At 47.5% G+C, this 57,671-nt stretch carries 48 protein-coding genes (1 of these 48 running past the window's edge); 30 read left to right on the top strand and 18 right to left on the bottom strand.

Annotated features, from left to right (window positions below; translation table 11 throughout):
* Positions 1-383, top strand: the 3' portion of a protein-coding gene (locus V202x_RS00235) for a hypothetical protein (protein ID WP_145170105.1). Its footprint begins 97 nt before the window's first position; only the last 383 of its 480 coding nucleotides appear in the window; its start codon lies beyond the left edge, outside the window; its stop codon occupies positions 381-383.
* A gap of 126 nt (positions 384-509) precedes the next feature.
* Here the strand turns inward: V202x_RS00235 and V202x_RS00230 are convergent, their stop codons facing one another.
* On the bottom strand, positions 510-794 hold the full coding sequence (locus V202x_RS00230) for an antibiotic biosynthesis monooxygenase family protein (RefSeq protein WP_144979622.1): 285 nt from the start codon (positions 792-794) through the stop codon (positions 510-512).
* Positions 795-951: 157 nt separating this feature from the next.
* Entirely contained in the window at positions 952-1,815 is an 864-nt protein-coding gene (locus V202x_RS00225) for a metallophosphoesterase family protein (RefSeq protein ID WP_145170103.1), read from the bottom strand.
* 278 nt (positions 1,816-2,093) lie between these two features.
* Between V202x_RS00225 and V202x_RS00220 the strand changes: the two genes are divergently transcribed.
* Together V202x_RS00220 and V202x_RS00215 are read left to right on the top strand one after the other, a co-directional pair.
* Positions 2,094-3,035 carry a PQQ-binding-like beta-propeller repeat protein gene (locus V202x_RS00220; RefSeq protein WP_145170101.1) on the top strand — a complete coding sequence of 314 codons (942 nt, stop codon included), beginning with the start codon at positions 2,094-2,096 and terminating at the stop codon, positions 3,033-3,035.
* Positions 3,036-3,354: 319 nt separating this feature from the next.
* Positions 3,355-7,041 (top strand): PQQ-binding-like beta-propeller repeat protein, encoded by a 3,687-nt coding sequence (locus V202x_RS00215; RefSeq protein WP_145170099.1) that lies wholly within the window; start codon positions 3,355-3,357, stop codon positions 7,039-7,041.
* A 76-nt stretch (positions 7,042-7,117) separates the two neighbouring features.
* On the opposite strand, the gene V202x_RS00210 is transcribed toward V202x_RS00215, so the two are convergent.
* Together V202x_RS00210 and V202x_RS00205 are read right to left on the bottom strand one after the other, a co-directional pair.
* Positions 7,118-7,405 (bottom strand): hypothetical protein, encoded by a 288-nt coding sequence (locus V202x_RS00210; RefSeq protein ID WP_145170097.1) that lies wholly within the window; start codon positions 7,403-7,405, stop codon positions 7,118-7,120.
* A gap of 119 nt (positions 7,406-7,524) precedes the next feature.
* Positions 7,525-8,415 (bottom strand): DUF1559 domain-containing protein, encoded by an 891-nt coding sequence (locus V202x_RS00205; protein ID WP_145170095.1) that lies wholly within the window; start codon positions 8,413-8,415, stop codon positions 7,525-7,527.
* Positions 8,416-8,848: 433 nt separating this feature from the next.
* On the opposite strand from V202x_RS00205, the gene V202x_RS00200 reads away from it, so the two are divergent.
* Together V202x_RS00200 and V202x_RS00195 are read left to right on the top strand one after the other, a co-directional pair.
* Positions 8,849-9,238: a BlaI/MecI/CopY family transcriptional regulator gene (locus V202x_RS00200; protein WP_145170093.1), complete on the top strand. Its 390-nt coding sequence runs from the start codon at positions 8,849-8,851 to the stop codon at positions 9,236-9,238.
* Position 9,239: 1 nt separating this feature from the next.
* Complete coding sequence (locus V202x_RS00195) at positions 9,240-13,451, top strand: M56 family metallopeptidase (RefSeq protein ID WP_145170091.1); 4,212 nt, start codon at positions 9,240-9,242, stop codon at positions 13,449-13,451.
* A gap of 8 nt (positions 13,452-13,459) precedes the next feature.
* Here the strand turns inward: V202x_RS00195 and V202x_RS00190 are convergent, their stop codons facing one another.
* Positions 13,460-14,857, bottom strand: a complete 1,398-nt coding sequence (locus tag V202x_RS00190; protein WP_232098742.1) for a DUF1501 domain-containing protein — start codon at positions 14,855-14,857, stop codon at positions 13,460-13,462.
* Positions 14,858-15,060: 203 nt separating this feature from the next.
* Between V202x_RS00190 and V202x_RS00185 the strand changes: the two genes are divergently transcribed.
* The 5 genes from V202x_RS00185 (at position 15,061) to V202x_RS00165 (ending at position 19,996) form a co-directional block, all read left to right on the top strand.
* On the top strand, positions 15,061-16,521 hold the full coding sequence (locus V202x_RS00185) for a sulfatase (RefSeq protein ID WP_145170089.1): 1,461 nt from the start codon (positions 15,061-15,063) through the stop codon (positions 16,519-16,521).
* A 144-nt stretch (positions 16,522-16,665) separates the two neighbouring features.
* Complete coding sequence (locus tag V202x_RS00180; protein WP_145170088.1) at positions 16,666-17,151, top strand: DinB family protein; 486 nt, start codon at positions 16,666-16,668, stop codon at positions 17,149-17,151.
* A gap of 64 nt (positions 17,152-17,215) precedes the next feature.
* Entirely contained in the window at positions 17,216-17,977 is a 762-nt protein-coding gene (locus V202x_RS00175) for an SGNH/GDSL hydrolase family protein (protein ID WP_197993136.1), read from the top strand.
* Positions 17,978-18,170: 193 nt separating this feature from the next.
* Positions 18,171-19,769 (top strand): SLC5 family protein, encoded by a 1,599-nt coding sequence (locus V202x_RS00170; RefSeq protein ID WP_145170084.1) that lies wholly within the window; start codon positions 18,171-18,173, stop codon positions 19,767-19,769.
* The gene (locus V202x_RS00165; protein ID WP_145170082.1) at positions 19,766-19,996 is read left to right on the top strand and encodes a hypothetical protein; all 231 of its coding nucleotides are present in this window, start codon (positions 19,766-19,768) and stop codon (positions 19,994-19,996) included. Before V202x_RS00170 ends, V202x_RS00165 begins: the two co-directional genes overlap by 4 nt.
* A 1-nt stretch (position 19,997) precedes the next feature.
* On the opposite strand, the gene V202x_RS00160 is transcribed toward V202x_RS00165, so the two are convergent.
* Positions 19,998-21,356 carry a DUF1501 domain-containing protein gene (locus V202x_RS00160; protein ID WP_145170080.1) on the bottom strand — a complete coding sequence of 453 codons (1,359 nt, stop codon included), beginning with the start codon at positions 21,354-21,356 and terminating at the stop codon, positions 19,998-20,000.
* A 240-nt stretch (positions 21,357-21,596) separates the two neighbouring features.
* Here V202x_RS00160 and V202x_RS00155 point away from each other — a divergent pair, with 240 nt between their 5' ends.
* On the top strand, positions 21,597-22,499 hold the full coding sequence (locus V202x_RS00155) for an alpha/beta hydrolase (RefSeq protein ID WP_145170078.1): 903 nt from the start codon (positions 21,597-21,599) through the stop codon (positions 22,497-22,499).
* Positions 22,500-22,549: 50 nt separating this feature from the next.
* On the opposite strand, the gene V202x_RS00150 is transcribed toward V202x_RS00155, so the two are convergent.
* The 4 genes from V202x_RS00150 to floA form a co-directional block, all read right to left on the bottom strand.
* Entirely contained in the window at positions 22,550-24,166 is a 1,617-nt protein-coding gene (locus tag V202x_RS00150) for an alginate export family protein (RefSeq protein WP_145170076.1), read from the bottom strand.
* Positions 24,167-24,527: 361 nt separating this feature from the next.
* Entirely contained in the window at positions 24,528-25,574 is a 1,047-nt protein-coding gene (locus tag V202x_RS00145; protein WP_145170074.1) for a 3-oxoacyl-ACP synthase III, read from the bottom strand.
* 132 nt (positions 25,575-25,706) lie between these two features.
* Positions 25,707-25,916 (bottom strand): hypothetical protein, encoded by a 210-nt coding sequence (locus V202x_RS00140; protein ID WP_145170072.1) that lies wholly within the window; start codon positions 25,914-25,916, stop codon positions 25,707-25,709.
* Positions 25,917-26,174: 258 nt separating this feature from the next.
* Positions 26,175-27,113, bottom strand: a complete 939-nt coding sequence (gene floA, locus V202x_RS00135) for a flotillin-like protein FloA (protein ID WP_145170070.1) — start codon at positions 27,111-27,113, stop codon at positions 26,175-26,177.
* A 379-nt stretch (positions 27,114-27,492) separates the two neighbouring features.
* Here floA and V202x_RS00130 point away from each other — a divergent pair, with 379 nt between their 5' ends.
* From V202x_RS00130 to V202x_RS27295, 16 genes are all read left to right on the top strand, one after another.
* Positions 27,493-27,954: a RidA family protein gene (locus V202x_RS00130; RefSeq protein ID WP_145170068.1), complete on the top strand. Its 462-nt coding sequence runs from the start codon at positions 27,493-27,495 to the stop codon at positions 27,952-27,954.
* 205 nt (positions 27,955-28,159) lie between these two features.
* Positions 28,160-29,404 carry an FAD-dependent oxidoreductase gene (locus tag V202x_RS00125; protein WP_145170066.1) on the top strand — a complete coding sequence of 415 codons (1,245 nt, stop codon included), beginning with the start codon at positions 28,160-28,162 and terminating at the stop codon, positions 29,402-29,404.
* 33 nt (positions 29,405-29,437) lie between these two features.
* The gene (locus tag V202x_RS00120; RefSeq protein ID WP_145170064.1) at positions 29,438-30,208 is read left to right on the top strand and encodes an aldo/keto reductase; all 771 of its coding nucleotides are present in this window, start codon (positions 29,438-29,440) and stop codon (positions 30,206-30,208) included.
* Positions 30,209-30,477: 269 nt separating this feature from the next.
* Complete coding sequence (locus V202x_RS00115) at positions 30,478-31,224, top strand: (Fe-S)-binding protein (RefSeq protein ID WP_145170062.1); 747 nt, start codon at positions 30,478-30,480, stop codon at positions 31,222-31,224.
* 1 nt (position 31,225) lies between these two features.
* A complete protein-coding gene (locus V202x_RS00110) occupies positions 31,226-32,596 on the top strand; it encodes a lactate utilization protein B (protein WP_145170060.1) in 1,371 nt (456 codons plus the stop codon).
* A complete protein-coding gene (locus V202x_RS00105) occupies positions 32,583-33,200 on the top strand; it encodes a lactate utilization protein C (RefSeq protein WP_145170058.1) in 618 nt (205 codons plus the stop codon). The genes V202x_RS00110 and V202x_RS00105 overlap by 14 nt, the downstream gene beginning before the upstream one ends.
* A gap of 90 nt (positions 33,201-33,290) precedes the next feature.
* Entirely contained in the window at positions 33,291-33,863 is a 573-nt protein-coding gene (locus tag V202x_RS00100) for a hypothetical protein (RefSeq protein WP_145170056.1), read from the top strand.
* Positions 33,864-34,040: 177 nt separating this feature from the next.
* Positions 34,041-34,856 carry a hypothetical protein gene (locus V202x_RS00095; protein WP_145170054.1) on the top strand — a complete coding sequence of 272 codons (816 nt, stop codon included), beginning with the start codon at positions 34,041-34,043 and terminating at the stop codon, positions 34,854-34,856.
* Positions 34,857-34,931: 75 nt separating this feature from the next.
* Entirely contained in the window at positions 34,932-36,317 is a 1,386-nt protein-coding gene (locus V202x_RS00090) for a sulfatase (protein WP_145170052.1), read from the top strand.
* Complete coding sequence (locus tag V202x_RS00085) at positions 36,314-37,747, top strand: sulfatase-like hydrolase/transferase (RefSeq protein WP_145170050.1); 1,434 nt, start codon at positions 36,314-36,316, stop codon at positions 37,745-37,747. The genes V202x_RS00090 and V202x_RS00085 overlap by 4 nt, the downstream gene beginning before the upstream one ends.
* 36 nt (positions 37,748-37,783) lie before the next feature.
* Positions 37,784-39,280 carry a sulfatase gene (locus V202x_RS00080; RefSeq protein ID WP_232098740.1) on the top strand — a complete coding sequence of 499 codons (1,497 nt, stop codon included), beginning with the start codon at positions 37,784-37,786 and terminating at the stop codon, positions 39,278-39,280.
* A 31-nt stretch (positions 39,281-39,311) separates the two neighbouring features.
* Positions 39,312-40,358, top strand: coding sequence for a 6-bladed beta-propeller (locus V202x_RS00075; protein ID WP_145170048.1), 1,047 nt, complete (start codon positions 39,312-39,314; stop codon positions 40,356-40,358).
* 36 nt (positions 40,359-40,394) lie between these two features.
* Entirely contained in the window at positions 40,395-42,542 is a 2,148-nt protein-coding gene (locus tag V202x_RS00070) for a hypothetical protein (protein WP_145170046.1), read from the top strand.
* A 61-nt stretch (positions 42,543-42,603) separates the two neighbouring features.
* A complete protein-coding gene (locus tag V202x_RS00065) occupies positions 42,604-43,020 on the top strand; it encodes a hypothetical protein (protein ID WP_145170044.1) in 417 nt (138 codons plus the stop codon).
* 314 nt (positions 43,021-43,334) lie between these two features.
* A complete protein-coding gene (locus V202x_RS00060; RefSeq protein WP_145170042.1) occupies positions 43,335-43,703 on the top strand; it encodes a hypothetical protein in 369 nt (122 codons plus the stop codon).
* Positions 43,704-43,766: 63 nt separating this feature from the next.
* A complete protein-coding gene (locus tag V202x_RS27295) occupies positions 43,767-43,937 on the top strand; it encodes a hypothetical protein (RefSeq protein WP_197993135.1) in 171 nt (56 codons plus the stop codon).
* Positions 43,938-43,944: 7 nt separating this feature from the next.
* Here the strand turns inward: V202x_RS27295 and V202x_RS00055 are convergent, their stop codons facing one another.
* From V202x_RS00055 to V202x_RS00040, 4 genes are all read right to left on the bottom strand, one after another.
* Positions 43,945-44,916, bottom strand: a complete 972-nt coding sequence (locus V202x_RS00055; protein ID WP_145170040.1) for a ketopantoate reductase family protein — start codon at positions 44,914-44,916, stop codon at positions 43,945-43,947.
* Positions 44,917-44,937: 21 nt separating this feature from the next.
* Positions 44,938-45,609: a methyltransferase family protein gene (locus V202x_RS00050; RefSeq protein ID WP_197993134.1), complete on the bottom strand. Its 672-nt coding sequence runs from the start codon at positions 45,607-45,609 to the stop codon at positions 44,938-44,940.
* Between the two features lie 104 nt (positions 45,610-45,713).
* Positions 45,714-46,097, bottom strand: a complete 384-nt coding sequence (locus V202x_RS00045; protein ID WP_145170036.1) for a rhodanese-like domain-containing protein — start codon at positions 46,095-46,097, stop codon at positions 45,714-45,716.
* A 480-nt stretch (positions 46,098-46,577) separates the two neighbouring features.
* A complete protein-coding gene (locus V202x_RS00040; protein ID WP_145170034.1) occupies positions 46,578-47,555 on the bottom strand; it encodes a DUF1559 domain-containing protein in 978 nt (325 codons plus the stop codon).
* A gap of 1,126 nt (positions 47,556-48,681) precedes the next feature.
* On the opposite strand from V202x_RS00040, the gene V202x_RS00035 reads away from it, so the two are divergent.
* The 3 genes from V202x_RS00035 to hpt are packed head-to-tail and all read left to right on the top strand — an operon-like array spanning position 48,682 to position 51,985.
* Complete coding sequence (locus V202x_RS00035; protein WP_145170032.1) at positions 48,682-50,361, top strand: hypothetical protein; 1,680 nt, start codon at positions 48,682-48,684, stop codon at positions 50,359-50,361.
* Positions 50,362-50,379: 18 nt separating this feature from the next.
* Positions 50,380-51,453 carry a tRNA pseudouridine(13) synthase TruD gene (gene truD / locus V202x_RS00030; protein WP_145170030.1) on the top strand — a complete coding sequence of 358 codons (1,074 nt, stop codon included), beginning with the start codon at positions 50,380-50,382 and terminating at the stop codon, positions 51,451-51,453.
* Positions 51,454-51,466: 13 nt separating this feature from the next.
* On the top strand, positions 51,467-51,985 hold the full coding sequence (gene hpt, locus V202x_RS00025) for a hypoxanthine phosphoribosyltransferase (protein ID WP_144979507.1): 519 nt from the start codon (positions 51,467-51,469) through the stop codon (positions 51,983-51,985).
* 22 nt (positions 51,986-52,007) lie between these two features.
* Here hpt and V202x_RS00020 read toward each other — a convergent pair whose 3' ends face one another.
* From V202x_RS00020 to V202x_RS27290, 4 genes are all read right to left on the bottom strand, one after another.
* The gene (locus V202x_RS00020; RefSeq protein WP_145170028.1) at positions 52,008-54,509 is read right to left on the bottom strand and encodes a DNA gyrase subunit B; all 2,502 of its coding nucleotides are present in this window, start codon (positions 54,507-54,509) and stop codon (positions 52,008-52,010) included.
* 102 nt (positions 54,510-54,611) lie between these two features.
* On the bottom strand, positions 54,612-54,965 hold the full coding sequence (locus V202x_RS00015; RefSeq protein ID WP_145170026.1) for a DUF721 domain-containing protein: 354 nt from the start codon (positions 54,963-54,965) through the stop codon (positions 54,612-54,614).
* A 3-nt stretch (positions 54,966-54,968) separates the two neighbouring features.
* Positions 54,969-56,099 carry a DNA polymerase III subunit beta gene (gene dnaN, locus V202x_RS00010; protein ID WP_145170024.1) on the bottom strand — a complete coding sequence of 377 codons (1,131 nt, stop codon included), beginning with the start codon at positions 56,097-56,099 and terminating at the stop codon, positions 54,969-54,971.
* Positions 56,100-56,636: 537 nt separating this feature from the next.
* Positions 56,637-57,671 carry a DnaA ATPase domain-containing protein gene (locus V202x_RS27290; protein WP_197993133.1) on the bottom strand — a complete coding sequence of 345 codons (1,035 nt, stop codon included), beginning with the start codon at positions 57,669-57,671 and terminating at the stop codon, positions 56,637-56,639.

Genomic DNA, 57,671 nt, shown 5'->3' with positions numbered 1-57,671 from the left:
GTACGATCACAGAAAAAGAAACAAAAACTCCTAAAGCACTGCCTAAGACACCGGCTTCAAACAAAATGAATCCCTCACCGCCTCGAGACGAATTTTCGAATGATGAACGAAAATCAATAAATGTCACTCATAGAAGCAGAGAAATCAAATCATGGCATGTGGTCACGTTATTTGTGCTGCTTGGAGCCATCCTTACAGCTCAGCTCGTTCAACTAGAAGGTCAGAAGGAATGGGAATACGCAATCCGATCTCCTAAAGATTCTGCCTTAGAAGAAGACCTTAACTCATGGGGCGAATCTGGATGGGAGCTTGTGTTTGCAAGACGTGCCACAAATTACGCAGGGACCGCGGAATATGAAATGATTTTTCGTCGACGAAAATAACTTCACTATCTACAATAATCTTATCAGTGACACTTTTATTATCTCTTGCCGAACTCGGATTTCACATAGAAATTTCAGAACCAGTCGAACTGAGAATATAGGCCATACAGCTTCGTAAAGTGTGCTCTAATGCTTATAAACCTTATGCTGTGGTCGGCCGGAAAGGATTTCTTCTTTTCCCCAGTTGGTGACAGCCCGGAAGGCATCACTCTGGATGAAGTCTTTAAATGCCTGCTCGTCAGACCATTCGCTGGTAATCAAATATGAAGCACCGTCGCTGACATCTTTCCACAAAGTCGAACTGTCGTGACCTTCAGCAGCCTTGAGTGCGTCAATCACGCCGGCAAATTTGTCTTCGAATGATTGTTGCTTACCTTCAATAACGTGATAATTCATGCCAACAGTGATCATGGCTCAATTACCTCCTGTAAAAAAAGTTGGTGACAGTCGTTGGCAAATAGTACAAAACGACTGATGAGGAAGCAATAGTCTTGCAAGAGACGATCTTCGGTCCTTCATATCAGTCAGCAGGAACACATTTGCCAGGATCTACTTTGGATTACCTGTTTTATTTCAACGGCTTGCCGTTGCGTCGATCAAATTGGAATGGGTTTGTTTTGTCATCGGTAACAGTGATCTTGAGAGGTGGAGCAATACCACCCTGGTCAACTTCGACTCGCAAAATGTTCTTCGCTTTAAAGGGGCGATCGTAGATCCAAACATGTCCGTCGCCGTGAATGTAGAGAATCGGCTTTTTGAAATCGTTCGCCTCTTTACTGAAAGGGCAAAAAAAATCGTTATGAACTGCAATCGGTTTGGCATGTCCAAAAATAACCAGACTGTTCACATCCGCCCCGAAGCGACGCAGGTTGCGACGGACCCAGTCGAGGTTGTCTACATGCCGTTGTTTCCACTCTTTTGGATCGTGAACGCGGCCACCAACGATATTCAGTCCGATAAACAGAACGTTGCTTTTCACAAATGAAAAGTTCTCTTCGCGTTTCAATTGTCGGAAGACAGGCAGGGAATGCTGCCAGCGACGATCAAATCGCATAAAGTATTTTTCCCAAAGCTTCCAGGCCTGCTCCGGATGTGTGCAGTCATTCCACTCATTATCCCCGGGAATGATAAATACCGGCACAACAGACTTGCTTAGCATGCCAAACACTTTGTTATAAACGGCTTCGTCACAAGGAGCACTCCCCCCTTTAATGTCACCCAGGTGAACCACAAACTCGGCATCTTTCGGAATGGCAGCAATCTGTTGTGGAAGCCGCGCATCTTCATGTGGTTTGTAGGGTACATCGCCCATCACATAAAAGGTGACTCCTGTGCTGGATTGAGAGTCGGGCTCTGGTCGATTTTGAGCGCTGGTAGACGAACTGATCAGTAGCAGTAACAACAATTCGAATAGTACGGTCTTCAGTTTCATTGATGTCAAACCTCGGTGGAAATAAAACTGCCGACCAATGTCTATTGTCGCTCAGTTCGTGAATCAGGAGGGAGTCTCTAAGGGCAGGCGATTAAAGGAAAACAACTCAAATATGCCACTCCATCATGATATCACGTTGCACGATACACGTCTATCACCGTAACTAACACACGTTTTTAAGTTTCATCCAACGAAATCCGACGATATCATGATACGAATGTCAGAGATCGGTGTCCTTTCACAATCGAATTTACATCTATTAGAAATTTGAACAAACTATGAAACGCTTTACCTGTTTCGCAATGATTCTCACATGCCTGCTTGTCAATGCATCTGCATACGCCGAACGGTTGGTCCTGGTGAGTGCATCCTATGGAAAAAATATTATCGCCATCTGCGATCAGCAAGGCAACGTGATCTGGTCTCACAAAACCGCTGGTCCCTCTAAGGGCCATGCAGGCCATCATGACATCCACCTGCTGCCCAATGGGAACATCCTTTATCACGACAGCTGGACTACAACCACTGAGATGACTTTGGACAAGCAGGTCGTCTGGAGCTACGATTCGGCAACCATGAATGGGAACAAAGGGAAACGCGTCGATGTCCACGCGTTTGCGAGATTACCCAACGGTCATACCATGATCACTGAGAGTGGGGTCGGACGAATTATCGAGGTCGATCAGAATGGAAAAATCGAGCATCAATTCCCACTAAAAAAAGGAGGCACACAGTCGACACGGCTGGTTCGGATCACGCCGCAAGGCAACTACCTCGTTTGCTCAGAACAACCTGGTGTTGTCACCGAATACAATCGAAAAGGTGAGGTCGTCTGGGACTACTTGATTAAGACGCGCGTTTACGGCGCGATCCGCTTAAAAAATGGGAATACGCTCATCGCCTCGGGTAGCGGCAATAGCGTGGTAGAAGTATCTCCCGAAAAAAAGGTTGTCTGGGAAATCAGGGGCCGGGTACCAAAGACCGATGTCCAACTCAAATGGACGACTTGCCTGCAGGAGCTGGATAACGGCAACCTGATTATTGGCAACTGCCATGCGGGGCCAGACAATCCACAGATTATTGAGCTCGATAGAAACAGAAAGATCGTCTGGAAATTTGACGAGTATGATCTGGTAGGCAATGGTCTCGCCTGCTGGCAAGTTCTTGATGACAGTCAATCTGACTTGGTGCGCAAAAAGCTCTCAGTATTAACACCCTAAACGATTGTCGAATCTGTCGTCTTGTGCTGGCAACTTTTCAGGATGACTCAGAAAACAACAGACCAAATTCATCATTTTGATGATGCTCAAAACTGGCGAGACGATTGGGGTTGCCTGCGCTCATGAATTTATGATTAAGTTGGCAAACTTCCCTGTTAAAACAGTTCTTTGTCAGGTAGTCTAAGATATCAGAGGTCACTGATTGGTAATGATCTAATCAGGCTTTAAATTCCACGATTTCAACCGCATTCCCACCGTGTGTATTTCAAACTGCTATAAAAATTGACAGACCGAATCATTTCTTCAAGGGAGTTTGTGCATGTCTGCTACTGTTTTGCGTGTGACTCATTTTGTTTGGTTCTGCTTTTTGAGTATTCTCGTCACCACAGCTCCGGCACAAGCCGAAGACTGGCCCACCTGGCGGAAAAATGCACAGCGAACGGCGGTGACTTCCGAACAACTACCAGATGCCTTGCATCTGCAATGGTCACGGGATCTGGGACCGCTCAAACCGGCCTGGCCGGAAGATCCACGTATTCAATTTGACGCACATTATGAACCAGTCATCGTCGGTCAGACATTGTTTGTCGGCTCATCTCGGAACGACTCCGTAAGGGCCTTTGACCTTTCCAATGGAAAGCAGAAGTGGAATTTTTATGCCAACGGCCCCGTTCGATTCGCCCCTATCGTCGCCGGAAAAAACGTGTACTTTGCAGCCGACGATGGTCACTTTTACTGCCTCAATGCAGATGATGGCACGCTGAGGTGGAAATTTCGTGCCGCTCCCAACAACCGCAAAGCCCTGGCAAATGAACGACTTTCTTCCGTCTGGCCTATCCGCGGTGGTGCCGTACTGTCAGACGGTAAGATCTATTTCACTTGTGGTGTCTGGCCTTTCGAAGGAACTTTCCTTTACACGTTGGATGCACAATCTGGCAAAGCAATCAAAGCACCTCAACCGGAAATCAAGACGCTTAAGGATCTCACACCTCAGGGGTACCTTGTCAAGAATCAAGATCGACTTTTGATCCCTTGTGGACGCTCCATCGCAGCCTGTCTCGACCTTAAGACCGATCAATTTATCTCACATTCGTATGGCAGCCGTGCCACTAATTACCACGTCTCGTCAATCGGACCATACATTTTTCATGGCGGTTCGACATTCCGGATGGACGCCAAAAAGGAATTCTCCGTTCCTGCCCGCAATCCAGTCTTGACTGAGGAAGCCGTCTATTTTGGTCGTGGTGGGAGTGTCGTTGCCTATGACTTGAAGAACCTGAAGACTGTTGAAGCGAAAGACCGCCGCGGAAAAGTCATCACGAAAAAAGTACTTGTACAACTTTGGAATCTACCTCTACAAAAGTTACATGAGATTCCGAAAGAACAATACGCTGAATGGATCAAAACACACCCAGCGCAGCTCGATTTGAAAGCCGGTAATCGACTCTACGGTCATCAAGCCGACAAGGTTTTTGCCCTTGATCTGTCTGAGGATGGCAAAGGGGCTACGGTCAGCTGGAGTCAGACTGTGAAAGGCCAACCCGCCACGATGATTGCCGCCAATGGTAAGCTGGTCGTTGTCACTCAAGAAGGGGGCTTGTTCTGTTTCAGCGACAAACAGATCGAACCGCAATCTTTCCCCAAAGACATTCATAAGTTGGCTACGAAACAAAATGATTGGACTGATAAAACCAATCAGTTAATGCAACTGACAAAACCCGATAACGGGTATTGCCTCGTGCTGGGAACCGGAAGCGGGCAATTGATAGAGGAACTGATTCAGCAATCAAAGCTGACCATCATTGCCGTCGAACCAAATAAAGCCAAAGTCGAACAATTACGAGCCAAATTTGATTCCGCGGGCGTTTATGGATCGCGCGTCGTTGTGTATCACGGGGACCCTTTAAAGTTTGAACTGCCTGCCTATATGGCTGAATTAATCCTTTCAGAGGATTTATCCATACTTGGCAAAACACCAGACTCAAAAGTTTGGCAAACGATCTTTAAATCGCTACGCCCCTATGGTGGTAAAGCGTGTCTTGAGTTGGCTGACAACGCCTACACTCAACTTTCGACAAGGGTTACCAACAAAGAACTACCGCAAGCGGACCTGAAACGAGCAAATGGGTTCGCGCTCCTGTCGCGTGTCGGTGCATTGCCCGGAGCCGCTAATTGGACACACGAGTACGGTGATGCATCTAACACGCTGATGTCGCGCGATGAATTGGTCAAAGCGCCGCTGGGAGTACTTTGGTTCGGTGGACCTGCCGGGCACGGAGATTTGTTTTACAATCGTCATGACTGGGGGCCCAGTATGGCGGTGATCGAAGGCCGCATGTTTCTGCAGGGTCCCGGAAAATTAACGGCCGTCGATGTCTATACTGGTCGTATTCTCTGGCAAATTCCATTGGAAGAAACACCTGAAGATAACCCCGGACGTCGCGGGCAAGGTTACAATAAAAAAGTGGTCGGCCATCATTTTATTGCTATCAAAGACGGCCTCTATCTGGTGACCAGTCAGAATACGTGCCGGCGAATCGATCCGGCAACCGGTAAAACGTTAACTGTGATGAAACTACCCAACCCCGAAGACCAATGGGGACGGATTCGTATCCATAAAGATCTCATGTTGACCTCCGCCTTTCGAATTTCCAAAAAAATTGGCGAGAAATACGGTAAGCTACCACTGGAATTAGTAGCGATGAATCGCCACACCGGTAAGGTTGTCTGGACACACAAGGCCGATTTAAGTTTCCCTGTGGTCTCATTGAGTGGCGATCGCATCTATGTCTTTGATGGCGCCCTGAAAGACCTCTATACCGACTGGAAGCGACGAGGCGAAATTCCTGAAGCGCTGTCAGAACGATACATCAAAGCCATCGACGTAAAAACGGGGAAAGAATTATGGAAACACCAGACCGACGTTGTGGGTACCTGGTTATCCTATAGCGACAGGAAAGACGTGCTGCTCATCACAAATCGTGACAGTATCTCAGCGTTCCGAGGCAAAGATGGCTCAGAACTTTGGAAAAAGTACGCCAAAGGCCGAGGATTTCGCGGACACCCCGAAACATTGTGGGACAAGATCATCGTTTGGAACGATCGTATTCTGGATCAGAGAGGTCCAGGTATGTCATACGATCTGGAAACTGGTGAACCGATTCTCCGCACCAATCCTATCACCGGAAAACCAATTCCCTGGGAATTTACAAAGGATGGACATCACTGTAATTATGCAATTGCCAGTCCACACTTGATGACCTTCCGTGCGGCCTCCGCGGGATTCTGTGACATTGACAGTACCAATACTTCTCGGCTGGAAGGTTTCCGTAGCGGGTGCCGAAACAGTCTGATTCCCGCGAACGGTGTACTCAACTCGCCCAACATGGCCCATGGTTGCAGTTGTGGTTATTCACTCTTCACTTCTATGGCACTGACGCACGTGCCGGAATCCGAAGTCTGGAGTTACAGCGCCTTGGCTCTTAACGCAAAGAAAGACCAAGTGCAAAAACTTGGCGTTAACCTGGGGGCTCCTGGTGACAGACAAGCAGAGAACGGCACACTCTGGCTCGACTATCCCAATGTGGGAGGCTCATCGCCGGTGGTCTCGATAAAATTGAGTGGTAAGAGCCCAAGTTACTTCCACAAGCATTCGGCATTTGTGGAAGAAGGCGACCTGAAATGGGTCGCCGCTTCGGGAGCTGAGGGAGCCTCTTCTCTGAAAATCACGCTCTCTTCAACACCAACAAAAGAAAAAACCTATACTGTCCGTCTCTACTTTCTGGAACCAGATGAGAAACAACCGGGTAAACGTGTCTTCGATGTCAGCCTGCAAGGCAAACCAGTACTCCGGGAACTGGATGTCGTCAAAGAAGCCAATGGTGCTAACCGCGCCATTGTTCGTGAATTCAAAGGCGTTCTGGCTTCTACCAGCCTTGGCATTGAGCTCAAAGCAATCAAAGACAGAACCCTGTTATCGGGTGTCGAAATTGTGGTCGAAGAATAGCGAGTTCCTTAGAACCCACAAAATCTCAACCACAACTTCAAAGCACTCGTGTGTGTTCTACAGAGAACATTGCACCTTATTTCGAGAGAGAGTCAGCAAGTTTCGAAGCGAGCTTTTTGACATCCTCCGGATCGGAGAGTTCTGGAAAATTTTGGACTGAGACTGCTTCTTCCATATGACCTGCATTTTCTAACCCGATTGTTAAGTCTTCCAAAACGGTGTCATATTTTCCCGTTTCAGCAATCTTTTTGAGTGTGGGAGCAAGTTGGTCTTTTGTCAGACCGGGACTGACTTCGGCCTGGGGTGCGTTACTGCTGCAACTGACCATGATCGTGACAAAAAATAGAATCGCAATGTTTTTCATAGTGCCTAAACGTGTAAAGTGAAGTGTCTGAAATCGAGGGATAAACAGAGTACAACGCCCAAGCAGAACGAAGTACTCTGTTTGACAAGCTTATTGATTCGTCAGAAAGCAACAACGAATTAAAATTCCGGGATTACATCACCATCAGCGATATAACCAAGATCGCCATAGGTACCCAGAAAAATGTTTTCGCTGATGAATCGAACTGATCCATCTCCCAAGAGAAAGTGTGCCCCACCTGTATGCGAGCTGGTAAAGTTCCAGGAACCTGCACTCCCATTGATGCCATAGTAGGCACTCGTCGGTGATGTAATCGCGTTTTGTGTGTAATAGGCGCCATTAGAATAATTGCCAATCCAGATGGTGCCGTTTTTTGTTCCCTCTGTGCTCCGTTCACCGATGATGATCGTGTTACTTAAACCATCTCTGATATCACGAAAACGGACACTCGAGTTGTCATAAAAAGTTCCTGTCGGTTTCACACCTGCGGCAGAGGTTCGATACGTATTGCCGGCCACACCGGTGTAGTTGGATTTTCCATAATTTAATACATCGGTATTAATACCCCCCATCGGATCCGAGGGACAAATGAACGACTTGAGAATCACTTTGGCATAGGGTGTGGGTACAGTGGCACTGGCAGTGGTCATCTCTGTAATCGAGGTCCAGTTGACATCGAAACCACCCACTTCCCCAATTGAATTGTACAGAGCCGACTGTTCGATGAATGGTAATATGAACGTTCCCCAGCCCAGCAGATTACGATTTTCTGTGTCGGCAATGGGATCATTATCCAAATAACCGGGAGGCAATGTGTTATGCACATCGTGATAGTTGTGCATCGCAATACCTATCTGTTTCAAATTGTTCTTACAGGAACTGCGACGAGCGGCTTCTCGCGCCTGTTGAACGGCCGGAAGCAACAATGCAATCAAGATCGCGATAATCGCAATCACAACTAATAATTCAATCAGGGTAAATCCGTTAGACCTTTGGTTTCTTCGCAGCACAATTATGTCTCCATAAGTAATAAAGTTTTCAATGTGTCACAGGGTTACTATGTGAACGCTAAAAGGATTGCCGTGGGTTGCCCTTGTTATTTGCAAACAAGTGACGAAGTAGGTTGGCCCGTCGAATTTGTACTGGGTATGCACAGTGATGTTCTTAGTTGGTGAGTTAGACTTTTTTTCAAAAGGTTATTTACAACACTTGTGTGAAAATGTGATTGCCGAAATATGAAATATTGGCGAAGCTCATTCGTCATCCAGTCTGTCGCTTATCAGAGCCATTAGCTGAAATAAGAAACTTGATGATGTGAACAAAAATAATTTGTCAACTGAAATTAATCGCATATTGCTTTCATTGAATTATTTTCTTGACAAGTAAAATTAGTGTCAATACAATGACACATGTTAATGAATTGACACTCATTTGGATAAAACGATGGAAAAGAAGAGAAAACGCGAATTGGCAGCACGCGAACAACAAATCATGGATGTTTTATATCAACTCGAAAAGGCATCTGTGGCTGAAGTACGCGAAAAACTGACAGACCCTCCAAGCTATTCAGCCGTCAGAACCATGATCGGGCAACTTGAACGCAAAGGCTTCGTACACCGTGATCGCAGTGGTGTGAAGCACATCTATTCTCCTGTAAAGTCCAAGCGCACAGCCAGCCGTTCTGCACTACGGAGTGTGATGGAAACATTCTTTCCGAAGTCGCCCGGCAATGCCTTAGCGGCACTCATTGATGATTCGGCTAAAACTCTGACTGAAGAAGACCTGGATCGATTAGAGCAGGCCATTAAACGCGCCCGTAAAGAAGGCAGATAATATGAATCACGGTCTCTTCCTAACGACTGGTGATGACTTTTCTCTTTTTGGATTCACCGATGGTATGGCTTCATTTCTGCTGATCGGTTTGTCTATCAAGTGTTTTGTCTTACTCATGGCAACGCTGGTCATTGCACACCTGATGAAAACACGATCCGCAGCGGTACTCCATCGACTATGGACGTTGGCATTTTGCGGATGCCTTGTGATCCCCATCATCACTGTTTTTTCACCCTCATGGTCATTAGCCATTCTGCCGCGTTCCTGGGGTGCTCAGTTGAATTATGATGGAACCGCGACCAGCAGCAACACCGCCAATTCGAATCGTATCGTAAATCCAACCAGTGGAGATACCACTGTGCTGTCTGATGAACCGATGAATCCGCACAATTTTCAAATTCCTCATGCTGCACCAACTCCATCGGAGTGGGAACCGGTTCGTCCACAGGAGGCCGTAATTTCAACCGAATTGCAAAACAAAAATCGTCCCACCACGGTAAATGAATCTGGCACGTTTGTAATTTCCTGGAATCTAGTCATGATCCTCGTTTGGGTTAGCGGTATTTTTTTCTGTCTGTTGAGAACTGCCTGGTTTCAATGGTTACTGGCGCGTACCCTGCGTCGTAGCACTCTGGTTGACAAGCAAGAGTGGGCACGCGCCGCGGCCGACGCTGCGCAGTCTCTCGGCTTCCACCGAAGTATTGAACTACGAAGACTCGACGTTACACAATCACCAATGGTGACTGGCATCTTTCGCACGATTGTTTTACTGCCAAAAGATGCCGTTCTTTGGAACTCGGCGCGTTGCCGACTTGTTTTGTTACATGAATTAGCACACGCGAAAAGACATGACATACTGACTCAATCCATCGCGGGTGTTGTCTGTACCCTGTTCTGGTTTAACCCCATTTGCTGGATTGGCCTGCTTCAAATGCGTAAGCTCCAGGAGCTGGCCTGCGATGATCTTGTGCTTGCCAGTGGACAGCGACCAACAGACTATGCCGATGTTTTGTTAGATGTCGCAAGATCTTATCAGCATCAAAATCAAAATTACACTACGGCCATTGGAATGTCACATCGTGCTCATGTAGAACATCGCATCTTGGCACTCCTTGATCTTGCGCGCAGTCACATTTCACTTTCACCAAAGGCAGCGCGAAGACTTTTGGTAGCGGCAATGGTCGTTGTTGCGATCATTGGATCAATGCGCCTGCGATCTCAGGATGAACCATCACAGAATCCCCTCGTCGTGGACAACGAAACGTCAACCGAAGTGGCAGAGATACCCAAAGTCGAACCAGACAACTCAAAGTCAGCTGTAGACAAAGCCGCTCCACAAGAGAGCACGAACGATGAAACCCGCACAATGACCATTTCGATTCGTGACGAAAATGGCAAACCACTTAAAGGCGCCAAGTTACACAGGTCTCTCTGGTATCTCGATGATTACAAGGGGGAACGTTCACCCAACTCAGACCATGTTACGAGTTCTGACGGTCTCGTGACTCTCAAAATTCCACGCCGGCTGCATATCCTTCGACTGTGGGCTAGTAAGCCAGGATACGTCTCAGAATTTGTCAATTTTGCCCAGGGCACTCACGACCAAGGCAAGCGGATACCAGAGCAATTTAAATTTCAACTGGCACGTGGAACCAAATTGAGTGGCACTGTTGTTGATAAGAATAATCAGCCTATACCCAATGTGGTCGTCGACGTCAAAGTAACATCTCCCGAACCCTTGTGGACGGTAAACCCCAAATCCATCATCAGTTCATATCTGACTGACAACGATTCTAAACAGACAACGGTGATCACAAATAAAATGGGAAAATGGAGCATTAAAAATGCACCAGCAAAACCCGCCGGTGAAGACTATCAATTCCGCCTCAAATTCACACATCAAGATTACATTAGTGATTCAGAATGGGGAGAATTGCAGGACCAGCAAAAATTGACCACACCATTACTGCGAGACGGAAGTGGCAAAATCGTACTCTCTCCTGGTGTTGCGATTCGTGGTACTGTCATCAACACCGCCGGTGACCCTGTGACAAAGGGATTAATTATCTGGCACGACGAGCCCTACTATGGCTCTACAATTCACGAAGTTGAGATCGACAACAAGGGACATTTCGAAACCATCCCGCTCCCACCAGGAAAACATCCCATCACAGTCGTCGCTCCGGGATTTATGCCAGTACGCCAAATCGTCAATGCCACCAAAGCGATGGAACCACTCTCTTTCGAAATGAAGCCTGGAAAACGCCTTACCCTGAAGATCGTGGACTCCAACGGAAAACCCGTTCCCAAGGCCAGGATCAGCCTGGGGAAGTGGCGCGGTGTAGAATCGCTTTATAATCACCGACACCCCAATGTTCTCAATTCTCGGATACCCGTCCATTCTGATGAGAAGGGTGTGTATGTGTGGGACTGGGCTCCCGACGATGCTGTAACTTATGAGATTTATGCCAAGAAACTTGCTTCAAAAACTGTGACACTAGTTGCTACGGAAGCAGAACATGTTATCAAACTCGCTCCGCCCCTGATCGCTTCCGGTAAAGTCACAGACGCTGAAACTGGAAAACCAATCAAAGAATTTCGAGCTGTTCCTGTAATCGTGTTCCGTCCCCAATTTTTATCTACCTCGTTTAATCGCTCTGTTCCAGGTGAAAATGGCATTTATGAAATCGAGCTGAATGATGGTATGTATGATCGTCGACACCAAATTCGAATTGATGCCGACGGTTATCGTTCGGCGATGAGTGAAAACTCGTTCGCCCTGGGAGATAGTCGCGTTACACAAAACTTTTCTCTGGAACCAGCTAAAGCACATGAAGGCCTTGTTCTAGACAAGGATGGAAAACCCGTACCCTCTGCGGTCGTGGTCCAAGGCACACCTAGCATCGTACCTCACATAAACAACAACAAGCTCGAATGGAGTGGACAACAAATCAAGACATCAAAAGCGGGACGATTTCAACTGGCGGCTACATTCGAACCGATCCGCGTTCGCGTCATTCACGACATTGGTTTCGCTGAAGTGCTTCGAAAACCAAATGAAAAAATAGGCACGATTCAGTTGCAACCCTGGGCCAAAGTTTCGGGCAGGTTATTCCAAGATGGAAAACCCGTCTCAGACCAATGGATCTATTTTCGTCCAGTGCGGGATGGAAAGCTGGGGGAACCCCGATTCCAGGATTCCTATAGTGCTCTTACAGATGCAGACGGTGGGTTTGAATTCAAACGTCTACCCCCAATCGCGGGAAGCATCCAAGCATATCTCGGCCCCTGGCGAGATTCGCCATTAACATCGAGTCAGGCAATTCCTCTCGATCTACAACCGGGCGAAAATAAAAGGCTCACTCTAGGTGGAAAGGGAACTACCGTCACAGGCAAAGTTGTAGCGACAGGCCGTGGCGAAGCAGCTCTGAATAAGAACTGGTCACTTAATTATCTGATTCGACGTGATGGTGGTATCAAACTGCCAAGAGATTTTCCGATTCTCAGTTTTAACCCAAATGGCCCTGCCCAGGCATCCTGGTTCCTGGATCCAAATCGTTATGATTGGTTGAGAACTCGGCCCTATTACTTCGTAAAGCTGGCACCTGATGGCCAACTTCATATCAGCGGAGTGCCCCCTGGCGTTTACGATCTTGTGCTGAGGTTATATGAACAACCTGCGGGGTGCCTTGTTGAAACGGTTGGAGAAAAGGTTATCACGATCAACGTGACTTCATCCGATATTGCTTCGGGAAAGAAAGATATTGGAAATATTGAAGTGGCCTGCCGGGTCGGCCCACGGGTAGGTGCGAACATGCAGATCTATAAATTCACAGACACAACGGGGCGCGAGAATTCTATCAAAGATATGGAAGGACGCTATGTCTTGATGCATGTCTGGGCAAGTTGGTGCGTTCCCTGTCTCAAGACGATGCCAGATATTCAAGCAACCATAGACCACCTCTCAGATAAGCCGATTACACTCGTAGGATTGAATATCGACAAAGATTCTTCTAAAGCAAAGACCCTCGTAGAGCAAGGTGGTTGGAACTGGTCGCAAAACTACCTTGGTGACGAGTCTGACATGGCACGCCAACTGGCGATCAGCTCGGTCCCCACGTATTTCCTTATCGGCCCTGATGGTCTGCTTGTCGCTTCGGATACAAAATGGCTGGGCATGAAAGAAAAGTTGAGTGCCGTACTCAAAAAATAGCACGGCTATTAAAAGAGTCCTGGAATGATCTTACCAGCCGAGGCAACCTGGATGATTTCATTTGGCACGCCACGGGTAATGCGAAGTTCACCCAGATCGAACAGAGTATGCATGATACTCGTGACGAGATCTTTACGTTCGATGGGCTCAGTCTGTGGTTCACCGGCATGACGCGTGGACTGGCCGATGACCTGCCCCATCTTTAAACCACCGCCTGATAGCATCAAAGGCGATAAATTACCCCAGTGATCGCGGCCGCCATTTTTGTTCAACTTCGGAGTGCGCCCCATTTCCCCGGAACAGACCAGCAGAATGTCATCACTGAGCCCGCGGTCATGTACATCTTCCATGAAAGCAGACACGGCATGATCGAAGGGAACCCCCATGTAGTCCATGCCTTCTGCAACGCCAGCGTTATTTTTGTCAGCGTGCATATCCCACACAAAGTTCGTCGTGATTGTCACAAAACTACAACCGGCTTCGCAAAGGCGACGTCCCATTAATAACAGTTTTCCCAGTGATTGCGCATTAACGACATAACGTTCGTAATTCTTCCAGCGTTTGTCAATTTGATCTGGCTTGACCAGTGGTGCAGTATCATAACGTGCGACGATTTTGGGATCTTCCTTAGATAAATCGAAGGCTTTGGAAACACCTCCCATGATCACATCGAAGGCCTGTTGCTGTAGATGCGAAGACGCGGTAAAGGATTCACTTTTGTCTGCTGCCCAGCGAGCACGATCCAGGTTTGACAATAACAATTTACGATCATCGAGCCGATTTTGAGGAATGGAAAGCCTCATGTTCGATTGCAGGTCACCACCTGCACCGGGAACGAAGGGGGTATAAGCGCTGCCCATCGAACCATGTGAATCAAATTTACCGAACTTCGTGATGGCGGGCATCATCTTCTCATCAATGGCCCGCGGGAAGAGTACTGCGTTGGTCGGCATTCCATTCTTGGGATGATTCGCACCAACCACTCGCGAGTAGAGTGAACCAAGATTTGCATCGAGCGTATCTTTATGCACAATCGGCTTGATGTCATGGCGACTGTCGCCCGTGCGATAAGAACGCACGATTGACATTCGATCCGCCAGTTGAGACAGCTTCTGAAAAGTCCCGCCAAAGGTCACACCAGGAATTTTGGTTGTCACTTCACCAGTGGCACTGCGGATATTTGCGGGGGCATCCATCTTCGGATCAAACGTCTCGATCTGGCTTGGTCCGCCATGCATAAACAGGAAGATGACTGATTTATTTTTCAGCAACGTCCCCGAACCGGCAGCCTGTGCTTTTGCCGACAGGATTTCCGGCAGCGTCAGCCCACCTAACGCCAAGCCTCCCACCCGGAGGAACTCGCGTCGACCATGAGTCTTGTGGTGGTCGGTGAACGAAAGCATCATTTTACCTGAGCCTGAGGATATTGTCTGCTTTGATTATCGCCTAATATATCAATATTTGTTTATGTTATCCAGATAAAATTTGCCGTTGAAACGATCTCCGAATGGAAAATCAATCTGGTGATTTCATTCTCCTACGGGACACAGTATGATGAAAATGAGTAAATTGCGTTGAATATTCGAAGGTTCATTGAAAGGTACTTCTGATGCGATGGCTACTCACGATGGTTGTAATCTGGTCTGTTTGTTCGCCGCTCTGGGCGGCACAGAAGCCAAATATTCTGTTTATTGCCATTGATGACCAGAACGACTGGATTGGTTGTCTGAAAGGGCATCCTCAAATCAAAACCCCGCATATTGATCGGGTGGCGGCGAGAGGTACCTTGTTTAACAACGCACACTGTCAATCACCGCTTTGTAACCCCTCGCGCACCAGCCTGATGACAGGGCTACGTCCTTCTACAACCGGAGTGTATGGACTGGCCCCCTGGTTTCGTACGATTGGCAAGTTCAAAGACCATGTCACGCTCCCTCAATACCTTCAGCAACATGGCTATAAAACATACAGCACCGGAAAGATTTATCATGGTGGTTATGGACGAAAGAAAAAAGACCAGGAATTTAATGTGCTGGGTCCACCCGCGGGAGTCGGCGTCAAACCTCCGAAAAAACTGGTCAAGACGCCGAACCCACATCCGCTTGTCGATTGGGGTACCTTTCCTCATAAAGATGAAGACAAAGGAGACTGGAAAGTCGCGAGTTGGGCCGTCGATCAGTTAAATAAAAAACCGCAAGAACCGTTCTTTCTTTCGGCTGGTTTTTTCCTGCCTCACGTTCCCTGCTATGCGACTCAAAAGTGGTTTGATCTCTACCCTGAAGAGACCTTACAATTGCCACCGCTCCTCGAAAACGACCGCGATGACACACCTCGCTTTTCCTGGTACCTGCATTGGAAACTCCCCGAACCTCGATTCAAGTTTCTGCAGGAAGCCAATCAGTGGAAAAATCTGGTTCGTTCCTATCTCGCGTCGACTAGTTTTGTCGACAGTCAGGTTGGGCGTGTGGTGGATGCGCTGGAGAAAAACAATCTTGCTGAAAACACAATCATTGTCATTTGGTCCGATCATGGTTGGCATCTCGGCGAGAAGCTGATCACCGGTAAGAACACATTGTGGGATCGTTCGACTCGCGTGCCCTTAATTTTTGCCGGACCAGGCATTACGGAAGGCGCTGTTTGCAGCAAGCCAGTCGAACTGTTGGATATCTATCCCACATTGTTGCAGCTATGTAAGTTACCTCCCAAAGCGGGATTGGAAGGCCACTCATTGGTTCCTCAATTAAAAGACGCAAACACACCCCGCAAGTGGCCCGCCATTACCTCACATAATCGTAATAATACGGCAGTGCGCTCCGAGAATTATCGCTACATCCGTTATGCTGATGGTACGGAAGAATTCTACGACATGAAACAGGACCCGAATGAATGGAAGAATCTCAGTAACGATCCCAAGTTCGCTGCGTTAATCAAAGAACATCGCGCCTGGCTACCTACTATCAACGAGAAACCTGCTCCCGGCAGTAAACATCGCATCCTGCGTTATGAAAACGGGAAAGCGAACTGGGAAGAAGTCGATATCAAGGACGAAGATCCCATCCCTGAACTTTAACTTGATTCACCAAAATGAATCCTTTACAAGATAAGTGATACAAATCGGAATCCACTCAATCGACTGTGATTAGAATGGATCCATTTTTTAACATTCAGTGAAATATTGACGGATAATTTCTTATCACTTATGGAGATTCAATAAGTGTTTGAAAATGAAATCACACTCAACCAGTTCCTCTTGGATCTGCTCGCAACCATGATGGCGGATCTGCCTGAGGAGTGTCTCTTCACTCCGGGGCAAGGGCATGGACATCCTCCGGTCTGGATTCTGGGTCACCTCGCGATTGTTGGTGAAATGGGACAAACTTTCCTGGGAGGGAGCTTGACGCATCCTAAATGGGCTCCCCAGTTTGGCCCCGGATCGAGTGATGAAGTTGAGCCGGACACAAGCTTGACGTGTGAATCGCTGATCAATGCGAATACAAGTGCTTACGAAACATTGAGAACATTGGCAGCCAACGCGGATGCAGCAGCAATGGCACAACCTCATCAGGTCGAACTGTTGCACGGCACAGCCATTGAAACGAACGGGCAACTGCTGGCGCATATACTAACCAGCCATGTCGGCTTTCATCTGGCGCAACTCTCCAGCTGTCGCCGTGAACGTGGCATCGCCGCTCTGTTTTAAGAAGTTGCTTGCCTGGCATGTTAGACAACTCAATATTATTGCATCACAGACAGGACTGTTATCCATGTTTTATCGTGCTGTATCTTTCATACTCTGCTTCTCACTGATTATAGGTAGCCTGCTTTATCCTTCGCTGCAGGCAGCAGAGAAAGAGCCGACAGAACAATTCACCATCGTCACATTCGGTGATTCCACAACGGCGACGCGCGGTCCGCTGGTTGTCTATTCTAAGATTCTTGCGAAAGAACTTCCGCAGTTGGGTTTTCCCGTCAATGTGATCAATTCCGGAATAGGGGGAAACACGACTTCACAGGCGATGGCCCGTTTCGAAAATGATGTATTGCGGCACCAACCTGATCTGGTGGTCATTCAGTATGGTATCAATGATTCCTCTGTTGATGTCTGGCGAACACCACCGGCAAAGCAGTCGCGTGTCTCAAAAGCAAAGTACGAAGCCAACCTGCGATCTCTCATCAAACAACTTCGAAATAAAAATATTGAAGTGATTCTGATGACACCCAATTCGATGCGATGGAACGAAAAAATGAAAACACTCTATGGCAAGCCGCCCTATGATCCCGACGATCCTGATGGATTTAACGTGTTTCTCAAATCGTATGCGGCGATCGTCAGAACTATTGCGAAGGAGGAAAAGGTACCGTTGATCGATGTCTATGCTGCCTTTGAAAACTACGCAAAAGCGGAAGGACATTCCGCCCACGATCTCCTTTTGGATGGCGTGCATCCCAATACAGCAGGTCAGAAAATGGTGGCTGATCTGCTGATCCCGCAAATAAAAATGATTCTGATCGAAAAGAAAAAATGATTGTCCATATCTGAATATGCGTAGCATTCTCATCGCTGAAAAGTGTGTCTGGCTTGATTTCGAGACGGGAAGAGTCGATTTATTGATTCATTGATTGTATCGTAGGGAAAATTCTCTCTGACGTTCTGGTTATTTTCTGTCAGAGATCTCTCGGTCTTTCGTGATCTCAGATGCATTCAAGGGTGAATCAACTATGCAGACTTTGGCATCCCTCGATTATGCCGTCATTGTAGCTTATCTGGTTGGGACGTTGGCCCTGGGACTTTATATCGGTTCTAAAATCAAGACCGGTGCCGATTACTTTCTGGCTGGACGACGACTTCCCTGGTGGGCAATTGGCATGTCATTGGTGGCAACCGACATCGGTGCCGTTGATATTGTGGGAACCGGAGGTGCTGCTTTTTCGCATGGGCTGGCCGTTGGTAATTTCGAGTGGATCGGCTGTGTACCGGCTATGATCATCGGGGCGTTTATTTTCATTCCCTTCTTCTGGCGGAGTGGTGTTTATACGATTCCCGAATATATGGAACGTCGATTTAATGTCGCCGTTCGCTCTGCGTTGGCGGTTTGCTGGCTATTGTTCATGGCCTGCAACCTGGGCATCATGTTACTCGCTTCCGCAGAAATGATGCATCCCCTCCTCGAAATCGACAAAAACTACTGTATCTATCTGACCGCATTGCTGGTGGGCGTTTATACGATTTCCGGTGGTTTAGCAGCCGTCGTCTATACCGACATGATTCAATGCGTCATCATGATTGGTGGTTGTTTACTGGTGCTGGTCTTAGGCATCATTGACATCGGAGGAGTTGAGCAATTCCATGCGGAGATTAAAAAGCAGGAACAAGTCCAAAGAGCGAAACAAGCAGAAGTTGCTGCTGAAGAGCAAACACTTGATGCCGCACAAGATGAACTACATACTTCTTTGATTTTACCTGCCGACGCGGATACACCCTTCCCCTGGACGGGGATCTTCTTCGGACTGGCTTTGATTTTGAGCCCCGCTTACTGGATTGGTAATCAGGCCATTGTGCAGAGATCATTGGGCGCAAAAACGGAATTTGATGCCAAAGCCGCTTATGTGTGGGGCGCGTTATTAAAGAACCTGATACCGGTCGTCGTAGCCGTACCGGGCCTCATTGCGTTTGTGAAATTTCCTGAGCTGACCGACGGAGATCAGGCGTTTCCTGAACTCATTTCACATTTGCTCCCCATCGGTTTGAAGGGGTTATTTCTGGCAGCGTTTCTGGCAGCGTTGATGTCCAGCATCGATTCCTATCTGAATTCGGCATCAACAATTGTCACCAACGACTTTTACAAACGTTTTTTTCGCAAAGATGCCAGTGATGAATCCTTACTGAAAATTGGACGGATCGTTACGTTCATTCTCGTGCTCTGGGCCATTGGCTTTTCCTTCTTTCTGATGACGCGAAGCGAGGGTATTTACACAATTTTCCAGACTTTGATGGCGTTCTTCCAGGGACCCGCCTTTGCCATTTTACTCACAGGCCTCTTATGGAAACGGGCGACGGGAATTGCCGCCTTTGTCGGCTTCGTGGTCGGCGTCTGTTTTTCGATTACCTTATTCACACTGAACCATGAGGTCGTCTATACCTCACTGGGGATCGACCCTCTGTTCCAGATTTCAGAACCATTCCTCTATTTCTCGATCTGGGCTTTTGTGGTCGCTTTCTCTCTGATTGTCATTATCAGTTTCTTAACGAAGCCAGAGCCGGCAGAAAAAATTGAAGGCCTGGTCTTCGGAACCAAATCACAAAAGAGGCAAGCATGACGCCCTTACATCACATTGGTAATTTGATTCGCGACCTTGTACTTCAGGTTCCGCTGTGGTGCGTAAGATTGCTCTTTATCGGAACGCTGGTTGCTGTTTTATTGTGGGTCTTACAGTTACCACGGGAAACAACGACACCGGAGAATGCGACCCACTGGTATCAGAATCTGAAAATCTGGGCTTGTCTGGCGCTGGCAATTCAAATTGTGATTTACAGCGTCTTTTGATTTAGCTTTTCAATATCTGCTCAATCGGCTTAGCACCATGATCGGCGAGAGGAATGGGCCGCCCGATGTTGGACATATTCTGTTTTTCCGGATCAACGCCCAGTGCCTTACATATGGTCGCCATCAAATCGGGAACTGCAACGGGTTGATCGGTGACTTTCATGCCGTCTTCGCTTGTTTTTCCGATGACTTGTCCGCCGCGAATGCCGCCCCCACCCAATACGGTGGTCCAGGCGGCTGGGAAATGATCGCGGCCTGTGTTCTGATTGATTTTCGGGGTACGCCCGAATTCACCCATCCAGACAATCAACGTTGAATCTAAAAGTCCCCGTTGTTCGAGATCGGTCATTAATGTTCCCCAGGCAGGGTCCAGGACTTCACTTAAACTTTTGACCGCTTCAAAGTTTTGCTGATGGGTATCCCAACCAAAGGCATTCGTTCCCTGCACTCCATTTAATGAAACTTCAACAAAGGGAACTCCCTGCTGGATTAAGCGCCGTGCCAAAAGGCAGCCTTGACCAAACCGATTCCGGCCGTAGGCATCTCGCAGCGTGTCCGATTCCTGATCAAGTTGAAACGCTTCAATAGCTTTGGAACGCATCATCCTTACAGCTGCTTCGTAAGCACTGCGATGGCTGTTTGTGGGAATGCCCGGATGCGTGGCAATAAAATCATCTTCCAGATCTTTCAGGATCGATAATCGGCTGTCAGCCTGCTTGCGTGTGATTCCCTGCGGCAAGGCCAGATTCTTCACTTTCAAAGCGGTGTCTACATTTTGGTCATCTGTTTGGATCAGGCCGGTCCCTTCCCCCACGACCAGAGGCGCATATTGCGGTCCCAGAAAACCGGGCCCATAGGCATTCGGACTCAATGTGCTGTTCGGGGCAATGCTGACAAAATTGGGTAGCTCCGAATGGGAAGCGCCCAACTCTTTACTCAACAGTGATCCCATCGTGGGATAGCTGAGAGGACCGGAAGGCAAATAACCGGTGCGCAGTAAATAAGTCGCACGGGTATGGTCCCCCTCTTTGGTACTCATCGAGCGAATGGGAACCAGGTGTTTCATCACGCTCGCCAATTTGGGCAGGTGCTCCGAAATTTGAATGCCCGGCACATCGGTATCAATGGGTTTGAACGGTCCCCCGTTTTCATGCTCGGGCTTTAAGTCAAACGTATCACACTGACTGGGACCCCCCGACATCCAAAGCAGGATGCAGGCACGCTTTCTCTGCGGATCATCGGCTGTTTCCGCCGCCAGACGTTGTAACCAGCCGGACATCCCTGTACCGAGAACTCCTAATGCAGAAAGCTGCATGAAATCACGCCGGGATAGATTTCGATTTTTATTTATTCGACTCATGACGGGCGTCCCTGAAGAAATGTGCCTCTGTTCCTATTTTAGATGGATTTTTGAAACAATTGCGAGAGTTTTCTGGTAAGAATTCATGATCAAAGCCTACTATGATCATGTCGCTTTCCTTTTTTATTTCAGTTCATAAAAACTATTCGTTAAGATACTACCAGGCTTGTGATTTTTTTTAATGAATTCCGATTCGTATCGTTTTTTTGCCGATTTCAACCTAAGATCAGGTGTGACATCATGTTGACTCCGCAGACTGGCTGTAGATTTTCTCTTATTTGCCTGTTCCTCTTAACCCTTTCCGTCAAAACGGTTACGGCATATGAGGCATCTAACCTTCCCTACCAACAACAAAAAAATGTAGTGTATGCGGAAGTACATGGCGTGGGTCTCTTATTGGATATTTTCACCCCTCAAAGTCAGCCTAACGGATTAGCCATTGTTGATGTGGCATCGGGCGCCTACCATTCTGATCGCGGGAAAATCCGGGACCACAAGCGGGCCAAAATGTTCGATATTTTTTGCAGTCGAGGGTACACGGTCTTTGCTGTGCGACCCGGGTCGATCAAAAAATTCAATGGTCCTGAAATGCTGGAGAATCTGAATCGAGGCATTCTCTGGGTCAAAGAGCATGCCAAAGAATACCAAATCAATCCCGATAAGCTGGCATTACTGGGAGCTTCAGCAGGAGGGCATCTGGCATGTATGGCGGCAGTCTCCGCCTATGATCCACAAGCAAAAACCCGTGTGAAAGCAGTGGGTGTCTTTTTCCCGCCCACCGATCTGATGAATTATGGTGGCTTGAAAATCGACATTCGGGGCAACGACCCACTCGCAAATTCCATTCGGCGGCTGATTACACCCAAAGGCTCTGAGACCATCGCCGAAGATAAGCTTGATGAATTGCGGACAGCCTTTTCGCCCGCCAGACTTGTGAAACCAGGATTACCTCCCTTTCTCTTCATTCATGGAACAGCCGATTTTATGGTTCCCATTCAGCAATCTCGAACCATGGTCGCCGCACTGGAGAAGGCCAATGTCCCCGTCACGTTAATCGTTAAAGAAGGGGGTGGCCACCCCTGGCCGACCATTCATGAAGAGGTAGAAAAAATGGCGAACTGGATCGATGAACAATTAAAATAATCGAACATTGATCCATTCACATTGAGTGATTCACTTTGAAGGTTCGCATCCTAAAATCTCAAAGTGGTCTGCACATAAAACTGTGTTGCCGTATTTCGTGGCGGAATGTTCGTACCCACAAAAGATCCATACCAGAACCAGGAATACCCGGCTTGAATATTGAAGTTTGGGTTAAAAGTATAAGTCGCGATCATGTCGAGTTCCTGACCGATATCCCGACTTCCACCCAATGTTCCGACAGGAGCACCAGCTACGTTATAAAGAAAATCGTTGGAGGTCGCTTTTTCAAACCAGTGGAACGCGCCCACGAAGTCGATTTTTTTGGCTGGTTTCAAATTCATCTGCAAGCTGTAATCATAGAGGTTCTGTCCCGAGAGATTATCGATAATCCCCCAATAGGCATGTCCTAATGGAAAGAGCGTATTGAAGGTGTTGTTGGTGCCTCCATTGGGATTCTGGTTACCTGACCCCCAGTAGAAGAGTCCGCTCAAACGTGGCTGCCAGGGGAGTGTTTTCCATGTATGCCCTAACACCGAAGTAAAGAATCCTGCAGACACTCTTTGACCGTTGTCGTTTCCAAACTGGTAGGCGGTTTCTGTTTCGAATTCCCAGATTCGGCTAACTTCACAGTACTCATTCTGAATTTCAGACGTGGTTCTAAATCTGGTTCCGATGGTATGCCGCGAACCATCAGGACGATTTGGAGTTACTGTTTCATCGCGCAACCAGAGGTAATAAAGATCTAGCAACTGTGGTGAGTCTGATAGAAATGTGAGATAGACTCCGCTGAATGTGACCGAGGTATCCGGCTTATCTCTTCCGCTGTCGAGCTCGGTAAAGGGACCATTTCCTGCAGCACTATTTACAGGGTTCGTCACAAATGCATCGATATGCAAGGAATCAGAATGGTGAAAATATTTAAAGCCTTCAAAGTTGCGTCGCGTGTTTGACCAGTCCAGAGGAGAGACGAGCCGCTGCGCACCATAAAGCAATTCCTGTCGACCATAACGGAAATAGGCAGGGTCCCCACCCCACTCATTCAGTTTAATATCAACAAAAGCATTTTGTAGATTCCAGCGATTGATATCAATGGGCGTTGGTGCAATGTCATTGTCAAAGATAGAACCATCCAACAATTCCACATAGAATCGCAGTGTCTCATTGAGATGCAGATCCACATATTGACGCCAACGCCAGAGATTATAATCCGTTAAAGCGGGACCACCCGGTCTGAGACGGTTTTGCTCGTGCATCCAGCGATGCCGTATCTCACCTCCCACTGATACGATGTGGGGCGCACATTCATCACCAAAGCACATCATTTTCAGTCTCTCCCCTAGCAGTGGGGGACTCGACGGATTGTTAATATACGCCTCAAACGTGTTATCAAAAAAAAGTGCCTTGTAGGGATTCGTTGCCGGCTTCGGTGGCAGGGGATCGTTTTCGATGATCTCTTCTTCTGTCTCTGTTACATCTACTTTCGGTTCTTCCTGTGAAACTGGTTGAAAGACCTCTTCAGGCTCTTTGATTTCCGCATCAATTCCATCGTATTTCGCTTGCGCGTTCGGAGATGGTGGAAGCTCAGCTTGAACTGGTTCTGCTGATACCGTTCCTTTTGTCACAGACAAAGTAATGAGACTCAGAGATAAAATGACGCTTGGACGCATTTCGCATTCCTTGCTGATACGTAGTGAGTTGAAGAATTTGAGGTTCTATTAATTGTTGGAATGAATCACCAGCAATTTCTGAACTGCGCGCAACAAGTCCTCCTTTTGATGGATAACCTTTCCTTTGGATCGGATTATAGCGCTCAGAATAATCATCCCGTTTGTTCGGTTTTGAAGTAACTGACTCAACTTAGGAACTAGAGAGTGATAACTAAGTCGAAATCCAAATTGACAACGCAAGCCGAACCTTTTTGCCAAAATACCCAATCGGCAAAGTCCCCCTAATCAAGCCTTGACTTAGGAGTAAATGTTGGAAAGAAGAGAGTGCTTCAGAGATAAACTTTTTTAGTCTATCCCAAAATTACCACTGGACACCCAGCATTAAAGAATTGAGTCCACTGCCGATTCCCAGTAAGGCAGCATGGTCATCTTTCTGCAACTTCTGGTTTTGAATACCCAGCGCCCAGGCCATTGGCAAGGCGGCAGCTCCGGTATTACCAAGCATTTCGACCGTTGGATAATCCAGACCCGGATCAAGCCCCAGTTTTTCCAAAAGTAACTTACGATGGGCTTTTCCAACCTGATGCGTGAAAACGCGGTCGACGTCCTCATTGTTCCAACCCAGTGTTTTTTTTGTTGCCTCCCAGGTGGGGATCGCCAGATTCACACCAGCAACTAAGAGTGACTCTGAGTCTGTCTGCATCCGGGGACGATGATCCCCATGCTTTTGTGCTTCTACACCTCCCGCACAGAGTTCGTGACTCGAAGTTTCCGTTCGAAAAGTTCCACCTAATAAGCGGTGACCCGTTTTACTCAGACTCCGATCACAGAGCAGAATCGCAGCCGATCCACTCCCAATCGTGAGAGAAGCGAAATCATTTTTAATGGACTTGCGGGTTAACGTCGTGTCATGTAACAGATCGTCGATTGTTCCTTCAACCAAATCGCGACCGACTTCCGTACCGACTACCACTCCAGCACGAATTTGACCCATTTCGATCATATTTGCCAGAAACACCATACCGTTCAATAAACCAAGACAGGCATTACTGATGTCAAGTACCAGAGCGTCTTGGGGCAGACCCGCTGCATGATGCACACCACTGGCAGTAGCTGGTTCCAGTTGATCTCGACATACAGAACCGTGAATCAAAGCCCCCAGATATTCACGATCCAGTTGGCTTTCTTCCAGTAATTGGTTGACGGTTTGCGCGCTGACCGTACCCGGCAGAGTCCCGGGATCAAAAAACCGCCGCTCCTGAATCCCCGTCATCAATTCCAATCGACCAGCAGGCAAACCGAGCCGTTCATAGACGGGAGCTAAACGCGCTTCGATTTCATCAGAAGTAACGATGTTGGGAGGCAGAGTACAACTCACACCTTCAACACAAACATGCTCATAACGCATAGATGGCGTGATATTCCCATTCAACAGGTATATTAACTAAGCGATCGACAGACAATTAATCATCTGCGCGCAGAAAGAAACACCTATTGAATTGAATCAGGGAAGCAAACTCAACCGAAGCGCTCTAAAATATTAAACCTGAGAAGCACTTTGTTTGCGTGGTGAAGAATTCAGAGTGTCAACCAGGGTTTCAATCTCGTTGAGTTTCTCTGTGCGGCTCCGAACATATTCGGGAGTCGGCTCTTCGACTCGTAACTTTTCTGCACTGCGTACGTAACGCAAACCTGATAACAGGAGGTCCAGTTGTTTTTCCGTAATATTTATTGTTGCTAAGTCACTCATAAGTAAACAAAAACTCTCTCGAGGTGGTCCGGAGAATTCAGTCCACAACAACCTCCTGCTGCTGTTACTGACATAATATTAGTCAATCACCAACCAAAATTTCAACCAGTATTTACAAAAACACATCCTGTCTGGCTTTTTTATCATCGACTGACGCTACAAATTAGCTTTGATAGCATTTCTCATGCTGTTCAATCCCTTACAGACGGATTGATTGACTCGACCGCTATGGTTTCTGAACACTGAACAAAAAGTAGTCTATTTTGCTGCTCGGAGGCTTCCTTCTGAGAAGGCTTCTGCCATTGCCAGCGGAATCTCTGCTTCGGCCAAAACAACTTTTGCCTGGTTTTCCTGAGTTCTAGCTAACATTTCCTGCTCTGACGCCACGGCTTCCGCTCTTCGTTCTTCTGCTCGGGCCTGAGCAACACGCACATCGGCCTCTGCCTGATCTGCTCTCAAACGGGCTCCAACATTCTCGCCCACATCAATGTCGGCAATATCAATCGATACAATGGAAAACGCGGTTTGTGAGTCCAAACCGCGATTCAATACCTCCCGCGCAATGACTGAGGGATTCGCCAGCACCTGTTTATGGCTTTCACACGAACCAATGGCAGAGACAATTCCTTCACCCACACGAGCAATAATGGTGTCCTCTGTCGCGCCCCCGACTAATTGTTTCAAGTTGGTTCTTACCGTGACTCTTGCGCGTGCTTTGAGTTGAATTCCGTCTTTTGCGACACCATCCAGCGTCGGTCGACCGCTTTTCTTAGGATCGGGGCAATCGATCACCTTAGGATCTACGCTTGTTTCGACAGCAGTAATAATATTACGTCCGGCCAGGTCAATGGCTGATGCGGTATCCCAGTCCAGATCGATGCCCGCCCTGTGAGCAACAATCAATGCATGGACGACACGATGCACGTTTCCTCCCGCCAGATAATGAGCCTCAAGTGCTTGTGTGTGGACATCTGTAAGACCTGCTTGAACAGCCATGATCTTCGAATCGACGATGACCGAGGGCTTCACTTTTCTCAGTGACATAAATACCAGGGAAAAAGGGCCGATTCGGGCACGCGAACTAAACGCCTGAATCCATAGCTTGAAATACCGGGCGAATAGTGCAAGAAAGACAATGCCTAATAAGACACAGATCCCGCCGATCGCAAACGCCGCAACTGGCCAAAGCTCATCCATATTCTTCTTAACTCCCTTACGAGTATTTGTTTTGAGACGAATGCCTCTCGAATATCATAACTACCTCGGGGTAAAAACCGAAAGTATTTTTGTCTGCTTTTCGTATTTTTCACTGTGATTATAACAGGAAAACGAAACGAGTCCCGTTTTGGATCATTCTGTTTTTCAAAAGAGTGACGTTCCCACGATTGGAAATCACTTTTCCTGTATTTATTCTAGAGGCCATCTTGGCTCGAAAAGGCCCAAAATGCGGTTCGCTGCGTAAATAGAGACATATTTCACCTTCCCATGTAAAATTGCCTGGTGAAAACCAGTGTAAAACTTCTAATGACCTGCCTTACCTCTTGTTTTGAAACTATCAAAGAATCAGGAAACCATCATGAGCGTTGAAGCAAAAATTCAGGAACTGCAGTTGGAACTCCCCGAAGCTCCGAAACCAGGTGGCATTTATAATCCTGTGGTTCAAGTGGATGACTTGCTGTATGTCTCCGGGCATGGACCAGTCAAATTGGACGGCACAATGCACACCGGACGTGTCGGCGACGATTTAACGGAAGAACAAGGTGTTGAAGCCGCCGAAGCGGTCGGACTGACCATGCTGGCCACACTCAAACAATATCTGGGCGATCTGGATCGTATTGAACGATTTATCAAAGTCCTCGGTATGGTGAATGCAGCACCAGATTTTCAACGACACCCACAAGTGATTAACGGTTTTAGTAATCTGATCGTTCAGATCCTGGGAGAAAACGGTCGTGCCGCTCGAAGTGCTGTCGGCATGGGCTCACTTCCCGGCAACATCGCCGTCGAAGTCGAGGCCATCGTTCAAATCAAAAGTTGATTCGGGAGATTTCTCGCTGAATCAACGGAAATCAGACTGTTGCGGCCATTTTTTTCTAGACTGCTACTCTGATCAGTATTTTAGGCTGGATTCGTCTATTCGAATCGAGTCAGACATAGTAAAACCGGAGGTCATTCGAAATTACTTTTTGATGTGTGGTTGATAAAGATACATGTAAATCTTTATCAGAGGAAGGATTCTCCCAGTGCCAAAAGTCGATTTGATTATTTTTGGAGGCGGCGTTGCCGGACTCTGGACTTTAAACGAGGCCAGCCGGCGGGGATATCGTTGCATTCTTCTTGAAGCGTTCGAACTGGGAAGTGGCCAGACCATTGCCTCTCAAGGAATCATTCACGGAGGTTTAAAATACACGCTTCAGGGCATGATGACCGGATCCGCACACGGAATTCGAGAGATGCCTCTCATCTGGAGAAACGCATTAAAGGGCGAAGCGCAGCCTGACTTATCGGACACTGAGATACGATCCCATCATTGTTATCTCTGGCGCACCGATTCTGTTTCCTCCCGGTTGGGAATGTTTGGGGCCAAAATGGGATTACGGGTTGCGCCCCAAAAGCTCTCTGCGGAAGAGACTCCTGAATTACTCGCTCAATGTCCCGGTTCCATCGCTGTAATGGAAGAACAAGTCATCTCGCCACAAAGCCTCGTCGCCAATTTGTCTGCTACTCTGAGAGATCAGATGATTAAATATGACCCGGAGCAGCTTTCGTTTCATTTGGATGAAGACAAACAGATCTCTTCGATTCAGATTCCCGATCCAGACGGAGACCCACTGACAATTGAAACGGCGGCTGTCTTATTAACGGCAGGCAGGGGAAACGAGCCGCTCAGAACTCTGGCGCGACAGCAACCGGGTTCTGAGAATCCGGTCATGCAAAAACGCCCACTTCACATGACACTGGTGCGTGGCGCGCTCCCTCAATTTAATGGACACTGCGTCGATGGCGCGAAGACGAGAATCACGATCACATCGGATACGGATTCACAAGGCCGAACTGTCTGGCAGCTAGGTGGTCAAGTTTCTGAAACAGGTGTCAAACTGAATCGCCTTGAACTGATTCAGCACGCAGCCCGAGAACTATCGGCTTCGATCCCCGGTATTAATCTATCCGGTCTGGAATGGAATACGTACTCCGTAGACCGGGCAGAAGGTGCAACGAAATCGGGCTTAAGGCCTGAGACACCACAGATACTGAAAGAAGGCAACTTGTTGACAGCCTGGCCGACAAAATTAGCATTGGCGCCCCGTCTGGCGACAGACATCTTTCAACATTTGGATGAGATGAATGTGAAACCCACGCTTGAGGATTCACCCTGGAAGGAATCCTTTTCCGCTTTACCTCGACCACTGGTTGCCCAACCTCTCTGGGAAACAGCAGAAAACTGGGTGACGCTTGACGATCTTAACTTTCTAGAAGATGTAGCCTGATTTTTCCATCGACACAATGAAACTCCGAGAAACATGCAATATCGACCTTTAGGAAACACTGGCTTTTTAATCAGCGCGTTGGGTTTTGGCGCTTTCAAGATTGGCCGAAACCAGCAAATCAAATATAGCCAGTCCTACGATCTGCCCGATGATGCAACAACCGACCATTTGTTGAATTCCATTCTTGATCTCGGAATCAATCATATCGATACCGCTCCCGCTTATGGAATCAGTGAAGAACGAATTGGTCGGTTTCTTGCGCATCGTCGCAAAGAGTTTTTACTTTCGACCAAAATCGGTGAAACATTCGCAAACGGGGAATCCACTTACGACTTTTCTCGTGCCAGCTTGCAGTCCAGCATCGAGAGAAGTCTGCAGCGATTAAAGACAGATGTACTTGATATCGTACTGATCCATTCCAACGGCGATGAGGAATCGATTTTAAATGACTCGGATGCCGTCGAAGTCTTACAGACAGCAAAACAAGCGGGCCAGATTCGTTGGATCGGTCTTTCGGGAAAAACGGTTTCGGGAGTCACATCGGCACTCACCTGGGCGGATGTTTTGATGCTTGAATACCATCTTGAGGATCGTTCGCTCGAAGATGTCATTCATCAGGCAGCACAACAGGGAATCGGCGTCATCATCAAAAAAGGACTTGCGTCAGGGCAGCTGCCACCAGAAGAAGCCATTCCGTTCGTACTCAGTAACCCCGGCGTCAGTAATCTGGTCGTAGGCGGGCTCAATCTGAAGCATATTCAGACGAACTGGCAAACCGCCGCTTCTGTCAGACCTGCCGCGTAATGCATACGTCTGAGTGGTTTACGAGATCGACTCCAATCTGGTGACTCAGAGAGGCCATCAACCACCGCTTCTCCAAGAAGACGCTAATAAATCAACAAACTTTAGTATTGTGATCGATTCCTTTTTTTAGGGATCTGACTCATTTAGGTGCACATCAATGCCTCTTCTATCGGCGTCGGCTTGGCAATCGGAACTGATCGGACTATAAAGGAGAGGAGTTCATAACAATTTTTCTATACCTCCCCTGATACCCCGTTTGAGTTCTGAAAATGGCACCCCAAGTCGGTCTGTTTATTCCCTGTTACGTTGATCAGCTCTACCCGCAGGTAGGCATTGCCTCGCTGAAGATTCTGGAACACTTTGGCATCGATGTTGAATATCCCGAAAGCCAGACCTGTTGTGGACAACCCATGGCAAACACCGGTTGCACGAATGAAGTCGTTCCACTGGCCAAGCGCTTTCTGGAAATTTTCAAGTCCTATGATGCCGTTGTTTGTCCTTCGGGCAGTTGTGTTTCCATGGTGAAACACCATTACGATGAATATTTCTCTGAAAACAAGGAATACGACGAACTCAAAGCAAAGACCTATGAACTTTGCGACTATCTGACCAGTGTTCTGGAGATCAAAACACTAGCAGGACGCTTTCCGCACAAAGTCGGTTTGCATCAAAGTTGCCACGGTCTTCGTGAACTCAGACTAGCCAGTTCCAGCGAACTTGTAAAAGAACCATTTGGTCCCGCACGGGAATTACTTGAGAGTATCGAAGGGCTTGAAGTGACCCAGCTTCAGAGAGCCGATGAATGTTGTGGTTTTGGTGGCACCTTTGCCGTCGCGGAGGAAGCCGTCTCCTGTATGATGGGAGAAGACCGCGTTCATGACCATGAACAAGCGGGAACAGAAGTGTTGACCGCCCTCGACATGTCCTGCTTAATGCATCTGGATGGAATCATCCGCAGACAAAAGAAACCGATTCGGGTGATGCATATCTCCGAAATTTTTGCCGAGTGTTTATAACATGCCTTCACATCCAAAATTAGCCAATGAATTTGTCAAAGATAAAGAGCGCGCCAAATGGCATGACCAGTCACTCTGGTTCGTACGTTCGAAACGTGACAAGGCCGTCCATCAGTTGCCAGAGTGGGAACTGCTGCGCGAGCAAGCCTCGAAGATCAAATCGTATGTGGTTTCGCATTTACCTGATCTGCTGGAAGAATTCGAAAAGAATGCGAAAGCCAAAGGCGTTCACGTTCACTGGGCACGGGATGCCAAAGAACATAACGAAATCGTGCACAGCATTTTAAAGCAGCATCAGGTTAAGCGCGTCGTCAAGAGCAAGTCGATGCTCACCGAAGAATGTCATCTCAATCCGTATCTGGAGCGGCATGGAATTGAAATCGTTGACACTGACCTCGGCGAATGGATCGTTCAACTGCAGGACAAACCCCCCAGTCATATTGTGATGCCCGCGATTCATATTAAAAAAGAAGAAATTGGCGAGTTGTTTCATGAGAAACTGGGCACCGAAAAAGGAGCTTCCGACCCGCAATATCTGACGGAATCTGCCCGACAACGCTTACGTCAAAAGTTTATTGAAGCGGACGCCGGCATCACAGGTGTGAATTTTGCCATTGCTGATACAGGCGGATTTGTGGTTTGTACGAACGAAGGCAACGCCGACCTGGGAACGTCGCTGAACAAACTGCACATTGCCTGCATGGGGATTGAAAAACTCATTCCCCGCGCCTCTGATCTGAGCGTCTTCCTGCGACTCCTGGCACGCTCGGCTACAGGGCAGCCGATCACCACGTATTCCTCCCACTTTCACGGTCCCGCCCCTGATAGCGAATTACATATTGTTCTGCTGGATAATGGCCGTAGTGAAATTGCAGACAGCGATGAATTCCGTCGTTCTCTGAACTGCATACGTTGTGGCGCCTGCATGAATACCTGCCCCGTATATCGACGTAGCGGCGGTTATAGTTACAGCAACACTGTTCCCGGACCCATTGGTTCGATCCTGGGGGCCGCACATGATACGAAAGCAAATTCCAGTTTGCCGTTCGCCTGCAGTTTATGTGCTTCCTGCACCGATGTTTGTCCTGTCAAAATCGATCTGCATCATCAGTTGTTGACGTGGCGGAAGGAAATTCGTCTGAAAGGGCTCCTTCCGCTTTCAAAACGTCTTTCAATGAAAATGATGAGCTGGATGATGCAGGCACCGCGTCTGTACCAATTCGTAGGAAAGATGGCTCGCAAGATTGTGCCCTATTTACCACGGTTTTTAGTTTACAATCCCTTTAATGCCTGGGGAAAACAGCGCGAGCTGCCTGACATGCCTAAACAGAGTTTCCGAGAGTGGATGAAACAAAATCATGACCGCAAGTAGAGAAGCTATTTTAAACAAACTCCGGAAACAGTCCATTCCAGAAACCGAATTGCCCGACCTGCAACAGCCAGAGTTGACGCAACAATGGATCACCTACCCCGATCCACGTCAGCAGTTTTCTGACCTGTTAGCTTCGATCAAAGGTCTCTGTCTGCAGGTAAAGAACGTCGAAGAAGTCAATCAGCGACTGGCAGAACTACCCGTCTATCAAAAATCAAATAATATCTGCTCACTGATTCCTGATTGTGGTCAACCGACGGTCAATGTGGATGACGTCACTGATCCACATGATTTCAAGGACATCGACTTTGCCATTTTGCCGGGTGAATTCTGCGTGGCCGAAAATGGCGCGACCTGGATCACCAACGATGGCGGCCCTTTACGGACCCTGTATTTCCTGTCGCAACACGTGGCCTTGCTGGTACCCGCTTCAGAAGTCGTACCGCACATGCATGCCGCCTATGAAAAGCTCCATTTCGAAAACCGAAGCTTTGGCACCTTCATGGCGGGCCCCTCCAAAACCGCCGACATCGAACAATCTCTGGTCATCGGAGCCCACGGCGCAAGATCTTTGACCGTCTTTCTGGTTGAAGAACCTTTTTAAATCTGGTGTGTCGAATACGATTGAATCTGAATTACTTTTCAGACGCTTTATATTTTGATTCCGTCTTCAATCGTTAAGTATCATGCCCTTATGTCTGACCAGAAACTCCTTCAGCAATTTGTAGAAGCATTTCAACGGTTCGATGAGATGTTCGCTCCTGACGGCACACCGGTGGAACTCCTCATCGAACAAAAAGTGGATGAGTGGGACAGTTGGCGCAATGAACTGAAGTGGCAACCCAAATTTATTGAGACAAGCCCTGAGAAATTAGCGCCCCTCTATTCTCGCATTGCTGGCCGCTTCCCTCTTCTGTATGAACAGCTTGTGCTTTCATTCCGTTGGCTGGAAGTAGATTTGAAAGTCATTCGATTACTTGGGAATCCTCCTGGGCCCGACTTCACGGACCTGACTCAAGCCATCTTTAACGACCCTGTTATTGCAGACGTTTTGATTCCGGCTGGGTTTATTCCGTTTGCACGTTCTTCCATCAACTATGATCCGATCTGCTTCGATCTTAATGCGATGTCACGGCAACGTGATTGCCCAATTATCCAGTTTGAACATGAAGCAATACTATGTCATTTAAAAATTGGTGATTATTGGAAACGCTGGACCTCGTTTCGAGATCTGATGACAAAAGTCATTTTCCAGGATTACGAATAAAGCCTGCACGCGTGCTACTTGATTAGGTTTACTAACTACGAAATACGCGAAACCTACAAAAAATCCTGTTCGTGAGATGTTCAGCTAGATAGCATAAACTGTATTGGTCGCTATTAGTAGAAGTCCAATGTAGTTCTTTTCAAAATCAATGTTGTATTGATGGTCAGGAGAAACCTCATGGTTGTCCGGTTTTTTACTTTCTTAGTGATAGTCATCATTAGTTTTATCCATTGTGAATGGGCGAGTGCTGCTGACAACTACTCGTTTCCCGCATCCTACTATTTACCCGGTGATGCCTTCTTCCATACGGTCATTACAGAGAAGACACTGAAAAAACTAGAAGAAAATCCAGATTATGCGTTTGAATATAACCGTTCCCATTGGAATTACACATTTCCTGGTTACTATTCTTTGTCATTGGGAAAACAGAATCGAAAACTAGCAAAACAAATCAAAAAAGCCTACGAAGAAGTCCGCTATAGTATGCGACTGCTTCGATTGAAAGTCAGAGGAAAATCACCGAATTCTATTTCGGGTAAATCCTCTGAAGAAAAAACAGAGTTCGTGGAGATCAACGGCCCAGATCTGTTCTTTTACAACGAAGATTACGATTGGAAAAAGATGCAGTTCGCGATCAAGTACAATGAACACTGGCATCAAGAACTCATGAAGTTTGGATATCCGAATGGAGACTATGCACCGTTCGTCAAAACACCAGAAGCAATCATCCAATCCTGGCGATTTAGTACGGTTGTGCCACCCCTGTCCGTTCAACTCCCTGATGTACCGATCATAAAACATCGGGCAGTCGATGCACCGATGATTGCCAAAGGTCGTCTTAGAGCCATTATGCTCCCTGACAATAAATATAAACGATATTATAAACGGAAAAACTACTTACATCTTATCGAAATTACAAATGAAGGATACTTCACTTACCATGCCAGTGAAGGAGAGTGGCGTCAAAGTGGCGTCAAATTGGACAATAAGTAATCGTCGTTTTTAAAGAGGGGCTGACTACGAATCGTTAATCTAACCTCTAATGCTCTCATCAAGAAAGTCATGTTCATGGGAATACGAAACTGGATTCAAACTTTGGCAATAGTTGTAACAGTTTGTTGCACACTCGCAGTTCAAGTGCAAGCGAAACAGCCCAATTTTGTGTTTATCATGGCAGACGACTGTACGTTCCGCGATATTGGTTGTTACGGCGGTCAGGCGCATACGCCACACATTGATCGGCTGGCTACAGAGGGAATGCGTTTTACGCGCTGCTTTCAGGCGGCGCCGATGTGCTCCCCCACACGTCATAACATTTATACTGGCCAGTACCCCGTTAAGATCGGCGCTTATCCCAATCACACGAATGCCAACCCCGGTGTCAAAAGTATTGTGCATTATCTCAAACCGCTGGGCTATCGCGTGGCACTCAGTGGCAAAAGCCATGTGGGACCCAGGTCGGTGTTTCCCTTTGAAAAACCAAAAGGGGCAGACCTTGTCGAAGCAGCTGAATCCTTTTTTTCTGATTGCAAGGCAGACGATGATTCTTTCTGTATTTTCTTTTGCTCAAAAGAACCGCACACACCCTGGGATAAAGGCGATCCATCCCGCTACGATGCGAGTCAACTAAAGTTGCCACCTTACTTCGTTGATACTCCCAAAACGCGCGAAGTCATGACACAATACCTGGCGGAAATTACTTATTTCGACGGAGAGGTCGGCGGTATTCTTGCCGCACTTGATAAGAACGGTCTCCGCGAAAATACGCTCGTTATCGTCGTCAGCGAACAGGGCAGCAGTATGCCCTTTGCCAAATGGACCTGCTATGATTCCGGTCTGCAGTCCGCCTTGATTGCTCGCTGGCCCGGTAAGATCCAGCCAGGAAGCATTAACCACGCGATGATTGAATACGTCGACCTGGTTCCCACTTATGTCGAGGCCGCAGGTGGCACACCCGATCCGGTACTCGACGGCAAGAGCCTGCTGCCTGTTTTCGCCGGGAAACAGGAACACAAGGAATTTGTATTTGGTGAAATGACAACACGCGGAATCATCAACGGCTCCGATACTTTTGGCATCCGTTCTGTGCGTTCCAAAAACTTCAAGTACATCTGGAACTTCACGCCGGAAATCGAATTTCGCAACATCTGCATGAAATCGCCCGAGTTCAAGAGTTGGGAAGCAAAAGCCGCCGCCGGTGATGCGGACGCTGCCGAAAAGGTACGCCGCTATAAAAATCGACCTGCAATCGAACTTTACGACATCACTAAAGATCCGACCGAGTGGAATAACCTGGCCAACAAACCGGAATACGCAAAAGTGCAGGCTGAGCTGAAAGCGAAACTGGATGCCTGGATGAAACACTGCGGCGACAAAGGGCAGCAGACCGAAATTGATGCTGATAAACATACCAGAGGCGGCAAGAAGAAAAAGAAAAGGAAGAAGCAATTATGATTCCACGATTGATTCTGTTAATCGTTTTCTCGGCATGTATGGTTCAGGCCGATGCCGCAACGAAAACAACAAAAGAGACTCGCAAGCCGAACATCATCCTGATCATGGCCGACGACGTGAGTTGGGAATGTTTTGGTGCCTATGGTGCAGAAGACTATAAAACACCAAACATCGACGCGCTGGCAAAACAGGGCATACGATTTAAAAACTGTTTCTCGACCCCCATCTGTACCCCTTCGCGCGTGAAGCTGATGACGGGGAAATACAATTTCCGCAACTACACGCATTTCGGCTATCTCGATCCGAAAGAGAAAACATTCGGCCAGATGCTGCAGGCCGCGGGTTACAAAACCGCCGTTGCCGGTAAGTGGCAACTCAACGGAATTTATCACAAAGCGGAGGGATACCTGGATAACACGCGCCCCTTCAAAGCGGGATTTGATGAATATTGCCTCTGGCAGGTGACCCGCGGCAAGAACATGAAAGATGGTAGCGGCGAGCGTTTCTGGAGTCCGGCTCTGGAGCAAAATGGTAAGTTCCTGTCGATCGAACACAACCAGGGGAAATATGGTCCGGATATCATGTCTGATTTTCTCTGCGACTTTATTGAACGGAATCGGGATCAACCTTTCTTCGTTTACTATCCGACGACACTGGTGCACAATCCTTTTGTGCCGACGCCCGACACCATCGGTTCCGCGCCGCGAACTCACGATGCCAACAAACAACCGAAAAGTAAAAAAGCCAGGAAAGCCAACTTTGTCGCGATGGTCAACTATCTGGATAAGATCATCGGCAAAATTGTGAAACGAGTAGAACAGGCGGGGCAGTTGGATAACACGCTCATTCTGTTTACCGCCGACAATGGCACAAATGTTGGCATCACATCGCTATGGAACGGACAAAAGATTCGTGGGGGCAAAGGTTCTACCACCGACATGGGCACACACGTGCCACTGGTTGCCTACTGGAAAGGACACACGCCTCAAGGCGTGGTACTGGATGACCTGATTGACTTCACCGATTTCTATCCCACGTTCGCTGCGATGGCAGGTGTGAACCTGGGAAAAGACGATCCCATCGATGGCCGCAGCTTTCTACCTCAACTGAATGGGGAAAAAGGCCATCCCCGTGACTGGGTGCTTTGTCACTACCAACCTTATTGGGGACGCTTTAAAGGCAGTCAATTTGTGCGCCAGGCTCAATTCAAACTGTATCGTGACGGCCGATTTATCAACGTACCAAAGGATCTCAAAGAGAGCCAGAATTTGGCTGAGGGACAAGCCGGTAACAGCGGCGAACAGGCCCGACGAATGCTGCAGCAGACGTTTAATTTAATCCCCCCTGCCCCGCCAGTACAAGGTGGTAAGGATAAAAAAACACGTCCCATATACCCGGACTGGAAAAATATCGTGAATCCCAACGATTAGCCTTCACCCCGAACTTCGGATCAGAAAGAAGAGAACGTGAACAAGACACTTTTAAAAATAATAACCCTCTTGTTAGCCATAGCGCTGGTTCTGTCCGCTGGGGTACAGGCGGCAGAGACACCTGCGAATACAAAGCAGCGACCGAACATTGTCTGGATTGTTGTCGACGACATGTCGAGCCACTTCGGCTATCAGGGAGAGAAACTCGTCAAGACGCCCCACGTGGATCAGCTCGCACGGGAGGGTGTCGCGTTCAGCAACGCCTACGTGACGGCACCGGTCTGTTCTACATTTCGTTCGGCCGTGATCACCGGCATGTATCAGACCACGATCGGCGCACACCATCACCGTAGTTCCCGCGGGGCGTTAAAAATTCACTTACCTGAAGGAATCCGCACCATCCCCGAACTGTTTCGTGAAGCGGGTTATTTTACAACCAACGCAAACGCGGATGGGACCCGGCCTGGAAAAGAGGATTACAATTTCGTTTATCAGAGATCGGACCTCTATGACGGTGTTGACTGGACTCAACGTGCCGCTGGCCAACCGTTCTTTGCGCAATACCAACTGTCAGGGGGAAAGCTGCGTAATTCGAAAAAGGCTTACGAAAGAGTGAAGGCCGAACTGGATCATTTGGTCACGGCAGAAGAAGTGACGCTGCCCCCTTACTACCCGGATCATGCCGTAATTCGCAACGACTGGGCCGAATACCTCAATTCGGTCATGTACACCGACAGACAGGTCGGGCAGATCATTGCCCGCTTGAAAGCAGAAAATGTGCTCGAAAATACGGTCGTTTTTTTTCTGACCGACCATGGAATCAGTCACGCACGCGGCAAACAGTTTCTCTACGAAGAGGGGCTGAAGATTCCGTTCGTGGTCTGGGGTCTGAAGTATGAACCCGTGGGATCAGTGCGAGATGAACTGATCTCACACATTGATCTCTCGGCCACGAGTCTGGCACTCGCCGGAATAAAGATTCCTGCCAAAATGCAGGGACGCCCCCTGTTCGGACCGCAGGCCAGGTCCCGCAAATATGTGGTCTCGGCCCGCGATCGTTGCGATGAAACCGTCGATCATATCCGTAGCGTTCGCAAGGGTCACTTCAAGTACATTCGCAACTACCTTCCCGAACGTCCTTATCTGCAGCCCTGCAAGTACAAGGATGCGAAACCCTTCATGCCCGTATTGCGTGAATTACACGCCGCTGGAAAACTGAACGCCGCCCAGTCGTTGCATCTCGCTGAGACACGGCCCGAAGAAGAACTTTATGACCTCACCAGAGATCCCTGGGAAATTCATAATCTGGCCAGCGATCCTGCCTACGGTAAGCAACTCACCGAATTTCGAGGATTGCTCGCGAACTGGGAACTCGAAACAGACGACCGCGGCCGCTTCCCCGAATCGGAAGCGATGTACGATAGCGATATGGCTCCCTACTTCGAGAAGTCCCGCAAAAGAAACCCCGATCAGGCTGCCATCCTGGAAGCGAATATTAAGCTGATGAAGCGTTGGCGCGCTGCAGGCAAATAAATCCCAATCACTATTTCGCAGGAAACATTCCATGTCAGACCACTGGCTTCATCGACGCGACTTTTTATATCAATCGCTGCTCTCTGGAGCTTGCGCGATGGGAGCCCGTGAGTTGGCAGCACAGGAAAAGAGGTTGCCTGTGTTGGGACAGGGTAAATTTCAGTATCGTCCCGTCGCGGGTTGGGGTGTGCTGGATGCCAAAACGCCTGTGAAGAACTGTAGCGCGATGGTCGTCGATTCCAAAGGCCGGATCTTCCTGTTAACCGATCATCTCAAGAACAATGTGATCATTTATAACAAAGACGGTCAGCTGTTGAATAAGTGGGGCACTCGATTTCCCGGTGCGCATGGTCTGGAGATCGTGCAAGAAGAGAATCGTGAGGTCCTGTTTATCACTGACCTCAATCGGCATCGAGTTTTCAAAACCACGCTCGACGGTGACATCCTGATGGAACTGACCTACCCCAAATCCATCGGAAAATATGCCAGCGAGAAAGAGTTTCGTCCTTCATGGACGCTACACTTACCCAACGGTGACTTCTTCGTTCTCGATGGTTACGGCAAAGACTACATCATGCGCTACAACCGAGACGGCAAGCTTTTAAATTACTTTGGCGGACCAGAGGGAGGCATCGCGCACTGGGGGCCACATGGAGGCATTATCGATGTCCGCGGTCCCGGTGAACCGGAGCTGGTCATTGCGATGAGCGATCAGCAGACGATCAAGCGTCTGACTCTGGAGGGCAAACTGATGGAAGAAATTTCACTGCCCGGTTCGAACCCGCGTATGATTCAGATTGTTGGCGACTATATGTTCGTGCCACATCTGGCGGATAACTGGCCCAAAGACCGACAAAGCCTTGGTTACATTTCTGTGCTGGATCGCGATTATCAAATCGTGTCCAACATTGGCGGCTCCGCACCTCGCTACGTGAACGGCAAGCTGCAACCCATGCAACAACAAGGGGGCTTTTTCCGTCACCCGCACGATCTGGTGGTTGCCTCCGACGGCGCGATCTATGTACCTCAATTCGCTTCCGGAAACACCTATCCGGTGAAGCTGGTCCCCGAGACGTAACTCACTTTGACGACATCACCATCGCGGAATCAATCCATGATCAGAAACCCTTTGATTTTTACACTGCTTAGCATCATTACGTCGGTGTTTTGCTTGCATCCCGCTCTCGCACAAACAGAGGCTGCATCTGCTCCCGTTGATTGCAGCACACTCACCGGCAAAGTCATGGTCGGATATCAGGGCTGGTTCAACTGCGCAGACGATGGAGCCAATCTGGGCTGGAAACACTGGGCGCGAAATCGCAGGAAACCATTCGCACCAGGAAATGTCACCGTCGATTTGTGGCCCGATGTGTCGGAGTTGGATCCCGATGAACGATTCGCGACAGGTTTCAAACATGCTGACGGCAGCACGGCAGAAGTCTTCAGCAGTGCGAACCGTAAAACGGTCCAGCGACATTTTCGCTGGATGCGTGACTATGGAATCGATGGTGCGTTTTTGCAGCGTTTCGCATCAGGGTTATCAGCTCCGGCCCTGTTACGAAACAATAACACGGTATTGTCTCATGTCCGCGCGGGAGCAAACCAGTCGGGACGGGCGTTTGCAGTGATGTATGACCTCAGCGGTTTGAAAGCCGGGCAGGTCAAGCGCGTACGCGAAGACTGGACTCGGCTGTGCGAGCAGGAGAAGATCACCGGCGATACAACCTATCTGCATCACGAAGGCAAACCGCTGGTGGCGGTCTGGGGAATCGGCTTCAGTGACAATCGCCCCTATTCACTGGGAGAATGCTTCGAACTGGTGAAGTGGCTGAAATCCAGCGGTTGTACGGTGATGCTGGGTGTGCCTTCGTTCTGGCGCGAGGGGACCCGCGATGCCGTTAACGATCCGTTACTGCATGAAATCATTCAAGCCGCTGATGTCATCAGCCCGTGGACGATTGGTCGTTATCGTTCGCCCCAAGAAGCAACTCGTCACGCGACCAGAGTCTGGCAACCCGATCAACGGTGGTGCGAACAGAGGGAACTCGACTTTCTGCCTGTGGTGTTTCCCGGATTCAGCTGGCACAACCTGCACGGCGGGAAACTGAATCAGATTCCACGGCTCAAGGGCGAATTCTTCTGGTCACAGGTCAGTGCCGCGAAGCGCGTCGGATGCAAGATGATTTATGTCGCCATGTTCGACGAAGTTGATGAAGGCACCGCGATCTTCAAATGCACTAACACTCCGCCGACCGCCAACGGAGCCCAATTTAGTACGTTTGAAGGTCTGCCAAGCGACCACTATCTCAAACTCGCCGGTCGTGCGGGAACACTGCTGAAAGACAAAAGTGTCTCGAAGGCACACGCGAATAAAAGTCCCGGACATCGATTGCTCATCGGCTACGGTGAAGGTTTGATGGAGTTAGACCAAGCGAACAATATCGTCTGGCATTATCAGGATCCCGAAATCGAGCTCGTCTATGATGCCTGGAAATTAGAAAACGGAAATATCCTTTTTTCCCATCGATTCGGCGTGCGCGAGGTCAATCCCGCCAAACAAACCGTCTGGGACTTCAAAGTTCCCCGGGAGAAAGGGAAGCAGGAAATCAACTCCTGCCAACCTCTGGAGGACGGCAAGGTTTTAATTCTCGACTGCGGCAATCAAAGGCTGTTGGAAGTCAACCGCGGGCAGCAGGTAACCTTAGCCATTGATTTGCCCGACGGAGGAAAGAACCCCCACAACCGCTATATGCAGGCGCGCAAAACACCACAAGACACGTATCTGATCTCTTACCGTGACAACAAGAAAATCCTCGAACTGAATGCGAAAGGCAAAATCATCTGGCAATACGCGCTTCAGGAAAACGACCGCCCCTTCACAGCCATACGCTTAGAGAATGGTCGCACTCTGGTACCCTGCATTACGTCATACCGGATTATTGAAATCGACCCTGAGGGCAAGATCACCTGGGAGTTAAATACGAAAGACGATCTGGGCTTTCAGCTCTTGTACCCTGTTGGAGTTCACGTGCGCAAAAATGGAAACCTGGTCGTCATCAATTCCGACTATCATCATAAAAAAGGAATGAATAACGACGTACAGGCCTTTGAAATCAACCGCCAAAAGCAAGTGCTGTGGACCTTAACCAAAGCCGATCTTGAGAAAAATGGCAAAGTCCCCGTTGTAGAACGCGGCACTAAAATGCCCTCGCATCATCTGTTGAGTATTCAAGTGCTGGGAGAGCCACTAGAATTGAAGTAGAACATTTGAAAGCAGAACTGATTTTTTTGAACCGTTTTAACTACTCAACTGAGGTAGAATCATGAACAATCAACTTCCTGATTCCGTTCGCATAATAATCATCAGCGTCTCATTGATTTTCGGATTCTTTTTAGGGTTATTGTGGTACTTCTCTCTCATACCAGCGGCAATTCTTTTTTATGTGGCGCAAAGGGCTAACGCACGAAACCAGCACAGCCCTTCTGGCTGGCTCGAATTTGTTTCTTTGGCTGGCATGATTTCTGCGATGGGAATTCTCGTTTGTTGCCATGCTGGGACAATAAAATGGCTTGAGCATTCAGGGCATCAAAACATCGCTCGCAGCATCGACATAGCGCTCATCGTCGCCTTTGTCATTTCAACAAAGCCCTGGAACAGATGGCGCAAACGCGACAAGGTGCCTGAGCTCCGGCTCGAAGGACAAATTAGTGACCTTGAAAATGAGCCCCGTCACGGATAGAAAAGCGTTTTTAGCTACCCTTTTTTAGTAACTGTCAAAAATGTCAAATAAGTGGTTTTTTCAGCATGCAAATTCCGCGTCGCACCTTTTTTAAATCCTCATTGGCTTTTTCGCTGAGTGAGATCTATCCGGCTTCTCTCCTGCTGGCGAATAACGAGGCCTCACCCACCAACTGAAAACAGGATTTTCACGACCACCGCTAGGTTTGGGTGTGATTCAATGTCCTCTTTTCTGAATTCTCAGATCAGAAACCTAAACAGGATGCCGTTTCCGAGTTCACAGGCACGTGGAGCACGATCTCCGGAACGAACTCGGTGATTTTCAGTATCAAAGACGATGGTGAAGCGGTGATGATTCTCCTGCAAGACGGTGCATACAACATGGGCAATGTAGCTTGGAAGCCGGTTCCCGGAGGAATATTGATTGACGGTTTACCCCGGTTCCGGTTCTGGAAAGGCAGGAACCGCAACGAAGCGCGTGTCGAGATTGAAGCACTTCCGCCTGAGATGACCAGGTCGGACTGGCAGGAGTTTCCCCTTTCCTTCTTCATGCGTCGTGCCATCAGCAGACGTTTGCCGAAGCAACTGCAAGAGCGAAGTCTGCCAAAAAACTGGGGCAATGCGACACTGCCTCCCGAATGGGATCAAGCAGCAGGACGCAGACGCGTGTATCGAGAGAAATAAAAACCGGTATGGAAACAAGTGGGTTGATGTGTTTTTTAATCTTCGCAAACAGAAGGATGCCCCATGACAAAGAACATTAAGATCATCACAGGGAGTCATGTCGCCGTTTATACCTCGTTCCCTTGCCGGATTGACGTGACCTGGCTGGTGATGGAATTGATGGTTGTCCTCGCGGCCACCACAATGCTCGCGTTCTTTTTGAACCTGCGTTCGGGTCGGCAGAAGGAGCTCTGATTCTCATTCACTTAACTCGGCTGTCCGAATCGGCGGCGGGTTCTGGCTGCTCGTCGAGATACTGGTATAGTTTGTCGATCGATGGTGTGTTGAGGCCTGCTTTCCGTATTAATTTTTGGAACTCATCGGCGAGGGTCTTCATTTCGTCCCGTGCTCCAACGGCATGACCGATCTTGATGCTCGCTGTTCTGTCTTCAAGTCGACGTCTCATCAATACGAGGAGCAAGGGTTTTGGAAGCCATTGGAACAACAGGTGTATTTTTGGTGTGATCGGGACACCAATCTTTGAGAGCACTTTGTAACCCTCGCGAATGGCTCGCAACATCAGTAGGAGGGCCTCGCGCGTGTGAGCCAGCTTGTGAATGTCTAAATGGACCATGTACAGGGCGTTAGCTGTGGGACTGATTTCCGCGACATGCGTCTTGAGCCACGCATCCATATTTGTGCAAATCGATACGGGAAATCCGGCTGATCGAAGTGTGTTGGAGATCGCCTTAATACGCAGTGACTGGCTGCCGTCAAGCTCGCCGATGGTTGTCGGCTGCTCCTGCTTTGCGAGAATGAAGTATCGGATAGTGTTGTTGTGCGCCACTGAGGCGGCTCCGGGAAAACCCAAAAGCACTCGTGCCTGACCAAGCGCTTCGACCATTTTCCCGGCACCCGCGGCATTGTTACCTAAGAACATCACACTGGGTGTCTGCTGGTTTCTGGCCAGAATCGGCAGCACTTCCTCAACGTGATTCCTGGGCAAAAAAACCAGCACCAGGTCGTAGGTATCCTCGGGTTCAAGAGACGCGACCGTTTTCACATGTGTTGTAGTCTGTCTCCCACTGCCGAATTCTTCGAGAACAATCCCCTGCTCACGAATCTTTTCCAGATGCTTGCCTCTCGCCAGCAGGGAAACGTCCTCTCCCGCTTCTTTGAGCAGTGCCGCGTAAAGACTTCCCATATGGCCTGCACCGTAAACCAGGATATTCATGGTGCTTTACCCTTATCAGTGTTACCAGATGCCCGGGATCAGGCGAAAACGAACCCGCTTTGTGTAATCTGTGTAGCCCGGGAGTTCTGCTCTGAGTGTGCGATCTTCAAGAGCCGTGCGGATCGCAATTCCGATCACAGAGAGCAGTGCTGGAATCAAGGCCCATGCCGACGCAAGCAGAAGTGGTGTCGAGAGTACCCAGGCCATGAAACCAACATAACCGGGGTGACGTAGATAAGCATAGGGACCCGAGTCGATCACGCGATGGCCACGGTCCGTCTGAATGCGTACCGTCTTCTCGAAAAACGGGTTCACGACCATCGACCACATGAGTAGTGCCGAGCCGAGAACGAAGAGCACCAGGCCAAACGGCCATGCCATTTCCGTCAGTCTTGAGGCACCGTCTCGAAACTCAAGTCCGGCAACAATATAAATCGCGATGATCAAAGGCGCGAACAATGCGGCCCAGACTTTGTCCCAGGTCTTCGTTCCTTTGCTGAAACGCATTCGTGCCGCGATCAACTCAGGATTCCAGAGTTGCAGGCAGACCCAGTTGATAATCATGTTTATGATAAAGAGACCTACATAGATCCAGCCGAGTATCCAGTCCAGTCGACCCGCGGGAACAAAAAGCAGTATTGCAAAGAAGACTGTCGTCCCCACGACGGCCAGCCCGACGAGGGCTGGCGACACAGGTTCCAGGGAGTCAGAACGCGTCTCCAGATCGACCATTTCGGAGTGTTCCTTGTCTATTGTCTCGTGAAATTACAAGACCGTCGCTGACTTCGATTCTGTTTTCATTTTGATTTTTGAAAACCGGATTCAATCAGTTCTTCGTAGCCCTGTGGGAGGGGCCGGACTTTATCGTTATATTTTTTCAGAAGGCTCGCGGCGATTTTGGCACGAAATCCGACGGCACAATGAAGATATACCACTTTATCCTGAGGTAACTTTTTTTGTTCTGCGGCTGTGATTCCATCCTGCAGGCTGCTCAGTGGCAAAAAGATCGCCCCTTTGACATGTCCCGCATCCCATTCGCCTTTTTCTCTGACATCGACGAGCACGGCTTTTTTACTTTCGACGTTCTTTTTAATCGTCGCCAGAGAATCCTTCGTATGCTCCACGGCGAAACCCATTGATGTGATCAGCAGGGTAAAGACAACAGCACAAGTCCACTTCATGATTCGTTTCCTGTTTTATTATATGAAAGAGAATGCCGTAGGGGGGGGAAATTCATTTGAACGTTAATCGGTATTATAGCGTTTCTTATGGCGCTTTTCTATGTGGGAAATTGGAGGTTATTTTTTGTGGGGTGATAAAAAGAATCTTGTAAAACTTTGACCCGGCGAGGGGAACTGTTCGTTTTCGAAGTTATGACTTCCAAATGCCCAAACTGTGGACAGACACGGCGAGTGTTAGCTTTTAGGATCGTTTCTGATGTCTGTGAGGAATGTGGGCACCTTCCACTACAGGCACGGATCACTCGGCTGCACAACAAATCCGGGTCGTCACAACTCGTCAGATCAGCCGAAATCGAGGAGGGTTGGTACCTGACGAAATATGAGCCTGTCCTGAGATGAAAAGTGAGTGGTGTAAAAAAGACCTGGTCTATTTAGTGTCTCGATTCTTGCATTAAATTCGTATAACCTTGTTCTGTCTGGTTAGAGAGGTGCTGGGTTTCCATCGTTCGGTTGGATGGCGTTTTTGAGTATTTGAGCTGGGGTTCCACTCGAGATTTTTTTGACGGCACCGTCCGCGAGCGTACAGAGAAACTCACCATTGGCAGATTGCCCCAGTACGCTGATCGGGTTGGCTGCATTCAAGGGAAGATCAATGGGTTGAGTCCAGGGCACTGCTTTATTTGGACCCGCTTGGACAAAGAGAATCGTATTAGAGCTACCGTCCGTGAATTTCCGCAGTTGGGGACCCTGACCGCCGGTAAAGGGAGTGTCTTTACCGGAAAAAGTCATGATCGAAGTATAACCCGGCTTACTGATTCCATCACATGTATAAATAGCTGGCATCTTACTGAGCAATGCTTTGTTTTGTGGGCTGTCCCAAGGTTCTTTCAGGTTGAATTGTTTGTAAAGTTCTGCCTGACCAAGGAAGGGAAGCATGTGAACGCGCCAACTTAACAGTGGCTTGCCATCGACCAAATGAGCGTCCGCGGGAGGAAAACGAGTGAATGAATCGTGGAAATTATGAAACGCCAATCCAATTTGCTTCATATTTTCGACGGCTGATTTTTTCACTTTCGGTGCATCACCATTGACCATGGCATCAGCTTTGTCTGTCATGGCTTTTGCCAAACCACCCCCAGGTTTGTCTGAAGAGAACAGGAAAAACCCAATACCACCCACGACCAGTACGCCAACGATACAAAACGCGATTAATACACTCTGATTTGAACCAGAAGCTGACTTTTTCTTGCTCTGCTTTTTGGGTTTACTCCTGGCACGACGACGTGTCGGCGGAGTGTATTCTGCTTCTTCCTCCCAATCTTCACTGAAATCATCGACCTCAGCCTTCGGTATTTGAACGGGCGCAGCACACTGACGGCATTTGATTTTTTTGCCCGCTTTATCATCTCCGACTTTGTAACCTTTGCCGCATTTTTTGCATTTAAAGCTGATAGACATCGTTGTTTCCAGAAAGGTTTTCTATTGATGTGGCCTCTGAAAATTCATTTCCAAGCCAATATTTCACATGCGGCTTGAGACTGGAACTGATCCTAAATCAGACCGTAAATTATTTTAACGACGTCTCACGCCCGACATCAAGCACGGAATGAATTTCTGCCGTTATTTCGTAAACCGATACATCGAAATCGGGGAGAACTGATACTTGACAAAATATGAACCTGTCTGAAGATGAAAAGGGGCGATGTAAAAGATGCTGGTTTCGCTGTCTTATATTCGACTGAGATCTGCTTTTTTATTTAGCTAAGACTCTTGGAACCACTGCCGGATTTTCATCTGTGGTGTGTTGAATCATATCGGGTAGAATCGTTTTGGGTGTGTTTTGCGTGGTCTACTCCTTTTGTGGGTCTACGCATGACACTAACGGCGGCTAGCGCCGTGCCGCTCAATTTGGGGTGCTTTGGTTTGGTTGCTGAATGGGTGTCTGGTTTTTGAATTGTTTCATTTGTTTTCTGATCTCCATCAGGCATGTTGTTTGTGGTGTCATCATCATCGTGAATGGCAGGGTGCGGTCAAGTTTGACTTATGCGCCTTAGTGTCTCGGGGTCGGCACTTTCGTGACGGGAAGATTGCGAAATCAGGCTCTGGCAGGGTCAGATCGGGTACCCAAAGTAGTGATGATTGGGAACCGGTTTTTGTGTTGCCGGTTGAAACGTTGCTCAAACGAGGGAGTTTTATAGTGACAGGATCGACAGGAGAGAAAGTATTCACTAGAAAGAAATTTTTCCTACGCGCGCGCGACGCAGATCAGAGAGTTTCGCGAGTGGCGTGTTGGCGTCAAGGGGTGTTTTTTCAGTGGTAAAATCAAGATGAGAATGATGACGGATTTGTTCAATAACACCTGGAAACAAGGAGGTTAGCTGTACTCTCATCAAACTGGCATCGTCTGTGCTGAACACAATTGCCGTTTCATTGTTTGTGTCAATTTTGAAAAATTTTGCAACTTGATGACTCTCAGACAGGTAAACCTGATATACCGGGTAAAATATTGGTACACTGACTTTGCCAATCATCAATCAAGTAATACGAACACTCGTTCTTAAATTCCAGTCGAAGGGGATTTTTCGTGCAGATCACAATTTTCAATTCCTATCTAAAGCGTTCGATACTCACACTCTGCGTTCTGGTGACAGGCACATTTGCCTGTTTGCAGTCAAGTACTGCTGAAGAACCCCGCAAAGCAAAACTGGATTGGAACAAGCCGATTGCCGTGGCTTCGATCGCCAGCATCGACCGGGTACTGGAAGACATCGATTATTTGTTTGGAACCGTGGATAAGCCAGAATATCCTGCCATGATTAAAGGGTTTCTTGCTCAGTATCGAAACCTGGAAGGTTTGGATAAAACCAAGCCGCTGGGAGTCTTTGTATTTCTCAACGAGGGTGTTTCCCCGCAACCCACGGTGGTCGGATTCGTTCCGATTAATAATCTGGATGAATTAACGGCAACACTGGACGAAGTCGGTTTTGTATTGGCACCTGTTGAGGGAAGCAAAGATCGTTACACACTGGCATTACCGAATTTCTCGGTACATCTCAAAATGGCTCACGGATATGCGTTCTTCCAACTGAAAAGTGAGGCCCTGGATCGAGATTTTTACAATCCCGATGATTTCACACGTGCTTTAGCAAAAGAGTACGACATCGCAGGATCACTGTTGTTGAGCAATGTTCCTGAACCGATGCGAATGATGGCCGTTGATCTCTTGAACGCCAAAATGGATGAGAGTTTACCTCGTAAGCCAGGTGAAAATGACATTCAATACCGCGGCCGCAAAGAAACGACGTTGTTTCTCTTAAAACAATTCGAAATGATTGCCCAAGATGGCGATAACCTGACGATTGGGTATACGCTTTCGAAAGATAAAAAGCAGATTCGGCTCAATATGGGAGTTGATGCAAAACCGGGCACTAAGCTAAGCGATGAATTAAAAACACTTTCTCAGGCATCCAGTCAGTATTCATACCTGAATGCAAAGTCGGCAGACTTTCTGGGGTATAGTCTGCTTCCATTAAGAAAAGATGTCGAACAGAAAACGATCATTGATTTATTAGAACAATCGCAAGTCAATATTCCTCCGGTTTTAATGGGTGATGAATCGAATCCGGGACCTGTTTACAAAATCATGGAATCGGTCAAAGCCACCATTCGTTCGGGTAAGCTTGACAGTCAGATTCAGATGTTACAGACCTCAAAAGAAAAACCGGCTCTGATTGCCAGCGTAAAACTTTCCGAAGGAGATGTGTTCAAAAAAGGCGTACAGGACTTTTTTGAACTGATTGCGCAAGCAGAAGATACAAATGGAATGGAAGGTAATGTCGCTGAAGTGGAAGGAGTCACCATTCACAAAGTCGCTCCCAAGGATTTAAAGAAAAATGCAAAAGACTTCTTTGGAGAAAACCCTGTCATATTTATCGGCTGTGGTCCCGATGAATGCTGGCTGGCAATGGGAGAAGAAGAGTCTCTGGATCTGTTAAAGAAAAATATCTCTGATCGAAAAAGTCATTCCGGCGAGAAGAAACCGGGGGCCTCTTTTCTACTTTCATTAAAATTCGCCTCGATCATTCCTCTCGTCGAGGACACTGCTAAAAACCGGGAATTTATTGAATCTGCGAAAGTCGCGTTTGCTCCGGGTGGCGACTTGATGACATTTTACCCTAAAATCACAGCCAATCGAGCCAGTCTCAATCTGGAATTGGGTGAAGGTTTTATACGGCTCATTTCATTAGCAATTGCAAACCGTTAATAGAACCCGAACTCCGATATGTCTGAATTCAACAGTGAAGTGCTCCCTTACCTCACAGCAGGCTTACCGGGAATAGGTGGAACGTTAAAAAGTATTGCGGAAGATTTTATTGTTGAGGAAATCCCTGTCTATGCTCCGTCAGGAGAGGGCGATCATCTTTTTCTCTGGATCGAAAAACGCAATCACTCTGCACAATTTCTCGTACAGACTTTAGCCCGGCAACTACAAATCAATCCACGCGACATTGGCGTTGCCGGGATGAAGGATCGTTATGCGGTGACACGCCAATGGGTTTCCGTGCCGGCGGAATGTGAACCGCTGCTGTCTGAATTTGCCTTTGAAGGTATCACGATTCTGGAGGCTCAGCGACATGAACGGAAGCTAAAAACTGGTCACCTTAGAGGAAATCGCTTTTCGATTCTGATCAGAAACCCCTGTGAGGAAGCATTTCCTAAAGCCAAAGCCATTCAAGAGAAAATTCAACAAGAGGGTTTTCCCAACTATTACGGTAACCAGCGAATGGGCCGCGAAAACGAAACTCTGCTGATGGGGTTGAAGCTATTAAGAGATGAACGTGTACCCGGGAAATATGTTCGTAACAAATCGTTAAAACGGCTTGCATTGTCGGCGGCACAGTCTTGTCTGTTTAATCGCGTTCTCTCTGATCGTATTTCCGATCACATGCTGCACATGGTTTTGCTGGGAGACGTGATGCAGGTTTGTGAGTCGGGCGGTGTATTTGTTGTGGACGATGTGGAACGGGAACAAGAACGGTTTTCACTTCATGAGACCGTCATCACTGGGCCCATTATGGGTCCTAAGATGAAACAGCCTACGCACGGAGTTCTAGAACGCGAGCAGAAAATTCTTGATGAATTTTCTCTCGAACTTTCTCATTTTTCGCGTTATAAAAAACTGACTTCCGGTGCCCGCCGACCATTTCTTATCTGGCCCGATCAACTTAAAATAGAGCAGACAGATGATGGCATTTTATTCCAGTTTGTTTTGCCCTCTGGCGTGTATGCGACGATGTTATTGAGGGAATTTATGAAACAGGAGAGTTCCGTATTGCCATCCAGTGATTCGCTTTGAAAGGTGTTTTCCTGTGAAAGTTCTCATTGATCAAGATCAGATCAACTCACGCGTTGTTAACCTGGGACGTGAACTCGCCAATGAGTATCAAAACAGACAACTGACTATTATTGGTATTTTAACTGGTAGCCTGGTCTTACTGGCAGACTTGATTCGCGCAATCGATGTGCCTCATCAGGTCGGTCTGATTCAAGCGTCCAGTTATCGAGATAAGATGACGGCTGGTTCGCTGAAAATCAATTTAGATTACTTGCCTGACATCACCGGGAGAGATGTGTTGCTCGTTGACGATATCTTTGATACCGGAAGAACAATGGAAACACTGTTGGAACAAGTCAGTCAACGCGAACCACTCTCACTGAAATCTGCAGTGCTTCTCTGGAAAGAAGAAGCGACCGAAGTCGATCTCACTCCCGATTATCACTGCTTTAAAATCCCCAACCATTTCGTCGTTGGTTATGGTCTGGATTTCAACAATGAATACCGTCACTTGCCTTTTATTGCTTCCTTAGAAGGCTCAGATTTGGTTTGATCTGGTTCAGTCGCTCACGACATCAGACATCGAGGTTTTTCACATCCAACGCATGCTTTTCGATAAAGTCCCGCCGCGGTTCAACGATATCGCCCATCAACACACGGAAGATTTCATCGGCAGCAGCGGCGTCTTGCATTCCCACCTGAAGTAATACTCTTTTTTCAGGGTCCATACTGGTTTCCCAGAGTTCCTCCGAGTTCATCTCGCCCAGTCCTTTGAAGCGCGTTAATTTTAGACCTTTTTCGCCGATGTCTCTAAGAGAGGGAAGTAGTTGTCTGAGATTGGTTAGACGAACGTCACTGCTTCCACTATGGATACAAAAAGGGAAAATTGGCTCGCCATTTCGATTTCCTGGCGAGTAGAGATCCTTCAGTTGGATTCCGTAACCTCTCAATTTTTTCAGCAGTTCGTTGATAGAACGAATTTCATGTAAGTCAGTGACTTGCAGCGCACCTTCTTTTTCGAACTCTTCTTCACTTTCCTTATCTGCTTCTGCATCTGACTTTTCACCATTGCCGTTGTCATCGGCAATCTGCAGTTCATCACCTCGCTTTGCTTCTTCTTCTTTGAGAAATTCAGACATTTCCTCTTGAGTGGAAAACCAGAATTGTTCCTTACCCAGAAAGATTCGATATTGAGGAAGCAATCCTTCTTCAGTGGCAAAATTATTTGCCATGAATTTCAAATCGATTCCACGCCGATCAAGGGTGTCCAGTGGCTCTTCGAGGTCAGAAACTAAGTCCACCAGCTTTTCTAACATCTCACCCTCAAAGATGGTTCCATCTTCGTGTTCTAAATTCGAACCACCAAGAGCTAAATCAACCAGCTGACTCATCATTTCTTCTTGGGTCTGAACATACCGCACTTTTTTGCCTTGAGTCACACGATACAATGGTGGTTGTGCCACATAGACACAGCCATGATTCACCAATTCCCGCATGTGGCGAAAGAAGAATGTTAACAGCAATGTCCGAATGTGACTGCCGTCAACATCGGCATCGGTCATCAGAATAATCTTGCCGTAGCGACGTTTTGTGACGTCTTCCAGAGCTGCTCCGGGAGGCACGCCAACGGCTTTGAAAATATTAGAAATTTCCTGGTTGTCTAAAATCTTGACTAATTGTGCTTTTTCGACATTTAGAATTTTACCACGGAGTGGCAAAATGGCTTGTATGTTAGAATCCCGACCTGTATCGGCAGACCCTCCCGCGGAGTCACCTTCCACCAGGTACAGCTCGGTAATATCGAGTTCACGGCTACGACAGTCGCGCAGTTTCTCCGGCAAACCTCCTGTGGTGAGCGCCCCTTTTCGACGAACCATCTCGCGCGCTTTTTTAGCTGCTTCTCGTGCTTCGGCAGCCAACAGCCCTTTAAGAGCGATTTTCTTAGCGACTGCAGGATTTTCTTCGAAGAATTTCGTCAGGTTTTCATTAACGACGGTCTGCACGATGCCTTCGACTTCACTGTTACCCAGTTTTGTTTTCGTCTGGCCTTCGAACTGGGGATCAGGCACACGGACGGTAATGACAGCCGTTAACCCTTCACGAAAATCGTCACCACTGGGTGTATAATCTTTGAACAAATTTGTTTTTTTACCATATGCATTAATCGTTCGCGTCAACGCACCACGAAAACCGGAAAAGTGGGTTCCCCCTTCAAGGTTATAGATGTTATTTGCAAAACAACGGACATTCTCATGAGAGCCATCATTATGCTGGACAGCAATATCGACCTGAACTGCTTCCTGTTCTCCTTCAATATGAATGATTTCTTCGTAAAGAGAATTTTCTGTGCGGTTCAGGTGTCTTACAAACTCAACCAAGCCCTCTTCATAATGGAACTCGTCGGACTGACCAGAGCGTTCATCAGTGATCCGAATTTTGACTCCGGCATTTAAGAATGCGAGTTCCTGAAGTCGTTTTGTGAGAGTGTCATAAAGAAATTTAGTATCTGGAAAAATCGTTCCATCTGGCTTGAATGTAATCTTAGTACCATGTTTTTTAGTTTTCCCCAATTTTTGAAGAGGGGTTTTGAGAGCACCTTGTGCGAACGACATCGTCCAAACATGCCCTTCGCGACGGACTTCAGCTTCCAACCACTCGCTAAGTGCATTGACGGCTGTAATACCAACACCATGTAAACCACCGGTTCCTGTTTTGTATCCCCCTTCTCGATCGAATTTTCCTCCGGCGTGAATCTCTGTCAAAACGACTTCAAGAGCGGGACGGTTATTCATATCCGGCATCACACCAATTGGAATGCCACGACCATCGTCACTACAACTGACACTGCCATCAGCATTGATTTTTACATTAATTACAGAGGCATATTTGTTAACACATTCATCGATCGAATTATCAACCACTTCATAGACGAGGTGGTGCAGACCCCGCAATGTGGTATCACCAATATACATTGCCGGTCGTGTGCGAATTCCTTCTACACCTTCCAAGGCACGAATATTAGACTCATCATAGTCTGTTTGATTTGTATCTACTTGATTTTCTTCTGTCTCACTCACGCTAAATCACTCCCGTGAATTAATAAAATTGTTTCTACTCTGAGAAACGTTGACCGATTAATTGTCGGCTTCAATCAGTTCTTTCTTATTCCTTGAATCGAACTAATTTGAATTATTTTTTGCCTTTGATTTCAACCGAAATCGAAGATCGCGGACATCCTGTTTTCCATATTCTGTCTGTAATTTTTGCAGCAATGATGTCTTATGAAATGAATTGAGTTCATTTAATAAAGCTGAGTTTTCAACGCCGATCTGTACGACTCGATTTTTTATCCCAAGAACCACAGTTTGACCGGCAATCTTTTCACCCGCTGCCTGTTCCCAGGCAGCCTTTAAGCGCTGGTCCCCTTGGATACGACCTAATCCCTTTAGCGCAATCAGCTCTGATAACGCTTTAGATAGAGGAACCGCTTTGGGAATCGCATGAGTCGATTTGAATTCATACTGTTGTGACATAAATTACCGTGCTTGTGATAGAGGCATGATAACATATGTGTAACCGTCGTCTGTCTTAAGAACAGCAGCGCTGTCTGAATCGATCAATTGCAATCGAATATGAGCTGCCGAATCTAAGATTTTGAGGAAATCAGCGAGATAACGCACATCAAACGTAATCACGATTTCGTCACCTTCGAACGGAATGGGAATTTCAACCTTTGATTCACCCACAGAAGCGGCAACACTTTTCAACGTCAACAAACCATTAGCAAAAATAAAATCTACGCCCCGTGTTTCCACATCCGTTACGATCTGAGCCTGACGTGCGGCCCCATAAAATGTCCCCACTTCCAAATCAATATTGTAGGTTGGCTCGGGTGGAATGACATCACGGTATTTGGGGAATCTTCCTTCGACGAGTCTGCCAAAAATTGTAGAACGGCCACTTTTTACGATGACATCATTGGCACGAATGGCAATCTGAATACTTCCCTCATCACCAATTAAGGTTTTCTCAATCAGTGACATCGCTTTAGCAGGAATGACAGGACGATTATTCTGGTATGCTTCTTCTCCTTGATAAGTACACGCCGACTCTACCATGGCTAGTCGACGACCATCGGTAGCAGCGAGCGTTAATTTAACATTTTCAACATCAAATAATACACCTCCCAGGGCATATCTGGTGCTTTCCGGATCCGTGGCAAATACCGTGCGTCGAATCATTTCACGAAATGATTGAATAGGAAGTTCGAAAAAGTTCGATTCGCTAAATGATTCTACAGAGGGGAACTCAGAAGGATCATTCACTGAAAGGCGAAACTCACTTTTTCCTGCCTGAATCAAGATGTAATCCTGATCTGCACCATCATCCTTTTTCAGCTCAATTTCTACAGAATCGGTTGATGCTTCGCGTAAGATAGCAACCAATTCGTGAACTGATAGCAAAATCTCGCCGGGTACCATCACTTCAACTTCTTCAAAGTCAAATCGAATACTAACTTCCAAGTCAGTTCCACTTAAGGTTGCTTTACCATCGCCTGCTTCGAGTTTAGCACACTTTAAGATTTCTTTCGGCGAACGGGAACTAATGACGCTTCCAATCATTTGGAAACCAGAGAGCAGCGTGGACCGTGAGCAACTGAGCTTCATGTTTGAATCAACTTTTGTAAGGTTGCGAGTTGGAAATATGTGAATGCCAATGTCATTTTAGAAAGCTCTTTTGACAGGCAGAAATAGCGAATTTTGAGATGATCTTATTTTATTGAATTTCTTTGAATTTCACAATCATCTGGGGGCATCGAATCTCGACAACAGAGTTGATTTTCAACCTTGTTTTACTATTAAAAGATTTTATTTAGTAGTAGTAGTATCAGAAGGGGGATTTCAATGTGGATATTGAAAAGATAAGCAGCATATCTAATTGATATTAAACAACTTATGAATACATGTGTTCTATGTGTCGATGTGGATAACTTGTTCGTTTATCAGTGAAGAAGAGTGGAATGAATGGTGAGTTTTAATGGCCCTTGTGAAAGTGGCTATAGGTGCTGTGAATAAACATTTGAGTTACTGATAAATATCAACTGTGATTGAACACGTTATCCACAAAATGGAATAATCAAATCAGGAGAAATGAGAGAAGAAAAAGCAATCTGATCGGCCTTGTTTTTGAGTTTTGTCTGACTGTTAAAAAAGGTATATCCCAAGTCGTTGCTTGATGCGAGATACTTGTTGTCGTAATCCTGGTGATTTTTTAAGATCGCGTTGAATTTGACGGTAAGCATGAATAACCGTGCTGTGGTTCTTTCGATTAAAATAATCAGCAATTTTTGCTAATGATTCCTTAGTCAGTTCTCTCGACAAGAACATGGCGCACTGTCTGGGAATAACGATTTGTTGAGAGCGATTCGCGGAGCGAATTTCTTGCAAGCTGGTTTTAAATTCACGACAAACGGCCTTTGATATTTTTGAGATACTCGTTTTGGGTGTTTCTATGTTTCCTTCCAGATACTGTTTCACAAACTGTGAGTTGATTGGTTCTTGATTAATATGACTCACGGTCTGGAGCTGAGTTAATAGTGCGTATAACTCGCGTGGAGAGATCGCTTTTTTATGGGCAATTGAGGAAAGCTCTTTTTTCTGAATGTGAATCTGTTCGAAGTTAGCCCAGAAGGTCAATAATTCCAGCCGGCTTTGATATTTTAAGGGACTGATTAATGCACAGACTCCGCCATGAAATCGGTTTACAAGTTTCTTTTGAAAATGAAGTAGTTCTCCTGGTGGATTCGTAGAAGAAATCAGGACTCTTCCACCCTGTTTCATAATTTCGTCTAACAAACTCAATAATTCCCGCTGAGTTTGAACACGATTTGCTAAACTTTGGATATCTTCAAGAATGAGCAGGTCAAGTGAACGGAATTTTCTTTGGAATTCAGGAATACGATTGTTCGTAGAAGCAGCAGCAAACTTAGCGGCAAACTCGCTGGCAGTAATCAGTTTGAGCGATAATCCAGGATGAAGTTCGATGAATTCCGGCAAAATGCTTGTCATCAGAGCCGTTTTTCCACACCCGGAAGGTCCATAGAGATAAACTAATTGCGGATCGGGGGTATCAATTTCGTGTAATAATTCGCTAATCGCTGTGTGCGCGTATTGGTATTCTTTTAAGATCTTAAATGGTTTAACAGACATGGATTGCTGTTGTTTTACGGCTCTTGACAT

The organism is Gimesia aquarii (genome assembly GCF_007748175.1).
GTDB lineage: Bacteria > Planctomycetota > Planctomycetia > Planctomycetales > Planctomycetaceae > Gimesia > Gimesia aquarii_A.
The sequence above is the reverse complement of the archived record's forward strand: the minus strand, read 5'-3'. Positions and strand labels throughout refer to the sequence as shown.

Excerpts from the sequence above, each read along its gene's own strand:
- V202x_RS00230 (WP_144979622.1), bottom strand. The coding sequence starts at position 794 with ATGATCACTGTTGGCATGAATTATCACGTTATTGAAGGTAAGCAACAA.
- V202x_RS00165 (WP_145170082.1), top strand. The coding sequence starts at position 19,766 with ATGACGCCCTTACATCACATTGGTAATTTGATTCGCGACCTTGTACTT.
- V202x_RS00045 (WP_145170036.1), bottom strand. The coding sequence starts at position 46,097 with ATGAAGTGGACTTGTGCTGTTGTCTTTACCCTGCTGATCACATCAATG.
- V202x_RS00170 (WP_145170084.1), top strand. The coding sequence starts at position 18,171 with ATGCAGACTTTGGCATCCCTCGATTATGCCGTCATTGTAGCTTATCTG.
- V202x_RS00140 (WP_145170072.1), bottom strand. The coding sequence starts at position 25,916 with ATGAGTGACTTAGCAACAATAAATATTACGGAAAAACAACTGGACCTC.
- V202x_RS00055 (WP_145170040.1), bottom strand. The coding sequence starts at position 44,916 with ATGAATATCCTGGTTTACGGTGCAGGCCATATGGGAAGTCTTTACGCG.
- V202x_RS00220 (WP_145170101.1), top strand. The coding sequence starts at position 2,094 with ATGAAACGCTTTACCTGTTTCGCAATGATTCTCACATGCCTGCTTGTC.
- truD (WP_145170030.1), top strand. The coding sequence starts at position 50,380 with ATGTCTGAATTCAACAGTGAAGTGCTCCCTTACCTCACAGCAGGCTTA.
- V202x_RS00095 (WP_145170054.1), top strand. The coding sequence starts at position 34,041 with ATGGTTGTCCGGTTTTTTACTTTCTTAGTGATAGTCATCATTAGTTTT.
- V202x_RS00190 (WP_232098742.1), bottom strand. The coding sequence starts at position 14,857 with ATGATGCTTTCGTTCACCGACCACCACAAGACTCATGGTCGACGCGAG.
- V202x_RS00090 (WP_145170052.1), top strand. The coding sequence starts at position 34,932 with ATGGGAATACGAAACTGGATTCAAACTTTGGCAATAGTTGTAACAGTT.
- V202x_RS00155 (WP_145170078.1), top strand. The coding sequence starts at position 21,597 with ATGTTGACTCCGCAGACTGGCTGTAGATTTTCTCTTATTTGCCTGTTC.
- V202x_RS00100 (WP_145170056.1), top strand. The coding sequence starts at position 33,291 with ATGTCTGACCAGAAACTCCTTCAGCAATTTGTAGAAGCATTTCAACGG.
- V202x_RS27295 (WP_197993135.1), top strand. The coding sequence starts at position 43,767 with ATGACAAAGAACATTAAGATCATCACAGGGAGTCATGTCGCCGTTTAT.
- V202x_RS00195 (WP_145170091.1), top strand. The coding sequence starts at position 9,240 with ATGAATCACGGTCTCTTCCTAACGACTGGTGATGACTTTTCTCTTTTT.
- V202x_RS00145 (WP_145170074.1), bottom strand. The coding sequence starts at position 25,574 with ATGCGTTATGAGCATGTTTGTGTTGAAGGTGTGAGTTGTACTCTGCCT.
- V202x_RS00130 (WP_145170068.1), top strand. The coding sequence starts at position 27,493 with ATGAGCGTTGAAGCAAAAATTCAGGAACTGCAGTTGGAACTCCCCGAA.
- V202x_RS00070 (WP_145170046.1), top strand. The coding sequence starts at position 40,395 with ATGATCAGAAACCCTTTGATTTTTACACTGCTTAGCATCATTACGTCG.
- V202x_RS00015 (WP_145170026.1), bottom strand. The coding sequence starts at position 54,965 with ATGTCACAACAGTATGAATTCAAATCGACTCATGCGATTCCCAAAGCG.
- V202x_RS00185 (WP_145170089.1), top strand. The coding sequence starts at position 15,061 with ATGCGATGGCTACTCACGATGGTTGTAATCTGGTCTGTTTGTTCGCCG.
- V202x_RS00085 (WP_145170050.1), top strand. The coding sequence starts at position 36,314 with ATGATTCCACGATTGATTCTGTTAATCGTTTTCTCGGCATGTATGGTT.
- V202x_RS00150 (WP_145170076.1), bottom strand. The coding sequence starts at position 24,166 with ATGCGTCCAAGCGTCATTTTATCTCTGAGTCTCATTACTTTGTCTGTG.
- V202x_RS00115 (WP_145170062.1), top strand. The coding sequence starts at position 30,478 with ATGGCACCCCAAGTCGGTCTGTTTATTCCCTGTTACGTTGATCAGCTC.
- V202x_RS00065 (WP_145170044.1), top strand. The coding sequence starts at position 42,604 with ATGAACAATCAACTTCCTGATTCCGTTCGCATAATAATCATCAGCGTC.
- dnaN (WP_145170024.1), bottom strand. The coding sequence starts at position 56,099 with ATGAAGCTCAGTTGCTCACGGTCCACGCTGCTCTCTGGTTTCCAAATG.
- V202x_RS00120 (WP_145170064.1), top strand. The coding sequence starts at position 29,438 with ATGCAATATCGACCTTTAGGAAACACTGGCTTTTTAATCAGCGCGTTG.
- V202x_RS00175 (WP_197993136.1), top strand. The coding sequence starts at position 17,216 with ATGTTTTATCGTGCTGTATCTTTCATACTCTGCTTCTCACTGATTATA.
- V202x_RS00075 (WP_145170048.1), top strand. The coding sequence starts at position 39,312 with ATGTCAGACCACTGGCTTCATCGACGCGACTTTTTATATCAATCGCTG.
- V202x_RS27290 (WP_197993133.1), bottom strand. The coding sequence starts at position 57,671 with ATGTCAAGAGCCGTAAAACAACAGCAATCCATGTCTGTTAAACCATTT.
- V202x_RS00215 (WP_145170099.1), top strand. The coding sequence starts at position 3,355 with ATGTCTGCTACTGTTTTGCGTGTGACTCATTTTGTTTGGTTCTGCTTT.
- V202x_RS00200 (WP_145170093.1), top strand. The coding sequence starts at position 8,849 with ATGGAAAAGAAGAGAAAACGCGAATTGGCAGCACGCGAACAACAAATC.
- V202x_RS00105 (WP_145170058.1), top strand. The coding sequence starts at position 32,583 with ATGACCGCAAGTAGAGAAGCTATTTTAAACAAACTCCGGAAACAGTCC.
- V202x_RS00225 (WP_145170103.1), bottom strand. The coding sequence starts at position 1,815 with ATGAAACTGAAGACCGTACTATTCGAATTGTTGTTACTGCTACTGATC.
- V202x_RS00040 (WP_145170034.1), bottom strand. The coding sequence starts at position 47,555 with ATGTCTATCAGCTTTAAATGCAAAAAATGCGGCAAAGGTTACAAAGTC.
- V202x_RS00210 (WP_145170097.1), bottom strand. The coding sequence starts at position 7,405 with ATGAAAAACATTGCGATTCTATTTTTTGTCACGATCATGGTCAGTTGC.
- floA (WP_145170070.1), bottom strand. The coding sequence starts at position 27,113 with ATGGATGAGCTTTGGCCAGTTGCGGCGTTTGCGATCGGCGGGATCTGT.
- V202x_RS00160 (WP_145170080.1), bottom strand. The coding sequence starts at position 21,356 with ATGAGTCGAATAAATAAAAATCGAAATCTATCCCGGCGTGATTTCATG.
- V202x_RS00110 (WP_145170060.1), top strand. The coding sequence starts at position 31,226 with ATGCCTTCACATCCAAAATTAGCCAATGAATTTGTCAAAGATAAAGAG.